Source organism: Plantactinospora endophytica, assembly GCF_016862915.1.
GTDB lineage: Bacteria > Actinomycetota > Actinomycetes > Mycobacteriales > Micromonosporaceae > Plantactinospora > Plantactinospora endophytica.
On record NZ_BONW01000044.1, the window covers coordinates 228,868 to 285,892 of the forward strand.

Genomic DNA, 57,025 nt, shown 5'->3' on the forward strand with positions numbered 1-57,025 from the left:
GGGCCGTACCCGAGCGCGCCGACGTTCTCCTCGACCTGGGCGACCGTACGGAAGCCGGGGATCGGCACCGTCCGTTCGCTGCGGGCCCAGAGCCAGCCGAGCGCGCCCTGGGCGAGGGTACGGCCGTCGGCGGTGAGCGCCTCGCGGACCGCGGCGACCCGGGCGAGGAACTCCGGAGCCGGGCGACCGTCCCGGAACCAGTCCAGCCAGGCCGGGGCGATCCCCCGGACGTCGTCGGCCGACAGCGTCGACGACTCGGTGAACTTGCCGGAGAGCAGCCCCATCGCCAGCGGCCCCCGGTTGACGCTGGCCAGGTCGTACCGCTCGCAGACGGCCAGCACCTCCGGCGCGTCCTGCAACACCGAGCAGGAGTGCTGGACGGCGGTGCAGTGCGTACCGTCGGCGCCCCAGGAGGCGGCCCGGTCGGGAAGGTCGGTGCTCCAGCCGTACGCCCGGATCCGGCCCTCGGCGACCAGTTCCTCCAGGGTGCCGAGCAGCTCGGCCGCCCGGTCGACGGCGAGATCGCCGAGATGGAGCTGGTAGAGGTCGATCCGGTCGGTGTCCAGCCGGCGCAGCGAGGCGGTCACCGCCCGGCGAAGGTATCCCGCCGAACCGTCCGCCCCGGTCATCTGCCGGGTGGCCTCGTCGTGGGTGTAACCCCACTTGGTCGCGATCACCACCTCGTCGCGGTGGCCGGCGAGGGCGCGGGCCAGGATCCGTTCGCTGTGCCCGGTGCCGTAGACGTCGGCGGTGTCGAAGAACGTGACGCCGAGGTCGACGCCGCGCCGGATCGCCCGGATCGACTCGTCGTCGTCCACCTGCCCCCAGCCGAGCGGCTGGGTGCCCTCGTGCCAGGGGCCGCCGACGGCCCAGCAGCCGAGGCCGAGGGCGCTCACCTCGATGCCGCTGCGCCCCAACACGCGTGTCTTCGCATTCATGTCGGTAAGCGTTCCACATCTTCCGGGGGCGGCGGGGCCGTCGGTAACCGGGTGGACTCCATCCAGGACGGTTGTAGATCATCGGTGGATGAGAATCGGAATAGACATCGGTGGAGTGATCGTCCAGCAGGTGGACCGGCTCTACCCGGACGACCAGCCCACCGGTCCGGAGCCGGCGCCGGACCCGGCCACGGATTCGGCACCGGAGACCGGGACGGCGACGGCAGCCGGGACGGCACCGCAGACAAAGACGGAGACGGCAGCGGGGACGGGGACGGCGCCGGAGACGGGGACGGAGGGCGAGGACACCGCGCTGCTCGCGGACTTCCGGCGTACGCCGCCGATGCCGGGGGTGTTCGAGGCGCTGGCCGCCCTGGTGAGCGAGATGTTCGGCGAACACGTCTACCTGGTGTCGAAGTGCGGTGAACGGGTCGAGCGCCGGACCGGGCTGTGGCTGCACCACCACGACTTCTACCGGCGTACCGGGATCCGGGTCGAGAACGTGCACTTCTGCCGTACCCGACAGGGCAAGGCACCGATCGCCGCCGCGCTCGGCCTGACGCACTTCGTCGACGACCGGTTGGAGGTGCTCTCCTATCTGGAGACGGTGCCGCACCGCTACCTCTTCCGCCCCCGCGAGCACGAGGTACGCAGCTTCCGGGCCCACCTTCCGGCGGTGCACCGGGTCGAGTCCTGGCCGGAGCTGATGGCACGGATCGGCGACTCCGATCAGACAGGTGTTCGAATATCCTGACAGTGGGTATCCGGCCGGAAGGAGGTCGGGATGGCACCACCGACGCGCGTCGCACCGCTGCTGCACGCCGCGCTGGAGTACGCCGCCGCCGGCGTACCCGTGCTGCCGCTGCACTCCCCGACCGCGACCGGCTGTAGTTGCCGCCGGCCCGACTGCGACCGCCCCGGCAAGCACCCCCGCTGGCACCGCCACCTGCTCCGGCACGGCCTGCACGACGCCAGCACCCGCCCCGAGGTGATCCGGCGGTGGTGGACCCGCTGGCCGGAGGCCAACCTGGCGTTGCGTACCGGTGACCGGTTCGACGTCTGCGACGTGGACCGGCCGGACGGCGCCGCCGCGCTACGCGCCCTGGTCCGGGATCGGCGGTTCACCGGCCCGGTGGTCCGGACCGGCTCCGGCGGCTGGCACCTCTACCTGCGCCCGACCGGCGCCGGCAACCGCAGCGGGCTGCTGCCCGGCGTCGACTGGCGCGGTGCCGGCGGGTACGTCGTCGCGCCGCCGTCCCGGCACGCCAGCGGCCGGGACTATCGCTGGATCCGCCCGCCCGGCGTCGCGCTGGCGGACTGCCCGCCGGAACTGACCGCGCTGCTCTTCCCACCCGCCCCTGCTGCCCGGTCCGGGAGCGACGGCTCGGGCACCACCGACCGGGTGCGCGACCCCAGCCGGTACGCCAGCGCCGCGCTCGCCGCCGAGGCCGGCACCGTCGCCGGTGCGGTCGTCGGCACCCGGAACACCACGCTCTACCGGGCCGCGTACCACCTCGGTCAGCTCGCCGCGGCACACCTGCTCGACGAGCACGACATCCTCGTCGTACTGGCCGACGCCGCGCACCGCAGCGGGCTCGGCCGGTACGAGATCGACCGGACGATCCGGTCCGGGCTGCGTACCGGCCAGCGGCATCCCCGGCACGGCCTCGCCGCCTAGGTGTAGCGCCCGGTCGTCCCACGGCCCCGCTCGGCGACTTCACCTGCACCGAGGCAGCAGCTTGGCGATCGGCGCGGAAGCCTGCCGGGACGGCCGGTCGAGGCCGGCTGGCCACCGTCGGCCTCCGTACGACCGGGTCGGCCGGGCCGTCCGAGAGAACGAAACAGCAGGTCGTCGACTGGGCTGTCGCCGGGGTAACGACCGCTCTTCGCCCGCCGTTCACCTCGGCGCCGGCTGCCGCTCGTCCTCCCGTGCAACGTTCCGAGCCGGCAAGTCAGACAGCAACGGAGAGACGATGCCCTCGAAGAAGACATACGCGACGCTGGCCGCCGTGGCCGTCGCCGCCGGCACCATCGCCGTCGCCGGCAGCGGCGTGGCCGGTGCGGGTACCGCGACCGCCGGCAAGCCCGGGCCGGAGCGGCAACTCGCGTTCGACCGCACCGCCACCTACCCGGTCTTCCAGAACCGGCCGGCGGGCGAGGACCCGGCGACGCCGACCGTGGCCGAGATCTCGGCGGTCAGCGCCGACGGCCGGACCCTGATCTACACCGACGCGCTGGCCCGGCGGATCGGCTTCCTGGACATCGGCGACCCCGACCGGCCCCGCGGACTGGGCACGCTGCCGCTGACCGAGTTGGGCGACGCCGAGGACGAGCCGACCTCGGTCGCGGTGGTCGGCGGGTACGTGCTGGTGGTGGTGAACACCAGCGCCAGCTACACCGACCCGTCCGGTCGGCTCGACGTGATCCGGCTGACCGACCGGCAGCGGGTGGCGAGTCTCGACCTCGGCGGCCAGCCCGACTCGATCGCGATCAGCGCCGACCAGCGGTACGCGGCGATCGCGATCGAGAACGAGCGGGACGAGGAGGCCACCCCGGCCGGTGGCGAGGAGGGTGACCTGCCGCAGGCGCCCGCCGGTTTCGTGCAGCTCGTCGACCTGGCCGGGAAGTCGCCGGCCGGTTGGCGTACCCGGAAGGTGGCCCTGACCGGCCCCGGCGGCACCGCGCTGCCGGCCCTGGTCTCCGCCGGGCTGGCCGAGCCGACCGACCCGGAGCCGGAGTACGTCTCAATCAACCGCCGCAACCAGCTCGCGGTGACGCTCCAGGAGAACAACGGGATCGTCCTGGTGGACCTGCCCACCGGCCGGATCGAGAAGGTGTTCGGCGCCGGTACCGCGACGGTGCGCGGCATCGACACCGAGAACGACGGTGTGCTCGACCCGTCCGGTTCGTTCGAGGACCTGCCCCGGGAGCCGGACGCGGTCGCCTGGATCGACGACCGCTACCTGGCGACCGCCAACGAGGGCGACTGGCGGGGCGGTACCCGTGGCTGGTCGGTCTTTGACAGCCGGACCGGCCGGGTGGCCTGGGACGCCGGCAACGGCTTCGAGCAGCTCGCCCTCGGTTACGGTCTGGCGAACGAGGACCGGGCCGACAACAAGGGCACCGAGCCGGAGGGCGTGGCGGTCGCCGAGTACGACGGCGTCCGGTACGCCTTCGTCGGCTCCGAGCGGAGCAACTTCGTCGCCGTCTACGACCTGAGCCGGCCCACCTCGCCGGTCTTCCGGCAGATCCTGCCGGCCACCAACGGACCGGAGGGGCTGCTGCCGATCCCGGGCCGGAACCTGCTGGCGGTCTCCAGCGAGGAGGACGACGCCTCGGTGCTGGTACGTGCCTCGGTGACGCTGTACCGGCTGGGCCGGGACACCCCGGCTTTCCCGAGTATCGTCTCCGCGCCGGAGCGGCGGGGTGTCGCGCCGATCGGCTGGGGTGCGTTGGGCGCACTGTCGGCCGTACCGGGCAAATCGCACCTGCTCTACAGCGTCACCGACGCGGCGTACTCGCCGACCCGGATCCTGAGCATCGACCCGACCTCGGCGCCGGCCGTGGTCACCGGATCGTTGACCGTGCAGGCCGCCGACGGCACGCCGGTCGGCTACGACGCCGAGGGGATCTTCGCCCGTCCGCAGGGCGGTTTCTGGCTCGCCGTCGAGGGCGCCACCGGCGCCGGCAACCAGCTCGTCCGGCTGGACGCGGCCGGGGTGACCCGACAGGTCGTACCGGTGCCGGCGGAGGTGGCGGCGGGCCTGGCCAAGCAGGGCTTCGAGGGGGTCACCGCCGGCACCGACCAGCGCGGCCGGGAGGTCGTCTGGGCGGCGCTGCAACGCGAGGTGGCCGGTGACCCGACCGGGGTGGTCCGGCTCGGCCGGTACGACGTCGCCGCGGGCACCTGGAGCTGGTTCGGCTACCGGCTCGGTACGACCGACACTCCGGGCGACTGGATCGGGCTCTCCGAGATCACCGTGGTCGGCGACCGGCTCGCGGTCATCGAGCGGGACAAGCTGAACGGCCCGGCCGCGAAGCTGAAGCGGATCTACACCGTCGAGCTGCCGCGCGCCGCCGCCGGTTCCGGTCCGCTGCGGGTGCTGCCCAAGACCCTGGCGTACGACGTGCTGCCCGACCTGCGGGCGACGAACGGCTGGACCCAGGAGAAGTTGGAGGGGCTCACCGTGGCCGGCGACGGCCAGGTCTACGCGATCACCGACAACGACGCCGTACAGGACGCCACCGGCGAGACGGTGTTCCTCCGGCTCGGCAGCGAGAAGAAGGTGTTCGGGCGGCGCTGACCCTGGCGTTCTCCACGGGGGAGGACGGCCGGCGGACCCGGACAGGGGTCCGCCGGCCGTCCGTCGTTCAGCCCGCCGACGTCGACCAGGCGGTGGCGAGCAGGGTACGCGTGTCGGCCAGCAACTGCGGCAGTACCTTCGTCCGGGCGATCACCGGCATGAAGTTGGCGTCCCCGCCCCACCTCGGCACCACGTGCTGGTGCAGGTGTGCGGCGATGCCGGCCCCGGCCACCCCGCCCTGGTTCATTCCGATGTTGAAGCCGTGCGCGTTGCTGACCCGGCGCACCACCCGCATCGCCGTCTGGGTGCAGTCGGCGAGTTCGACCGTCTCCTCGGCGTCCAGCTCGGTGTAGTCGGCCACGTGCCGGTACGGGCAGACCAGCAGGTGCCCGGGGTTGTACGGGTACAGGTTGAGCACCACGAAGACCCGCTCGCCCCGGTGCACCACCAGGTTCTCCTCGCCCTCCCGTTCGGGGGCGAGGCAGAACGGGCAGCCGGCCGGTTTCTCGTGCCCCTCCCCCGGCCGGTCCGGACCGGAGATGTAGGTCATCCGGTGCGGGGTCCAGAGCCGGTCGAGCCCGTCGGGCATTCCGAGTTCCGCGTGGGGCGCCGCGCCTGTCACGCCGATGATCCTACGACCAGCGGAACGGGCGCGACCGACCCGGACCGCCCGGTGGACGGCTGGGGCACCGGCTCCGTGGACGGCTAGGCCACCGGCTCGGCGCTCGGGCCGGTGTTGACCCGGGACCCGACCACCTCCACCACGTGCGCCACCGCCTCGGCGAGCGGTACCCCGTTGCGCTGCGAACCGTCCCGGTAGCGGAACGAGATCGCCCCGGCGTCCACGTCCGCGTCCCCGGCGATCGCCATGAACGGGATCTTCTGCTGCTGGGCGGTACGGATCTTCTTCTGCATCCGGTCGTCCGAGGTGTCCACCTCGGCGCGGATCCCCTCGGCACGCAGCGCGGCGACGAACCCGTGCAGGTGGGTGGCGTGCTCGTCGCGGATCGGGATGCCGACCACCTGCACCGGGGCCAGCCAGGCCGGGAAGGCTCCGGCGTAGTGCTCGGTGAGCACCCCGAAGAACCGCTCGATCGAGCCGAACAGTGCCCGGTGGATCATCACCGGCCGCTGCCGGGTGCCGTCCGCGGCCTGGTATTCCAGGCCGAACCGCTCCGGCTGGTTGAAGTCGACCTGGATGGTGGACATCTGCCAGGTACGCCCGATGGCGTCCTTGGCCTGCACGCTGATCTTCGGCCCGTAGAAGGCCGCGCCACCCGGATCCGGCACCAGGTCGAGCCCGGACGCCTCGGCGGCGGTACGCAGCGCCTCGGTCGCCTCCGCCCAGTCGTCGGCCGAGCCGATGAACTTCGGCGAGTCGTCCCGGGTCGACAGCTCCAGGTAGAAGTCGTCGAGCCCGTAGTCGCGGAGCAGGTCGAGGACGAACGCCAGCAGCGTGGTCAGCTCGCCCGGCATCTGTTCCCGGGTGCAGTAGATGTGTGAGTCGTCCTGGGTCAGCCCGCGTACCCGGGTCAGCCCGTGCACCACGCCGGACTTCTCGTACCGGTAGACGGTGCCGAACTCGAAGAGCCGCAGCGGCAGTTCCCGGTACGACCGCCCGCGCGCCCTGAAGATCAGGTTGTGCATCGGGCAGTTCATCGCCTTGAGGTAGTAGTCCGCGCCTTCGAGCTTCATCGGCGGGAACATCGTGTCGGCGTAGTACGGCAGGTGGCCGGAGGTCTCGAAGAGCTGCGCCTTGGTGATGTGCGGGCTGTTCACGAACTCGTAGCCGGCCGCCTCGTGCCGGCGCCGCGAGTAGTCCTCCAACTCCCGCCGGATGATCCCGCCCTTCGGGTGGAAGACCGCCAGGCCGGAGCCGATCTCGTCGGGGAAGCTGAACAGGTCCAGCTCGGCGCCGAGCTTGCGGTGGTCGCGCCGGGCCGCCTCCTCCAGCACCTTCAGGTACGCCTTCAGCGCGTCCCGGGTCGGCCAGGCGGTGCCGTACACCCGCTGGAGCTGCGGGTTGCGCTCGTTGCCCCGCCAGTACGCGGCGGCCGAGCGCATCAGCTTGAACGCGCCGATCAGCCGGGTGTTGGGCAGGTGCGGTCCCCGGCACAGGTCGGACCAGCAGACCTTGCCGCTCTCGGCGTCCAGGTTGTCGTAGATGGTGAGGTCACCGGCGCCGACCTCCATCACCTCACCGGCGTCGAGCCCGGCCCCGCCGCCCTCGGTCCCGGCGCCCTTGACCTCGATCAACTCCAGCTTGAACGGCTCGTCGGCCAGCTCGGTGCGGGCCGCGTCCAGGCTGTCGAAGCGGCGCCGCCGGAACCGCTGGCCGGACTTGACGATCTCCTGCATCCGCTTCTCCAGCCGGTCGAGGTCCTCCGGCTGGAACGGGCGGTCGACGTCGAAGTCGTAGTAGAAGCCGTTGTCGATCGGTGGACCGATCCCGAGCTTCGCCTCCGGGAAGGTGTCCTGGACGGCCTGGGCCAGCACGTGCGCGGTCGAGTGCCGCAGCACGTTCAGCCCGTCCGGCGAGTCCAGCCGGACCGGCTCGACCACGGTCTCCACCTCGGGCGCCCAGTCCAGGTCGCGGAGCTGGCCGTCGGGGTCGCGGACCACCACGATCGCCCCGGGGCCGGCGTGCGGCAGACCCGCCGCGGCCACCGCCTCGGCCGCCGTCGTCCCGGCCGCGACGACGACAGGGTCGGCACCGGCGGAGGTACGGGCTTGGGACACGGTGGCTCCTTACGATCTTGGACGAATCGGACAGCGCCGACGGGTACGGCTTGCCCAGATGCTATCGGTCCTGCGTTTTCCTCCTGCCAGCGCCGCTACCTCGGCGTTAGATTGACGCCGTGACTCCCGTGGACGCCGTGAGCGCACTAGAGCGTAGATACCAGACCTTCTTCGCCAACGGGCCGGGCATACCCTTCGCGGTGGCTCCGGTCGGCGGCCCGGTGCACTCCTTCGGCACCGGCGAGCCGCAGTTCACCATCCTGTTGAAGGACGAGCGCGGCGCCAAGGCGCTGGCCGCGCTGGACCAGTTCGCGGTCGCGGTGGCCTACCTCCAGGGGTCGCTGGACGTCGAGGGCGACCTCGCGGCGGCGCTGCGGATGCGGTCGTTCTTCACCGACCGGCACCCGATCGCCTTCCTCGGCCGGTTCCTGCCGGCGCTGCTGCGCGGGCGGCGGGAGGACGACCGGCGGTCGATCTCGCACCACTACGACGAGGACTCCGACTTCTTCCTGACCTTCCTCGACCACCGGCACCGCTGCTACACCGAGGGGGTCTTCGCCTCCGACGACGAGCCGCTGGAAGACGCGATGACCCGCAAGATGGACCTGGCGCTGGAGGCGATCGGGGTCGGGCCCGGCGACCACGTGCTGGAAGTCGGCGGCGGCTGGGGCGCGTTCAGCGAGCACGCCGCCCGCAAGGGGGTGAAGGTCACCACCACGACCCTGTCGGTGGAGTCGGAGCGCTTCCTCACCGAACTGTTCGACCGCGAGCGGCTGCCGGTGCGGGTGGTCCGGGAGCACATCTTCGGTTACTCCCCCGGCGAGCGCTACGACGCGATCGTCAACATGGGGGTCACCGAGCACCTCCCCGACTACCGCACCACCCTGCGCAAGTACGCCGAACTGCTCCGCCCCGGCGGCCGGGTCTACCTGGACGCGTTGGCGATGCGCCGCAAGCACATCGTCTCCACCTTCATGAAGCGGTACGTCTATCCCGGCGGCTCGGCCCCGCTGCTGCTGCACCAGTACCTGCGGCACGTGGCGCAATCGCCGTTCGAGCTGCTCAACCTGACCGACGACCGGCACAACTACTACCTGACCTGCCGGGAGTGGGCCCGCCGGCTGGACGACGCCCGGGACGAGATCGTCCGGCGCTGGGGCGAGCCGCTGTACCGGCGGTTCCGACTCTTCCTCTGGGGCTCGGCGGCCGGTTTCGACACCGGGATGGTCCAGGCGTACCGCTGGGTGCTGCAACTGCCGCCGGCCCGGTAGCCGGCGGCGGCACGTTACCGGCAACTGTTCCAACCGCTGGCCGCGTGCGCCGGACGACCGGACGGCCCCGCACCGGTCGGGCGGCCGGACGAGGTGCCCGGCCGTCCGGCGGGCGGGTCACGGGATGCGGTAGAGCCAGAAGGTGTGGCCGATGACGGCGATCGGTTCCCGCCCCTGGATCAGGTCCGGATAGCTCTGCCGGGCCCCGTCGATCCGCATCGCCGACACCGCGAAGAGCCCGCGTACCTGGTCGCGGGGCACCTTGGCCGGGTCGGCCGCGTTGATGCCGTAGTAGTCGGGGTGGCCGCGGCCCTTCCAGATCAGGAAGACCCGCTCGTCGGAGAGCCCGTGCTCGGCCAGGTAGTCGCCGAGTCGGGCCAGGTCCTGCCCCCAGTCGACGTTCGAGTCGTTCAGGTGCCGGTACGTGTTGGCCGGCCCGCCGAATGCCTCGTTGCCGTACGGCAGGTAGTAGGGGAACGCGCGCAGCGAGCTGACTCCGACGAAGGCGACCAGGGCCAGCACCACCGGCAGTACCCAGCGCCGCCGGTACACCAGCAGTGCTGCGGCGCCGACCGCGAGGAAGACCGGCAGCCAGATCGCGTACCGGGAGCCGAGGCTGCGCGAGCCGGTCAGCGCCACGGTCAGCAGCAGCCCGAGCGGCAGCAGCAGGTAGAGGGCGACCGGCCGCAGTCGGCGTACCGCCAGCAGCGTCGCCACCGCGCCGAGCCACAGCGCGATCATGCCCAGCGGGGTCTTCACCAGCAGCGCGGCCGGCAGGTAGTACCACCGGTTGCCCAGGAACCGCTCGCCGAACAGGTACCCGCCGTAGGTCTGCGACTCGAAACCGAACTGGATCAGCATCCCGTCCCGGTACGGCTCCGGCAGCGGCAGCAGGCTCACCAGGAGCTTCTTCAGCCCGGGTTCGAAATCGGCGACCGGCGTGTAGCGCAGCGCGGGGTCGACGACCAGGTAGCTGAGCCAGACGGTGACGGTGGCGATCAGGCCGACGCCGAGTGCGTACCCGACGCCGCGCAACAGGGTCCGGCGGTCCAGCCAGGCCCACCGCCCCGACCGACCGGCAACGCCGGGGTTCCTCGACGACCAGGCTGCCAGTGCCGCCAGCAGCAGTACCACCGGGAGCAGCGGCAGCGCGGTCATCTTGGTGGCCAGCGCGCAGCCGTACGCCAGCCCGGCCAGCGGTAGGTAGCGCAGCGGGTGCCGCCGGGCCCGCCACAGCAGCCACATCGTGGTCAGCAGGAATCCCGCCAGCGGTACGTCGTTGGTGGCCAGCGAGCCGTGCGCGATCACGTCCGGCGAGAACGAGTACAGCGCCAGTGCGACCAGGCCACCGCCGGTGCCGAAGAGGTCCCGGGCGAAGGCGAACACCACCAGGCCGAACAGCAGCGTCAACACGACCATCGGCAGCCGGGCGAGCCAGAGCACCCGGTCGGCGTCGTTTCCCGGGCCGTACAGCGCCCGGTCGCCGACCTGCCACTGGCCGGACCTGGTGTCGTGCGGCAGTTGGACGTCGGCGAAGGCGAGGCCGGTGGCGGAGACGAGTTTGGCCAGCGGCGGATGCTCCGGATTCAGTCGCAGGTCCCGGTGCTGGAGATAGTCCACCGCCGCACCGACGTAGACCGGCTCGTCGGCGGTCGGCGACTGTTCCCGGGCGGCGGTGACCATGCCGAGCGCCATCTGCCCGAGCAGGACGAGCACCAGCAGCGGCCACAGCCGGGGCAGGTGCCGACGCCAGTTCCGGGCCGGTTCCGGCCCGGCCACCGGAATGTCGACCGTGGCCGGCTCGGCCGGCGGATTACCCGAGGTGGTGCCGTTATCCGATTCCCCCGTAGACAGCACAAGCATTGCGATCCCCGACTTCTACCCCGAAAAGACATCCATCGGCCGCGACGCTGCGGCGTAGGACCGAACCTATGAAACGACCGCAAGCCGGAAGACCGGGGCCGGGCGTGATGATCCACCCATCGGTTACGAGAGCCGTTACGGGATCGTTAACACTTTCCGTGCCCATCGTAGAAACGTCGCCGGGATAGGGTCACCGTGAGCCGAGACACAATTACAAACGTCAATATTCGCGGGTCACCTACGGCGGGGAGCGGCGCCGGGCGTACGGGGACCCGCCGTACGGAAGGACCTCCCGTGCGTACCCGATCTCCCGCCGCCCTGCTGACCGCCGTCGCGCTGACCCTGGTCGGCCTCGGCGTGCCGGCCCCACCGCCCGTGACCGCCACCGCCGCCACCGCCGATGCCGCCGTCACCGCCGCGCTGCCCTACCAGGATCCGGCGCTGCCGGTCGCCACCCGGGTCGACGACCTGCTCGCCCGGATGAGCCTCGACGAGAAGATCGGCCAGATGACCCAGGCCGAACGCGGCTCGGTCACCCCGGCCGACATCACCAGCTACCGGCTCGGCTCGGTACTCTCCGGCGGCGGCTCCGCGCCGACCCCGAACACCGCCACGAGCTGGGCCGACATGTACGACCGGTTCGCCAACGCCGCCCTCGGCACACCGCTGGGCATCCCGATGATCTACGGCTCCGACGCCGTGCACGGGCACAACAACGTGGTCGGCGCGACCATCTTCCCGCACAACATCGGCCTCGGCGCGACCCGCGACCCGGAACTCGTCCGGCAGATCGGCCGGGCCACCGCCGAGGAGGTCGCCGGCACCGGGGTGAACTGGACCTTCGCCCCCTGCCTCTGCGTGGTCCGCAACGACCGGTGGGGCCGGTCCTACGAGTCGTTCGGCGAGCAACCGGCGCTGGTCGGCACGATGACCAGCGTGATCGACGGGCTCCAGGGGCCGGCGCTGGGCGGGCCGGCGTCGGTACTGGCCACCGCCAAGCACTATCTCGGGGACGGCGGCACCACGAACGGCACCGACCAGGGCAACACCCAACTCAGCGAGGCAGAATTGCGGGCCGTACACCTGCCGCCGTTCGCCGAGGCGGTCCGCCGGAACGTCGGCTCGGTGATGATCTCCTACAGCAGTTGGAACGGCCAGAAACTGCACGGGCACGGTTATCTGATCAACGACCTGCTCAAAGGCGAACTCGGCTTCGACGGATTCGTGGTCTCCGACTGGAACGGCATCGACCAACTCGACGGCGCCACCGGCTTCACCGCGGCCGAGGTCCGACAGGCGGTCAACGCCGGAATCGACATGGTGATGGCACCGACCGGCTGGCAGCAGTTCATCGGCTATCTACGGGCCGAGGTGCAGGCCGGCCGGGTCAGCCAGGCCCGGATCGACGACGCCAACCGGCGGATCCTGACGAAGAAGTTCGCACTCGGCCTCTTCGAGCGCTCGCTGGCCGACCGGTCGTACACGTCGACGGTGGGCAGCGCGGCACACCGGGCGCTGGCCCGGCAGGCGGTGGCCAAGTCCCAGGTACTGCTGAAGAACGAGGGCGGGATCCTGCCGCTGGCCACCGCGAACAACCGGATCTTCGTGGCCGGCAAGAGCGCCGACAACATCGGGTACGCCAGCGGCGGCTGGACCATCTCCTGGCAGGGCGGCAGCGGGGCGATCACCCCCGGCACCACCATCCTGCAGGGCATCCGGAACACCGTCGCCTCCTCCAGCACGGTCACCTACAACGCGACCGGTACCGGCATCGACAGCTCGTACCGGGCCGCGATCGCGGTGGTCGGCGAGACGCCGTACGCCGAGGGGCGCGGTGACCGGACCGGCGGGATGGGCCTGGACTCGACCGACCTGGCCACGCTGGACCGGCTGCGCGCCGCCGGAGTGCCGGTGATCGTGGTACTGGTCTCCGGCCGGCCGCTGGACATCGCCGCGCAGTTGCCGAACTGGCGGGCACTGCTCGCCGCCTGGCTGCCCGGCACCGAGGGCGGCGGCGTCGCCGACGTGCTGTTCGGGGTACGCCCACCGACCGGCAAGCTGCCGGTGAGCTGGATGAGCAGCGCCGGCCAGCAGCCGATCAACGAGGGCGACGGCAAGACCCCGCTCTTCCCGTACGGCCACGGGCTCGGCTACCCCGGCCAGCCACCGACCACACCACCGCCGACCACACCGCCACCGACCACTCCCCCGCCGACGACCGCGCCGCCCAGCACTCCACCGGCCGGCGCCGGCTGCCAGGTGACGTACGCGGTCAACGAGTGGAACGGTGGCTTCTCCGGAAATCTCACGATCCGCAACACCGGCGGCGCCGCGCTCTCCGGCTGGACGCTCGGCTTCACCTTCCCGTCCACCGGGCAGCGGGTGGTGCAGGGCTGGTCGGCCCGGTGGAGTCAGTCCGGCACGGCCGTAACCGCCAGCAACGAGACCTGGAACGCCAACCTGGCGGCCGGAGCCTCGGTCGGGATCGGCTTCAACGGCAGCCACACCGGCAGCAATCCCCGGCCGACCGGTTTCACCCTCAACGGGCAGTCCTGCGCGACAGACTGACCCGCGTCCGGTCCGCCCGGGTCTGACCTGGAGGGCTCCGGTCCGGGCGGACCGACGTACCGGGCGCCGATCCACCCGACTTGCCATGGGCAGTACGGTCATCAGGTGGCCACCGTCCTCCTGGTCGAAGACGACCATGTCGTACGCGGCGCCATGCTGCGCTCCCTGGCCGACCGTGGGCACGCGGTGCACGCGGTCGGCACGGCGCTCGACGCACTGCGCCGGGTCGCCGCGGAAACCCCCGACCTGGTCGTACTCGACCTCGGGCTGCCCGACCTGGACGGCGCCGACGCGCTGCGGATGCTGCGCGGCATCACCGACGTGCCGATCATCATCGCCACCGCCCGGGACGACGAGCAGGCGATCGTCCGGCTGCTCCGGGCCGGTGCCGACGACTACATGGTCAAACCGTTCACCGGCGCCCATCTGGACGCCCGGATCACCACCGTGCTGCGTCGGGTCGGCCGGGCGAGCCGTACGGTGGAGCCGGCCGTACACTCCGTCGGCGGGCTGCGGATCGACGTCGGCGAACGGAGCGCCCTGCTCGACGGGGTGCCCCTGGCGCTGACCCGCAAGGAGTTCGACCTGCTGGCCTATCTCGCGGCACGGCCCGGCCGGGTAGTGTCCCGCCGGGAACTGTTGGAGGAGGTATGGCGGCAGCCATCGGTCGGCGAGGATCAGACCATCGACGTGCATCTGTACTGGCTCCGCCGCAAAATGGGCGAGTCCGCGGCGAAGCCCCGCTACCTGCGCACCGTGCGGGGGGTCGGGTTCCGGTTGGTGGTACCGGACTGAGGTTGGCGCTGGCCTACCTCGGGGCCGGCATGACCACCATCGTCGCGCTCGCCTTCCTGATCCCGCTCGGCACGGCACTGCAACGCGACGCCCGGGAGGACGCGCTCTCCGACGCCGCCCGGCGCAGCGCGGTGGTCACCGGTGCGCTGGCGGTCACCACCGACCCGGCGGCACTGCGCCAGGTCGTCGACTCGACCGCCGGCAACACCGGCAATCCGCCGGTCGTGCACGGCCTGTCACTCGGCGGCAACCCCCGGGCCGCCGCCGGTGACGTCGACCGGGCGGTCCGGACCGGCACCTCGGTCGTGGCCGAGGTGGACGGCGGCGTGGTCCGGCTCGAACCGGTCCCGGTCGCCGGCCGGGTGCTGGTGGTCGAGGTCTTCGTCTCCGAGGCCGCGCTGACCGCGGGTACCGGCGGCACCTGGCTGATGCTGATCCTGGTCGCGATCGGCCTGGTGGTGGCCTCGGTGATCGTGGTGGACCGGCTCGCCGGCAGGGCGGTCGCGTCGGCCCGCGGGCTGGTGCAGGCGGCGCTCGCCGTCGGCGACGGCGACCTGGAGGTACGCATCCAGCCGAGTGGTCCCCGCGAGTTGGCCGAGGCCGGGTACGCCTTCAACCGGATGGCGGACCGGCTGGTCACCTCCCGCACCGACGAACGGGAACTCGTCGCCGACCTGTCGCACCGGCTGCGTACCCCGCTGACCGTGCTGCGGCTGGACGCCGACGCCCTCGACTCCGACGACACCAGCGTCGGCTCGTTCAGCGCGGCCGAGCTGGACCGTCGCCGTACCATCCGGCGGATCCGGCAGGCGATCGTCACGCTGGAGGGCGAGATCGACGTACTGATCAACACGACCCGCAAGACGGTGGCCCAGGAGGCGGCGCCGGGCAACTGCGACGTCAGCGAGGTGGTCCGGGACCGGATGGTCTTCTGGTCCGCGCTGGCCGGCGACCAGAACCGGTCGCACCGGGTGATCGGCGCGCACACCCGGATCCCGGTGCCGGTGCCGAGGGCGGAGCTGGCCGCCGCGCTCGACGCGGTGCTCGGCAACGTGTTCCGGTACACCCCGCAGGGCACCGCGTTCGAGGTCGCGGTCACCCGCCGGGACGGCTACATCGCGGTCCGGGTGGACGACGCCGGACCGGGCATCGCCGACCCGGACCGGGCGCTTCGCCGGGGTGCCAGCGACCGTGGCTCCACCGGCCTCGGCCTGGACATCGCCCGCCGGGTGGCCCAGCAGGCGAGCGGCTCGGTCAGCATCGACCGGGCCCGGCTCGGCGGGGCGAGCGTGGTCATGCTGCTGGCCGATCCGGACGCGGCACCCCGACAGGTCAGCCGGTTCGGGCTGGTCGGCCGGCTGGCCCGGGAGAAGGACGCGGTAACCCGCCGCCGCTGGTCCCGGCAGCGCGAGAGCGGAGACTGACCGGGTGCGGATCGGGCGCTCCCGTAAGGAGTTTCTGGTTCCGCGCAAGTCTTCCTTAGGTCTGGGTTAACGCCAGTTCCGGCGCCCGACTCCGGTGGCAACATCGAACGCGATCCCATCCTGCTCCACCGGGCCACTACCCACAGATGTTTGCCCCAACCCGGCCCGTGGAGCCTGGCGCGCGGCGGAAACACGGTCCCCCACACCTGGTTTCCGTCGCGCGCCGAAAACAGCACGGCAGAGGTCCGGCCGGCGTACCACCGCGACACGCGCACCGCGCGCGGCGCGGGGACGTACCGGCCGACTCCGCCCCATGAACGCTGGCCCGGCGCGGCCGCCCGCAGCACCCCGCGCCGGGCCAGCCTCTGTCTGCGGTGGCCCGGCCCGCCCCGGGAACCGGTTGCCCCGGTCGGCAGGACCGGGGCGGGCGGTTCAGGACCGGTGGCCGGCCAGGTAGGCGTCGATCTCGGCGGTCAGCTTGTCCTTGTCCGGAGCGGCCAGGAACGAGGCGGTGACGGCGTTGCGGGCCAGCCCGGCCAGCCCGGCGGCGTCGAGGTCGAGCAGCCGGGCGGCGACGGCGTACTCGTCGTCGAGGGTGGTGCCGAACATCGGCGGGTCGTCGGAGTTGATCGTCACCAGCAGGCCGGCCTCGACCAGCCGGGGCAGCGGGTGCTCCTCGATCGCGCGAACCGCCCGGGTCCGGACGTTCGAGGTGGGGCAGACCTCCATCGGGATCTGCCGCTCGGCCAGGTGGGCCAGCAGGGCCGGGTCCTGCGCCGCCGAGATGCCGTGCCCGATCCGCTCCGCACCGAGGTCGCGCAGCGCGTCCCAGATGGTCCCCGGCCCGGTGGTCTCGCCGGCGTGCGGTACGGAGTGCAGCCCGGCCGCCCGAGCCTCGTCGAAGTACGGCTTGAACTGCGGCCGGGGCACACCGATCTCCGGTCCGCCGAGCCCGAAGCTGACCAGCCCGTCCGGCCGCTCGTCGAGGGCGATTCGCAGTGTCTGTTCGGCCGCCGGCAGCCCCGCCTCGCCGGGGATGTCGAAGCACCAGCGCAGCGAGATGCCGAACTCGGCCTCGGCGGCCCGCCGGGCGTCCTCGATCGCCTCGCAGAACGCCGGCGCCGGAATCCCCCGGTGCACGTGCGAGTACGGCGTGACGGTCAGCTCCGCGTACCGGACCTGCTGGCGGGCCAGTTCCCGGGCCACCTCGAAGGTCAGCAGCCGGACGTCGGACTGGTCACGGATCAGGTCGACGACGCTGAGGTAGATCTCGACGAAGTGGGCGAAGTCGCGGAACTCGAAGTAGCTGGCCAGCGCCTCCGGATCGGCCGGTACCCGGGTCCGGCCCTCGTGTCGGGCGGCGAGTTCGGCCACGATGCGCGGCGACGCGGAACCGACGTGGTGCACGTGCAGCTCCACCTTGGGCAGTCCGGCGATGAAGGCGGAGAGGTCGGTCACGGATACTCCCTACGGACGGGCGCCGGTACGGGCGACGAAGAAGACGCGGTGGAACGGAAACTGCACCAGCCCGTGCCGGACCGGGTACGCCGCGACGAGCCGCTCGTTCAGCGCGGCGCGGAACTCGTGCCACGCCGTACCCGCGCCGCCCAGGGCGGCCCGGACCGGACGCAGCGCGGTCCCCTCCATCCAGGTCAGCACCGGATGGTCGGCGCCGGTGGCCGGAAGCAGGTGCACGTAGGTAGTTTCCCAGGCGTCGACTTCGCAGTTCGCACCGGTCAGCAGGCCGGCGTAGCCGACCGCGTCGGAGACCGGTGCGGCCCGCAGCAGGTCGGCGAGCAGGTCGTGCCAGCGCGGGTCGCCGGCCACCTCCCGCAGCGCGCGGTGCGAGGCGGCGTCGAAGTTGCCCGGCACCTGGACCGCGAGCCAGCAGCCGGGGGCCAGTTCCCGGGCCCAGCGCAGCAGCAGTTCCTCGTGTCCGGGCACCCACTGCAACACCGCGTTGGAGACCACCACGTCGACGTCGGGGCCGGGCGACCAGTCCCGCGCGTCGGCCACCGCGAATTCGAGCTGACCGTCGCCGGCCGGGCCGCCGCCGTCCGCGCCGTCGCCACCGTCCGCGCCATTGCCGGCGGTCGCGCCGGGGCCGGTGGTCGCGCCGGGGCCGGTGGTCGCGCCGGGGCCGGTGGTCGCGCCGGGGCCGGCGACCCGCTCGGTACCGCCGCCGTGCGCGCCGGGTCCGTCCGTCCGAGCGGCCCGGGTGGCGGCGGCGATCATCTCGGGTGAGGAGTCGAGCCCGACGACCCGGGCCGCCGGCCAGCGGGCGGCCAGGGTGGCGGTCAGGTTGCCGGGACCGCAGCCGAGGTCGACCACGGTACGGGGACGCTCGGCGCCGACCCTGGCGAGCAGGTCGTGGAAGGGCCGGGACCGTTCGTCGCCGTACCTGAGATAGCTGGTCGGGTCCCACATGGCGCCTCCAAACCGTACGTACGTCTTGCTTACCATACCGGCCGGGGTCCGGGCCGGGAAGGCGCGGATTCGGCGCGGGGATAGGCTCGCCGACGTGGAAAAGCGGAAACTGCCGCGGTTGAACCGCGAGGTCGGCGTGATCGGACTCGGCGCCTGGCAGCTCGGTGCCGACTGGGGCCAGGTCAGCGAGTCGGAGGCGCTGGCGGTGCTGACCGCCGCCGTCGAGGGCGGAGTCACCTTTCTGGACACCGCCGACGTCTACGGCGACGGGCGCAGCGAGCAGCTCATCGGCCGCTTCCTGCGCGAGCGGCCGGACGCCGGGCTGACCGTCGCCACCAAGATGGGCCGCCGGGTGCCGCAGACCCCGGACGCGTACGTGCTGGACAACTTCCGGGCCTGGACCGACCGCTCCCGGGCCAACCTCGGAGTGGACGTACTCGACCTGGTGCAGTTGCACTGCCCGCCCACCCCGGTCTTCTCCACCGACGCCGTCTACGACGCCCTGGACACACTGGTCGCGGAGCAGCGCATCGCGGCGTACGGGGTCAGCGTCGAGACCTGCGACGAGGCGCTCGCCGCGATCGCCCGCCCCGGGGTGGCCAGCGTGCAGATCATCCTCAACGCTCTGCGGCACAAGCCGGTCGAGCGGGTACTCCCCGCCGCGCTCGCCGCCGGGGTCGGCATCATCGCGCGGGTGCCGCTCGCCAGTGGCCTGCTCTCCGGCCGGTACGACGAGCACACCACCTTCGCCAGCGACGACCACCGCAACTACAACCGGCACGGGGCGGCGTTCGACGTCGGCGAGACCTTCTCCGGAGTGGACTACGAGACCGGCCTGGAAGCCGTACGCCGACTGCGTCCGGTGGTGCCGCCGGGCGCCACGATGGCACAGTTCGCGCTCCGGTGGATTCTCGACCAGCCCGGTGTCTCGGTGGTCATCCCCGGTGCCCGCAACGCCGAACAGGCGCGGGCGAACGTCGCCGCCGCCGCGCTCGCCCCGCTGTCGGCCGAGGCGACCGCCACGGTCGGGTCCGTCTACGACGAACTGGTCCGCCCGCAGGTGCACGATCGCTGGTAACCCGACCGGAGCAGCCGGAGCGTACCGTCCGTCGCGTGCGTCGGGGTGCGCTCCGGCCCGGAACGCGGATGGCGGTGTGCGACCATCGGTTGGCTGTACGCAACGGTTTCGTCGCGGAGAGGAGCAACGGAGATGAAGGGGTGGCTCCCGCTCACCCTGGGACTGCTGGCCGTCGTCGTCGGCGCGGTGTGGACGTTGCAGGGACTGGGCCGGCTGGGCGGCAGCATGATGACCGGCGAGCCGCTCTGGGCCGTGATCGGGCCGGTGGTGGTGGTCGGCGGACTCGTGCTGGTGGTGCTGGGCCTGCGCGCCCGCAACCGGGGCACACCATCCTGACCGGCACCGCCCTGACCGGCACCGCCCTGACCGGGAGCGGTCCGCTGCCGGTACCCGGAAACGCGTCGAGCCCCGCGGGGCGCGGGGCTCGACGTGGATCCCAAAGCAATCGAAACTCGGGCCGGCGGGGGCCGGCCGTCAGGAATCAGATGGGGCGAACCTGCTCCGCCTGCGGCCCCTTCTGGCCCTGAGCGATCTCGAACTCCACCCGCTGGTTCTCCTCCAGCGTGCGGTAGCCGCTGGTCTGGATGGCCGAGAAGTGGACGAACACGTCAGCACCCCCGCCGTCGACGGTGATGAAGCCGAAGCCCTTGTCTGCGTTGAACCACTTCACGGTTCCCTGCGCCATGTGTATCTCCTTCTAAAACTGGCGGCCGAGCACGCCGTGCGGCCGGTTGGCCGTTTTCGAGCAGCGGCGCCTTGAGTCGGCCCCCACGAAGGCGGACTTCCCTCGACCCACGCAATCTCTCAACAGCGTGGAACAGCAAACCACGTACGCAAAAACTTCGCATAGCCTACCCGACGAAATTCTCCGACATGTGACCTGAGAGAGCGTCCGGTTGCCCTCCGGGACATCGACGACGGACCACCGCGACCGGTCCGCTAACCGGACGAAACCGGATCAGCCCGGGAACTTCCCCCGGCCTCGTCGACGGGTGTGCCGGATGGACCCGCCGGTGCGCCGAGCTGTTCGGCCGGCCGCTCCCGGCCGCCCAGGGCAACCGCCACAACCGCGCCGAGCAGGCAGAACAGGGCCGCGCCGGTGAACATCTCGGCGTACTCGACCCGGAGCGCGTCGCGTACGGCGGCGGTGTAGTCGGCGACCTGTTGCCGGTAGACGGCGCGGTCCACACCGAACGGCAGCGGGGTCACCAGATCGGCGGTGAGTTGCTGGAACCGGTGCAGCCCCCATGCGGTAACGGCGGCGACGCCCAGCAGCATGCCGACCATCCGAGCCACCACCAGCGCGGCCGACGCGACACCGTGCTGCGCGGCCGGTACCGCGCGGAGCACGACCGCACTCAGTGGGGCGAGGACCAGCCCGAGACCGAAACCGGCCAGCGCCAGGTCGGTGTCGAGCCGGGGCAGCCCGACCGACGCGATCGCGTAGCGGGCGGACAGCGGATCGGTCGGCCAGTCGGCGATCAGCAGGTAGCCGAGCACGGCCAGGGCCAGCCCGCCGACGGTGGGTACCCGTTCGCCGAGTCGCCGGGTGAGCAGACCGCCGACCACCGCGCCGACCGGCAGCGCCACCAGGAACCGGGTGAGCAGCAGCGCGCCGTCCACCGCGTCGCGGCCGAGTACCGTCTGGGCGAAGAGTTGCACGTCGACCAGGGTCACCATCAACGCGGCACCGGCCAGTGCGCTCACCCAGAGGGCGGCCAGGAACGGCCGCATCCGTACCCCGGTCGGGTCCAGCAGTCGGGTCCGGGCCCGGGCCTGCCAGAGCAGGAACCCGCCGAACGCCAGCACCCCGGCCCCGACGGTGACCGGACCCCAGGGCGGCAGCAGCGAACGTGCCGGATCGGGGTTGTAGAGGCCGACCACGAGCAGCCCGAGCGCGACCGCCAGCAGTACCCCGCCGACCACGTCGACCCGCTGCCGGGCGGCGTCCGGCCGGTCGTCCCGGGCCGGCAGGGTCAGCCGGACCAGCACCGCCGCCACCACCGCGAGCGGCAGGTTCACCCAGAAGACGCCGCGCCAACCGACCAGGGCGGCGAGCCCGGCGCCGTAGAGCGGGCCGAGCACGCTGCCCAACTCCTGCGCCGCCCCGACCAGCCCCAGCGACAGCGCCCGACGGCGGGCCGAACCGAGGTCGGAGACCAGTGCCATCGTCACCGGCAGCAGCGCACCGCCGGCAAGGCCCTGCACGGCCCGCCCGGCGACCAGCAGCGGCAGGCTGTCGGCCAGCGCGGCCAGCACCGAACCGGCGGCGAAGCCGGCCAGGCAGACCTCGATGACGATCCGCCGGCCGTACCGGTCGGAGAGGCGGGCCAGCAGCGGCATCCCGGCGACGTAGCCGAGCAGGTAGCCGGTGACGATCGGGGTGGCCCGCTCCAGCCGGTTGACCGGCACCCGCAGGTCGCCGAGGATCTCGACCAGCAGGGTCACCACGACGTACGCGTCGAGGGCGGCGAGCAGCACCGCCACGCCGCCCACCCCGATCGCGAGCCGGCTCCCGGCCCGTGCGTCGGGATCAGGGGACACGGATGGTGACCGGAGCGTCGTACTCCGAGAAGGTCACCGTCACCGTGCCGGTCTGGCCGGGCACCGGGAACCTGGCCCGGTGCAGCAGCTTCCGGTCGGCGCCGATCCAGAGCGTGCCGGTGACGTCCGCGCTGACCCCGGGCACCAGGTTGCCGAGCGCGGCACCGGGCAGCGTCCCCTCGATCCGGTAGGTGTCGACCCCGTCGACCTCCTCCCGACCCTTGGTGCTGCCGGTGGTCTTGCCGACCAGGTTGGCGACGCCCCGGTCCGGGGAGAGGATCGCGGTCGGGTCGTAGATCGCCGCAGCGGTCGCCAGCGGCAGCTTCTGCCAGCCGCCGGTCAGCCCGTTCACGTGCAGCGTCTCGTCCTTGACCACGAACGACAGCTCCAGCGGCAGCCCGGCCTGCTCCAGCTTGGCGGTGCCCTGGGCCTCGCCGGCCGCCGTGATCACACCTTCGGCGGCGCTGATGCCGAGGCTGTCGGCCGCGCCCTCGGTGGCGATCACGAAGCGGGCGGTCTTCACCGTGCCGAGTTCGGTCGCCGCGCTCGCGAGCAGTTCGGCGGCCTCGGGCAGCGGGGCGGCGTCCTGCCCGGCCGGATCGTCGCCGCCCCGGTCCGTGCAGCCGCCGGAAACGGCCAGCAGCAGGCTCAACGCACTGGCGAACACGATGGATCGACGCATACCCGAAGCGTACTCACGACCGCTGGTCCGGCTACCGGCATCCCGTACCCGAATCGGCCGCGACCGGCTCGATCAGTCGGGCCAGCGGCCGGTCAGCCGGCGTACGCCGATCGCGCCGCCCCGGTCCACCGCCGCCCGGACGACCGCGAAGATGGCCCCCTGCAACGCGGCGGCGGCCAGGATCTCGCCCCAGCCCCGGTCCTCGTCGATCGCGTCCGGCGCCTCACCGTCACCCGCGGTCAGCTTCCATACCTGCCGGAACACGGCACCGGCCGCCACACCGGCGGCCATACCGAGAAGTATGCCCACCGGACGGTAGGCCACCTTGCTGACTGCCCTGTTCACCCACGTCTCCCTCGTGCCATCAACACCACGATCGCCAACGCCAGCGCTCCGGCCCCGAGCACGGCCCAGGACACCGGGTGCCGCAACGCTACCGAACCGGCATCGTGCACGGACGACCGCACGTTGGCGGTGGTCTGCCCGGCCCGCTGCTTCATCCGGTCCCGGGTCTGTGCGGCCGAACCCTTGATCCGGGCCTTCACGTCCGCCTTGGCCGCCAGCGCCTGCACGGTCTCGCCGAGTTCGGCCCGGGTCTGCCGGATGTCCGCCCGGAGCGCCTCCGGGTTGCCGAAGCCGTTGCTGCGGGTCATCCCTGTCCCCTGTCCCGGACCGCCGAGGCCACCGTACGCACGTCGGCGCGCAGGCTGTCCGCCGTCGCACTGGGCATCGGCGGCACCGCCCGGCGTACCTGCCGGCGGCCGACCAGCGCGAAGAGCCCGGCCAGGATGAACAGCGCCCCGGCCACCACGAGCGCGGCGGCCCAGGCCGGGATCACCAGCGCCAGCCCCAGTACCGCGGCGGCCACCAGGACGCCGAGTCCACAGAGCGCCATCGCGCCGCCACCGCCGAACAGGCCCACCCCGATCCCGGCGTGCCGGCCCTTCTCGGCCAGTTCCATCCGGGCGAGCGCCAACTCGTCCCGTACCAGCCGGGACACCTGTTCGGTGGCGCGCTGCACCAGCTCCGCGGTGGACTGCTCCGCGACCGGGCGCGCGGAATCGCGTACGACATCGGCCATGGTGTCCTCCTTTCCCGGTTGCTGGGCTGTATGCCCCGCTCGCCGGCGGTTCAATCCTGTTGACCGTTCGTCGCGCCGTGGTGACGCGGCTGTCCCGCCCGAGCCGGTGCGCGGCGCCTGGCCGGGCGGTGCGGCGGAGGGCGATTCGTCCCACCCCGCTGGAGTCAGTGTCCGCCACCGGGCGGCCCGCTCGCGGCCGATCCGGCAGGTCAGCCGCACCGGCACAAGGCAGCGGCCCGGTCCGGCAGGACGGCGCGGCGGCTCGACGGGCCGGTCAGCGCGGTGGCGCCTCGGCCGGCTCGTCCGGGCCGACGAAGGCACTGCTGCGGGCCTCGCCGTCGTCGGTGCCGCCGAAGAGCCGGGCGTCGTCGGGCGGCTCGTGCTCGGCCGGCCGGTTGTTCGTCGGTGCGCCGGGCACCGGCCCGCGGGGTTCGGTCGACTGCCACGGCAGCCGGCCGGAGGCGTCGCCGACCTCGGTGCGCAGCCGGGGCAGCGCGGTCGGCCGCTGGTCGCGCAGCCAGCCGACCAGATGCTCGCGGACCAGGCAGCGCAGGTCCCAGAGCCTCGGCGCGTCGGCGGCACTGACCAGGGCGCGCAGCCGGACCATTCCACCGACCGCGTCGGTGACCTGGAGTACGCAGGTCCGCCCGTCCCACAGCTCGGTACCCTCCACCAGCCGGCGCAGTTCCTCCCGCATCGCCTGCACCGGTACGGACCAGTCCACCTCGAACTCGGCGGTGCCCAGCACGGCGGCCTGGGTACGGGTCCAGTTCTGGAACGGCTTGGTGGTGAAGTACGACGTCGGCAGGATGAGCCGCCGGTCGTCCCAGATCTGCACCACCACGTAGCTGAGGGTCAGCTCCTCGATCCGGCCCCACTCCCCCTCGACCACCACCACGTCGTCGAGCCGGACGGCGTCGCTGAACGCCAGTTGCAGCCCGGCGAAGACGTTGCCGAGCACGCTCTGCGCGGCCAGCGCGGCGACCACGCCGATCACCCCGGCCGAGGCGAGCACGCTGGCGCCGACCCCGCGCACGCTGGGGAAGGTCATCAGCATCACGCCGGCGGCCAGCACCACGATGACCGCGATGGTGACCCGGCGCAGCATGACGATCTGGGTCTTGATCCGCCGGGCCTGCCGGTTGTCCGGCACGTCGATCCGGAACCGGGCCAGCGCGGTGTCCTCGCTGACCAGCAGCAGCGAGGCGACCAGCCAGGCAGTGGTGCCGATGACCGCCAGCACGAGCAGGTGCAGCAGGGTCTGCCGCCACGGCGTACCGATGCCGTAGTTGGTGCTGAACCGCACGCCGAACTGGATCGCCAGCACGGTCGCGGCGACCTGGAAGGGCCGGTGCGAGTGCTCGGACAGTTCGCTGAGCAGCACGGAGCGCCGGCCGAGCCGGCGTACGGTCCGGTGCACCACCTCCACCACCGCGAGGGCGAGCAGCGCCGCACCCGCCGCGACGATGAGGGTCCACAGATAGCTGTCCACCAATGTTCTTCCTTCCACGCCGAAACCGGGTGCCGCTGCGGGATGTCTCCCGAGCCGCACCCGGCGGGGCTGCGAAGTACTTGTGGGCTAGATGTGCAGAATGCCGTATAAATCCCAACGCGTCCAGTTCAGACCTTGCGGTACCTCGCCTGCACCAGGCAGAACAGGGCGAACGCGGCGATGCCGAGCGCCACCAGCGTGAGCAGGATCGACCCGTACGCCTGCTCGCGCAGCGTGTGCAGGGCGGCGTCCAGGCCCCGGGCCCGGTCCGGGTCGTAGTTGATCGCGGCGGTCACCACGAGCAGCCCGGCGATGCCGTACGCGACGCCCTTGGCGACGTAGCCGGCGACGCCGAGCCGGCGGGCGAGTGTCCTGGTGTGCGGGCTCATCTCACCGGTCTTCAGGTGCCGCTCGAACTTCTTGACCGCGCCGTACCAGATCAGCCCCACGCCGAGGGCGGCCAGGGCCAGCCCGATCAGCCCGACCAGGAACTGCCCGCCGGACGAGGCCATCAGCTTCTCGGTCAACGCCTGCTGCTTGTCCGCACTGGACGAGTTCGCCTGCTGCACCACCTGGTAGGAGGTCCAGGCGAAGTAGAGGTAGAGAAGAGTCCGGCCGACCGAGGTGAGCCGCTCCAGCACCCGCTCGCGGCCACGGTATTCCTGGTGCCCGATCGCCGCCTCGAACGCCTGCCAGATCGCCATCGCGAGCAGGCCGACACCGATCGCACCGACCAGGAAGCCGCCGAGCGGCTGGGCGGCCAGGGTACGCAGTGCGCCGGACTGGTCGCCGTCGTCGGCCGGCCGGCCGAAGGCGATCTGCAATGCCAGCCAGGCGAAGAGCAGGTGGACGAGCCCGTAACCGACAAAGCCGGCCCGGGCGAGGATTTCCAGGGGCTTGCTGTTGGCGGCGCGGGCCGCGCTCGCTCCGGCGGTAGAAGTCGCTGACATGCGATGTCAATGACCGATCGCGAAGATTTCCAAACGTCCGGGCCTGGCGTGCGTGGTGCCGCACCCGGGCTCCGGGGCGGCGGCACTCCTCCGAGCCGGGTGCCGGCGGTGGCAGGTCGACCGCCACCGCCGCCCCGTTGTCGCGGCTCAGCCGGCGTTGCGGCCGATCCGCACCACCACCTGCTCCTGGTCGGCACTCTCCACCGTGGCGTAGAGCCCACCGACCTCGGTGGCCTGCTGGCCGACGGTCAGCGAAAGCTGCTCGCCGGCGACCTCGATGGTCACCTTGTCACCGTCGACACCGATCAGCTTGGCCTCCACCCCGAGGAGGCTGGCCTGGGCGTCCACGCCCCGGTCGAAGGTGACGGTGCAGGCGTCGAGCCCGCAGTCGGTGGTGGCGCCCTCGGAGCTACAGCCGGCCAGGACGGCCGCACCGAGGGCCAGGCCGGCAAAGAGACCGGCGGCACGACGGACGGTGGTCATTTGGCGGTACGGGGGATTCGTCACCCCACCAAGGGTACCCGGGGTGATCCAGGCAACGGCTCTGCCGCGTACCCGGCTACGGCGGTTATGGTGCCTGCCATGCCGTTCGAGATCGCCCGGGTCCGGGCCGCCTACCCCGCCCTCGCCGAGGGATTCACCCACTTCGACGGGGCCGCCGGCACCCAGGTGGCCGCACCGGTCGCCGACGCGGTGGCCGGCACCATGCGGGCAGCGGTGGCGAACCTGAGCAGCGCACACGTTCCCGGGCAGCGCTCCGGCGAACTGGTCGCGGCGGCCCGCCAGGCGGTCGCCGACCTGCTCGGGGTGGCGCCGGACGGGGTGGTGTTCGGGCCGAGCGCCACCGCGCTGACGTACCACGTGGCCCGTACGCTCAGCCGGTCGTGGCGACCCGGCGACGAGATCGTGGTCTCCCGACTCGACCACGACTCCAACGTCCGGCCCTGGGTACAGGCCGCCGAGGCGACCGGCGCGGTGGTCCGGTGGGCGGAGTTCGACCCGGAGACCGGCGAGCTGCCGGCCGGGCAGTACGCCGACCTGGTCGGCCCGGGTACCCGGCTGGTCGCGCTCACCGCCGGCAGCAACGCGATCGGCACGGTGCCGGCGGTCGCCGAGATCGCCGCGATCGCGCACGCGGCCGGCGCCCTGGTCTACGTCGACGGGGTGCACGCCACCCCGCACGGTCCCACCGACGTCGTCGCGCTCGGCGCCGACTTCTACGTGACCAGCGCCTACAAGTGGTCCGGCCCGCACCTGTCGGCGGTGGTCGCCGCCGACTCGGCCCGCTGGGCGGAGCTGCACCCGGCCAAGCTGCTGCCGTCGCCGGACCGCGCGCCGGACCGGTTCGAACTCGGTACGCCGAGCTTCCCACTGCTGGCCGGGATCCGGGCCGCCGTCGACCACCTCGCCGAGCTGGACCCGACCGCCACCGGCGACCGTCGGGCCCGGGTCCGGGCCGGGCTGGCCGCCGCGCTGGCGCACGAGGAGTCGCTCTTCGACCGGCTGTACGCCGGACTGGCCGGGCTGCCCGGGGTGACCGTCCACGGTGCGCCCCGGCACCGCTGCCCGACGGTCTCGTTCCGGCTCGCCGGCCAGACCCCGCAGCAGACCGCCGCCGCGCTCGGCGAGCGCGGCGTCTGCGTCTCGGCCGGCGACTACTACGCCTACGAGTACTTCTCGGCGCTCGGGCTGCGGGACAGCGGCGGGGCGGTGCGGGCCAGCGTCTACCACTACAACACCGGCGAGGACGTGGACCGGCTGCTCACCGAACTCGACCGGTTGGTCGTGGGCGGGGTCACCGCCGGAACCGGGCCGGTGGGTGGAGAATTGCTCCGGTGAGCATGTTGGTCGAAGAGAACCCCGCCCGTCGACGCTTCGAGATCCTGGTGGACGACGCCCTGGCCGGCTTCGTCGCCTACCAGATCCAGTCCGGGACGAAGGTGCTGGTGCACACCGAGGTCGACGAGGCGTTCGAGGGCAAGGGGGTCGGCAGCGCGCTGGCCCGGGGCACCCTCGACCAACTCCGGGACCGGGGCGAACTGGTCGCCGTCACCTGCCCCTTCCTGCTCACCTTCATCGAGCGCCATCCCGAGTACGCCGCCGTGGTCGTCGACGCCTGAGCCACGCCGGGGGGCGTGCCGGCTCGGCCCCGGGGACGGACTACGGTCGTACCCGTGGCGGAGCCGGAAGTGCGCACGACGGGCCGGACGGGTCGGGTGGTGGCCGGAGTGGTCGCGGTGGCCGCGCTCGGCGCCGCCGTGGTCGGGGTGGGGCTGTGGCGGGGCTGGTTCGCCGACCCGTCGGTCTCGGACGCGCCCCTCGGCCGGCCCGGCAGCGTGCAGACCCTGGTCCGTGACCTCGCCGCGCCCTGGGGACTGGCCTTCCTGCCGGACGGCACCGCGCTGGTGACCGAGCGGGACAGCAAGCGGGTCCTCCAGGTCTCCGGCGGTACGGCCCGGGAGGTGGCCCGGATCGAGGAGGCGGCACCCTCCGGCGAGGGCGGCCTGCTCGGCCTCGCCGTCTCCCCCGCCTACGCCACCGACCGCTGGGTGTACGTCTACTACACCGCCGCCGACGACAACCGGATCGCCCGGCTGCGCCTCGGCGAGCCGGCCCGGGAGATCGTGCTGAGCGGCATCCCGCGCGGCTCCCGGACGCACAACGGCGGCCGGATCGCGTTCGGGCCGGACGGCATGCTCTACGTCGGCACCGGGGACGCTGGGGACCGGGACGCCGCACAGGACCGGAACAGCCTGGCGGGCAAGATCCTGCGGATGACGCCGGACGGCCGGCCCGCCCCGGGCAACCCGTTCCGGGACACCCTCGTCTACAGCTACGGCCACCGCAACGTGCAGGGGCTGGGCTGGCACGCCGACGGCACCATGTGGGCCGCCGAGTTCGGGCAGAACCACTACGACGAACTCAACCGGATCAGGGCGGGCGGCAACTACGGGTGGCCGGAGGTGGAGGGCGACTCCGACGACAACCGGTTCGTCGCCCCGGTCGCCACCTGGGGCACCGACGAGGCGTCGCCGAGCGGGCTGGCGGTGGTCGGCGACCGGGTCTGGCTGGCCTGCCTGCGCGGGCAGCGGCTCTATCGGATCGGCACCGACGGGCAGGCCGCCGAGGCGCTGCTGACCGGCGACTACGGCCGGCTCCGGCACGTCGCCCCGGCGCCGGACGGTTCGCTGTGGGTGCTCACCTCCAACCGGGACGGACGCGGCTCGCCGGAGGACGGCGACGACCGGATTCTCCGGCTGGTGCCGTAGCCGACCGCCGGACGAAGCCGGACGCGAACCGGTCAGATCGCGTGTTCTGGGGCGGGGAGTTCGGTGAACGGGAAGCGGAGCCGGAAGTCCGGCCAGGGCACGCTGAGTCGCAGAAACCCGTCGCCACGGCCGGCGTCCACCCCCAGCTCGGCGATCTGACCGAGGTCGGTGAGGGAGCGCCGGGCCTGCTCCTCGGTGACCCCGGCCGCCCCGGCCAGGGTGGTCAGGCTGGTGCTGACCACCCGGCGACGCCACCGCCGCCGGGTGCGCTGGGCCAGCCGACGGATCGCGATGGCCACCAGTACGGCCTGGTCGTCCCGCTGCGCCCGGGCCTCCAACTCCCGCTCCGGCTCAGAGAGCGGCAGCACCTCCAACGGATCGCGGTCCAGCCGGGGCGTGACCCACGGGTCGGCCCCGTCACCCGCCTCGTCGTCGGCGAGGTCGAAGAGACCGAACTCGGCCAGGCAGAGCAGCAGCTCGCCGACGGTGTGCGGTACGGGTACCTCGCGCCGCCGGCACATCTCGGCGAACAGCTCGATCCGGGTCGCCCGGACCCGGACCATCCAGGCGTAGTGCTGCCGGGCGTGCAGCTCGGCGTCCTCGGCGTCCCGGCCGGTGCGGCGCCGCCGGGCCCGGTCCACCCACTCCTCGACGCTGCCGGGGTCGCACCACGCCGGGCCCTCCCACGGCACCAGCGTCGACCAGTCGGAACGGCGGAACCGGGACTGCTCGGGCACGACGGTGAGGTAGACGAAGGCACAGGGTAGCCACCGGATCCAGGACGGCGTGAGGGCGGCCCGCCGCCAGCGAGGGGTCACCGGACGAACGATACCGCGACTCGCCGTAAACGTGGGGGCACCCATGGTGACAGTGCTGGTACGGATCGGATGCCGACCCGAGAGTCCGATCAGGACCGTCCGGCGAGTACCTCCGCGACGGCCCGACCGGCGGCCCGGGTGGCGCCGTAACTGGCCAGGTGCACCCGGCCGGTGACCGTCGACGGTACGCCGAGTTCCACCACCACCGCGTCCGGGCGGGCCGCCAGGAGATGGCGTACCGCCGCCGTCATCCAGTCGTGCCGGTGCAGGTCCCGGACCACCAGCACCAGCGCCCGCCCGGCCGCCCCGGCCAGTACGCCGGACGGCGGCGTACCGTCACCGGCCAGGTCCTCGACGGCCAGCCGTACGCAGGTGGTGCCGGGGAGCAGCGCGGCCAGCGGCTCACCCACTCCCCACGGCGTCTCGGCGCCGATCGCGATGTTGCGAAGCGGCTCGAACTCCACCACGTGAGCCGGGCCGGTCAACGGCAGCGCGGCCGGATCACTGCCTTCGGTGACCCGGATCGCGCGGCGCGCGGCGGCCAGCCCGAGTGGTGAGCCGTCCGGGCCGGGGCTGGTCCACGCCTCCCGTTGCGCCCGGGCGGCACTGCTCCACGCGGCCAGCAGGCCGACCCGCTTGGCCGCCTCGACCAGCCGCTCCTCCGGCAGCACCCCGGCGAGTACCGCGTCGACGATCGCGTCCCGCGCCCGCAGGGCGTCCACCTCGTCGGCGTGCTCGCCGCCGATGCAGATCGCGTCGGCACCGGCGACCAGGGCCCGGACGGTCGCCCCGGCGAAGCCGTACCGGTCGGCGACGGCGCGCATCTCGATGGCGTCGGTCACCACCACACCCTGGAAGCCCAGTTCCTCGCGGAGCAGGTCGGTCAGCACCCGCCGGCTCAGCGTCGCCGGCCACTCCTCGTCGATCGCCGGTACCAGCAGGTGGCCGGTCATCACCGCCTGCACTCCGGCATCGATCGCCGCCCGGAACGGCGGCAGCTCGCAGGCGTCCAGCCGGGCCCGGGAGACCGCGATCCGGGGTACGTCGAGGTGCGAGTCGACGCTGGTGTCCCCGTGCCCGGGGAAGTGCTTGGCGCAGGCGGCGACCCCGGCAGCCTGGAGACCGCGTACCCAGGCGGCGGTGTGCCGGGCGACCAGCGCCGGATCGGACCCGAAGGACCGTACGCCGATCACCGGGTTGTCGGGGTTGGCGTTCACGTCCGCGTCGGGGGCGTAGTTCAGGGTGATCCCGGCGGCGGCCAGTTCGGCGCCGAGGTCGCGGGCGACCGCCTCGGTCAGCTCGGGGTCGTCGACCGCGCCGAGCGCCAGGTTGCCCGGCCGGGAGCTGCCGAGCCGGGACTCCAGCCGGGTGACGTCACCGGCCTCCTCGTCGATCGCCACCAGCACGTCCGGGCGTTCCGCCCGCATCGCGTCGGTCAGCGCGGTGACCTGCTCGGTGTCGACCACGTTGCGGGCGAACAGCACCACCCCGCCGAGCCCGTCGCCGAGCCATCGGCGCACCCAGTCCGGCGGTCGGGTGGTGCCGACGAACCCGGGCTGGAGCACCGCCGCCGCCAGGCTGGACAGGTTGTCCGTCGTTCCGTTCATCCCGCCGGTTCCCCCCGAATCTACAGTGGACAGCCGCCGCCCTGGTAGCGGCGGGTGCTGCCATGGTCACACCACCTCGACAAATAGTCAATAAACCTTCCTATTAACCGGAACGGGCCGCGACACGCGACAGTGCCGGCGATGACGTGGGACAGTGCTGGAATGCTGCCCAGCACCCTCCCGGAGACCGGGTCGCACCTCGCCGAGCTGCCGTACCCGCTGCTCGCCGCCGAGGAGACGAGCTGGTTCGACATCCCCGGCGTCCAGATCGTGGGCGCCATCCTCGGCACCGTGCTACTGGTCGCGGCCCTGCGATCGATGTTCGGCGGCCGTCGCTAGCCGTCGAACCCACCATCCCCGGTCTCACGGATGCCGGGGATGGCGACGGGGACGTCGTCCGGCTGCCGGGAGCAACCGACGGCGGCCGTTTCGGGACCGGGCCGCCGGGGTACCTCCGGCGACCGATGAAGCTGCCACCCCTGCACGCCACCCGGCTCCGCCGTGCCGCCCGGCACCGGTTCGGCTGGCGGTCGTTGCGCCCCGAACAGCTCACCGCGATGCGTGCGGTGATGCGCCGCCGGGACGCCCTCGTCATCCTGCCCACCGGCGCCGGAAAGTCGGCCGTCTACCAGGTACCGGCGACGCTGCTGACCGGACCGACGGTGGTGATCTCCCCGCTGCTGGCCCTCCAGCAGGACCAGATCGCCGCGCTCAACGACCGCGACCGCCCCGAACTCCGGGCGGTACGGATCAGCTCGGCGGAGAGCGCCGGACAGCGGGCCGCCGCCCTCGACGAGATCCGGTCCGGTCGCGCCCGGTTCCTGTTCACCACCCCGGAGCAGCTCAGCAACCCCGAACGGCTGGCCGAGGTACGCGCACTCCGCCCGGCCCTGGTCGCGGTCGACGAGGCGCACTGCATCTCCGCCTGGGGACACGACTTCCGCCCCGACTACCTGGCCCTCGGGCACCTGATCCGGGAGTTGGGCCGACCGCCGGTGGTCGCGCTGACCGCCACCGCGTCGCCACCGGTCCGGGACGACATCGTCGAGCGGCTCGGCCTGCGCAAGCCCAAACTGGTGGTCTCCGGGCTGGACCGCACCAACCTCTTCCTGGAGGTGGCGAACTGTGCCACCGAGGACTACCGATGGCGGCGACTGCTCGCGCTGCTCCGCGCCGAGTCCCGGCCCGGGATCGTCTACGTGCCGACCCGACGGGCCGCCGAGGAGCTGGCCGAGCGGCTGACCGGGGCGGACTTCCCGGCGAAGTACTACCACGGCGGGATGCCGGCCGGTCCCCGGGAGGAACTGCACGAGGACTTCCTCGCCGACCGGGTACCGATCATGGTGGCGACCTCGGCGTTCGGGATGGGCATCGACAAGCCGAACATCCGCTGGGTGGTACACATGGCCCTGCCGGACGCGCCGGACAGCTACCTCCAGGAGATCGGCCGAGCCGGCCGGGACGGTGATCCGGCCCGCGCACTGCTGCTCTGGCGGGCCGAGGACGTCGGACTGCGCCGCTACTTCACCGGCGGCGCCCCCGACCAGGAGGAGTTGCGCGACCTCGCCGCACTGCTCCGGGACGGCCCCACCACCCGGGCCGCGCTGCGCGAACGGACCGGACTCGGCGCCCGCAAGCTCGGTCAACTGCTCGCCCTGCTGGAACAGGCCGGTGCCGCCGAGACCCTCCCGGACAACCGGCTCGGCAGCCCCCGGTACGCCCCGAAGCCCGTCGACGCGGCCAGCGCCGCACTCGCCGAGGCGGAACGGCAGCAGACGGTGCAGCGGTCGCGTACCGACATGATGCGGGCGTTCGCCGAGGCCCGGAACTGCCGGGGCCAGTTCCTGCTGGCGTACTTCGGCGAACGGCTGGCCAAGCCCTGCGGGCACTGCGACAACTGCCACGCGGGGGGCCAGGACGCCGCCGCGCCGGCCCGGACGGAGGCGGACGAGCCGTTCCCGGTACACGGCACCGTGCGGCACACCGAGTGGGGCACCGGGATGGTGCTCGGCTACGAGGAGGACCGGATGACGGTGCTCTTCGACGAGGTGGGCTACAAGACCCTCTCGGTACGGGTGGTCAGCGAACAGGGCCTGCTGGAGCCGGTTGACGACTGATCTACGGTGTCCCGGGGTACGAGGTCAGCAGGACGCACCGGGACGGGTCGGCAGGACGCCCCGGGACGGCCGGGACGTCGTACGGCGATTCGGTTTGCCCTCGGCCGCCCGGTGCCGTGGGATGTGATGGTTTGTTCTCAGTGGAGGGAGGTTGCCGTGACCGAGCAACCGCTATATGCGAGCGAGTTCGGATTCTCCGACGACGAGTGGGGCCTGCTCGTCGGCCTGCCGCAGTCGGTGTTGACCGCGGCCAGCGCCGCGGAGTCGGACGGCAGCCGCCGGACCCGGACGGAGAACGCCGCCGGCCTGGAGAGCATCGCCGCCGGACGGGAGTCGGCCAGCCCGCTGGTCGCCGCCGTCGCCGGTGAGCTGATCACCCGGGTCGGCGACCCCGAGGTGGGCGAGGAGTTGCCGGCGATCGAGCCGGCCGACCCGAAGGCGTACATCGCCGACGTGCTGAGCCGGGCGGAGAGCGCCTCGAAGCTGCTGGCCAGCCGGGTCTCCGAGGGCGAGGCCGGGGCGTACCGGCACTGGCTGCTGACCATCGCCGAGCATGTGGTGACCGCCGCGTCGACCGGCGGGGTACTCGGCCTCGGCGGCGACGAGGTGACCGAGCAGGAGCGGCGGTTCCGGGACGAACTGTCGCACGTCCTCAACGACTGACCGACGGCGGAAACGACAGCGCCCCGTACCCCGCGAGGGTCACGGGGCGCTGTGCTGCTCACCTGTACCTCGGAGGCGTTACCCGGCAGCGGTAAGGCCTCTGACGTCCAGGTGAGCGTGACCGGGTCGGGGCGGCACCGTTGCAGCCGGACCACCACCGCCGGTCAGCGGCCGAGGAGCGCCAGAACGGCCCGTTCGGCCTCGGCGTCGGTACAGTCCGACGGCAGGTCGGCGACCGTGCCGCCCTGGTAGAGGTCGAGCAGGCGGGGGTCCACGTAAGAGGCTCGGGCCACCGCCGGGGTGTTGCCGAGTCGGCCCGACACCCGGCGCATCGCCTCGGCGACCACCCGGCGCCGCGCCGTCATCGACTGCTGCGGCCCGGCCTCGGCCAGCGCCCGGGACGCCCACAGCGTCGCATGCCAGGTGCGGAAGTCCTTCGCCGTCATCTCGCCGCCGCTGGCCGTACGCAGGTAGTCGTTGACCTCGTCGCTGCGGACGTCCCGCCAGGCCCGGCCGTCCCAGTAGCCGAACAGCCGCTGGGCGGTACGCCGCCGTCGGCGCAGTTCCCGCAGTACCCGGCACGCCTCGGTGTCGTCGATCCGGAGCACCTGGTCGATGCCACCCTTGGCCGGGAACTCGAAGACCACCGAGCCGGCGCGGGTCCGGGTGTGCTCGGGCCGCAGGGTGGCCACCCCGAACGTCGGGTCGTCGCCGGCCGCGTACTGGTCGCTGCCGATCCGGAAGGTGCCCATGTCGAGCAGCCGGGCCACGGTCGCCAACACCCGAGGGCGGCGCAGTCCCCGCCCGGCCAGGTCGGCACAGACCTGTTCGCGCAGCACCGGCAGCCGGGTGGCCACCTCCAGCACGTGGTCGAACTTCGCCTGGTCCCGGCGGACCCGCCAGGTCGGGTGGTAGAGGTACTGCCGGCGCCCGGCCGCGTCGACGCCGACCGCCTGGATGTGTCCGGCCGGGTGCGGGCAGATCCAGACGTCCCTCCAGGCCGGCGGGATCACCAGTTCGCGGAGCCGGGCCACCTCGTCCCGGTCCCGGATCGGCTGCCCCCCGGTGTCCAGGAAGACCACGCCGCGACCGCGCCGGCGCCGGCCGTACCCCGGGGCCGACAGGTCGCTACGCCGCAACCGCACGGCGGTACCGCCCCATCCGGTCGACCTCGTCCGCCGCCGCCAGCACCTCGTCCACCCCGATCGCCGCCAGCCCGGGGTGGATCCCGGACCCGTCGACCGCCTCCCGGCCGGGGCCGGCGCCGGAGGCCGGCGCCCGCTGCCGGCGGAACTGGTCGAGGAGATCGCCCGGGCCGCCCGGGTCCCTCGACGGAGCCGCCGACCGGTGCAGGGCGCGGTGCCAGGGCCGGTCCGGCGGCGGACCCCAGAGCTGCGGCCGGACCGGCCCGAACAACACGACCGAGGGCGTCCGGTACGCGGTGGCCAGGTGCGCGACCCCGGTGTCCGTACTCAGCACGAGGCGGGCGTACCCGACCACGGCGGCCAGCTCGACCAGGGTGAGCCGGCCGGCGAGTACCGCCGTGTTCGGCAGTCCGGCCCCGGTCGCCACCCGCTCCGCCAGGGCCTGCTCGTCCGGTGAACCGGTCACCACGACCCGGTGCCCGGCCCGGGTCAGCTCGCGGGCGAGGGTGGCGAAGCGGGCCGCCGACCAGCGCCGCCGGGTGCCCTTGCCGCCGGGGTGCACCACGGTCACCCCGACCGGTACCCGGCGGGGCGCGGGGCGGCGCAGGTCCAGGTCGTCCGGGTCGCAGTCGACGCCGTACCAGCTCAGCAGCCGGCACCAGCGGCGTACCTCGTGCTCGTCGGCCCGCCAGCGCGGGCCGTCGGTGTGGCCGGCCTCGGCGCAGTGGAAGCCGCAGAGCCGCTCCGGGCCGGCGGCGGCGAGCAGCCGGTGCGACTGCGGCCCCCGGCCGTGCAGGTTGACCGCCCAGTACGGTGCCGGCCCGGCCCGGTCGACCGGGTCCAGCCCGTCGGTCGGCAGCACGTTGTCCACGTCGCCGACCAGCTCCACCAGCGGGGTGAGCCAGTCCGGAGCGGCCACCGTCAGGGTGTGCTCCGGAAACGCGGCGCGCAGCCCGCGCAGCGCCGGCACCGCCGTCGCCAGGTCACCCACTCCGAGCGCCCGCAACACCAGGATCACGGATATGACGTTTCCCGGTCGGCGCAGACCACAATCTCCCGGATCGCGCATCCGGGCGGCTGGCGCAGCGCGAAGAGTACGGCCTCGGCGACGTGCGCCGGCTCGTTGAGTGCCGCGTCCTCCCCCGGCCGGTACTGCGGGTCGCGCTCGTCGAAGAACGCCGTCCGCATGCCGCCCGGCACCAGCAGGGTCACCCCGACCGCCCCGGCCAGCTCGGCGGCGAGCGCCCTGGTGAAGCCCACCACCCCGAACTTCGCCGCGCAGTACGCGGTCGCGTCCCCGACCGCCTTCACGCCGAGCGTGGAGGCGACGGTGACCACCGTGCCGTGCGAGCGTTCCAGATAGGGCAGCGCGGCCCGGATCACCGCCGCCGTGGCCAGCAGGTCGACGGTGACGACCCGCTCCCAGGTCTCCGCCGGCACCTCGCCCAACCGCCCCGGTACGTCGATCCCGGCCGCCGTGACCACTCCGGCGAGCCCGCCGGCCTGCTCGGCGAGTTCCCGGGTGGCCGCCTCGGCGGCCCGGGTGTCGGCGAGGTCGCAGCGCAGCCACTGCGCGGGGGTGCGCGGCGGCTGCCGGTCGAGCACCAGTGGCCGGCCGCCGGAGTTGGTGATCGCGGCCACCACCGCCGCGCCGAGCCCGCTGGACCCGCCGCTGACCAGCACCGCGCCGCCGAGGTCTCCGGCGCCGCCGGAGGCGGGGGTGAGGTCGCCGGGGCGGGGTCCGAGCGCACCGCCGGCCCCGTCGAGGCCGCCGCTCACCGGGTCCGTCCCACCGGCCGGTGACCGGCCCGGGCGGCGGCGATCATCCCGGTGGTGGAGCGCCCGTCCAGATAAGGCACCACCACGGTGTGCCCGCCCCACCGGTGCATGATCTCGGCCTCCGGCAGGTCCGGCCCGTCGGCGCCGGTGCCGTAGTCGCCGCCCTTGACCCAGATGTCGGGCCGCAGCCAGGAGAGCGCCGCGTGCGGGGTCGACTCGTCGAAGACCACCACCGCGTCGACGCAGCCGAGCGCGGCCAGCAGCCGGGCCCGGTCGACGTGCCGGACCAGCGGTCGCTCCGGGCCCTTCAGGCCGGCCACGCTGTCGTCGGAGTTGACGCAGACCACCAGGCAGTCGCCGAGCTGGCGGGCCGCTTCCAGGGTGGCCACGTGCCCGGCGTGCAGCAGGTCGAAGCAGCCGCCGGTGGCCACCACCGTGCCGCCGGCAGCGCGGACCCGGGCGACCACCTCACCGGCGGCCCGGTGGCCGATCCGGTCGCTCCAGTCGACCGCCGTGATCGGCACCGTGTCCGTGCGGTTGGCGACCCCGGGCCGGCTTCGCCCTGCCCCGCCGGACCGGGCCGGCGCGGCGGTCTCCCCGGTCGGATCGCCGGACGGGGCCGGCGCGGTGGACGAGGCCGGCGCGGTGGACGGGACCTGCTCCGGGCCGTCGGCGGACGGGCCGGGATCGTCGGCGGACGGCCCTCCGCCGGTACGCAGCGCGGCGCCCCGGGCCGGAGTCGCCGGTACGGCACTCGCCACCCCGCCGGCCGCGACGTACCCGGACGCCTCGGCCACGGCCCGCTGTACCGCCTCGGAGACCAGCGCCCCGTCGGCCAGCGCCACCGTGGCGGCGGCGGCGAACCGGTCACCGGCGCCGCAGGTGTCGCCGTCGGCACAGGTCGGCGACGGTACCGCCAGCGGCGTCGAACCGGCGTGCGCGAGCAGGGCACCCTCGCCGCCCATCGTCACCACCACCGCACCGACCCGCCAGCGCTGCCGCAGCGCCTCGGCACAGCGGGCCGCCGTGAGCAGCCGCGAGCCGCCGGTGGTGACGCCCGCCAGTTCCCGGACCTCCACCTCGTTCGGGGTGGCCAGCCGGACGCCCGGCACCGCCGCCGGACCCCGTGGATGCGGGTCCCAGACGATCGGCGCGGCGGTGTTGGCCAACGCCGCCCGCAGGGCCGGTAGCCGGGCCACGCCCCGGCCGTAGTCGCTGACCAGGATCCCGGCCGCCCCGGCCAGCAGGTCGAGTACCGCCTCGCTCGGCTCGCCGGGCGGTCCGGCCGGTCCACCCCGGTCGTGCCGGAGCAGCACCCGTCCCCTGGTCCGCAGCCGGATCTTCTCCGGGGTGGCGCCCGGCAGCGGCAGCCCGTACACCTGCACCCCGGCGGCGGTGAGCAGATGGCTGAGCCGGGCGCCACCCTCGTCGTCGGCGAGCGCGGTGACCAGGGCGACCTCGAAGCCTCGCCCGGCGGCGAAGAGCGCCGCCAGCCCGGCCCCGCCCGGCCGGTCCACGCTGTTGTTCTCGTCCAGCACCGGGACCGGCGAGTCCGGGCAGAGCCGGTTCACCACGCCCTCCACGTCCCGGTCGAGCAGCGTGTCGCCGAGGACCACGAGTCTCCTGGTCACGGCCCCTCCTCGTGCCCGCCCGGCCGGAGCGTCCCCGGCACCCGCAGCACCAGCTCGTCCTCGACGCCGGACGGACGAACAGGCTCGACGCCGGACGGACGAACAGGCTCGACCCCGGACGGGCGAACAGGCTCGACCCCGGACGGGCGAACAGGCTCGACCCCGGACGGGCGTACCGGGGCGGAGCCGGTCGGGACCGTCTGGGCCACCGCCGGGCTGGTGCTGACGTAGCCGGCCGGGGCGAACGGGACCGGCAGGTACGCGTCGACGTAGCCGCAGAGCACGTGTGCCGAGACCAGGTGGAGTTCCTGCACCACCTGGCTGTCCGGGCAGGGCACCGCGAGCACCTCCGTACAGGCGTCGGCGAGCGGGTTCGGCGTCGGGCCGGTCAACCCCCAGCAGCGCATCCCCAACTCCCGACCGGCCCGGGCCGCCCGGACCAGGTTCGCGCTGCGGCCACTCGTGGAGAGCAGCAGCAGTACGTCGTCCGGGCGGCCGTGTGCGCGTACCTGCCGGGCGAACACCTCGTCGAAGCCGTAGTCGTTGCCGATCGCGGTCAGCGAGGAGGTCTCGGCGCAGAGCGCGATCGCCGACAGCGGAGCCCGGTCGTCGCGCAGCTTGCCGACCAGCTCGGCGGCGAGGTGCTGCGCCTCGGCGGCACTGCCCCCGTTGCCGGCGACCAGCACCCGACCACCGCTGGCGAGCAGCCGGGCCAGCTCGTCCCCCCACCGGGCCAGCCGGCCGGCCTCGGTCCGGTACGGCAGCAGCGCCGAGGCGAGCCCGGCCAGGTGGCTGTCCAGCAGCTCCATCGACGCGGTCATCCGGCGACCACCCCGCTCGGCCGGCGCACCTCGCTGACGGCGGTGTAGACGGCGGCGATCTGGTCGGCGGTACGCGTCCAGGAGTACCAGCGGCGGGCCCGGTCCAGTGCGGCGGCGGCGTACCCGTACCGGCGTACCCGGTCGGCCAGCAGGTCCCGGACGGCGGTGCCGAGCGCCTCGGGATCGCGGGGCGGCACCAGGTCACCGGTCTGCCCGTCCGCGACCGTGTCGGTGAGTCCGCCGACGGCGGTGCCGACCACCGGTACCCCGCAGGCCATCGCCTCCAGCGGAGTGAGCCCGAACGGCTCGTACCAGGGTGCGGCGACCAGCACGTCGGCCGACCGGTACCAGAAGGGCATCTCCTCGCGGGGCACGGCGCCGATCAGACGTACCCGGTCGGCCACCCCGACCTCGTCGGCGAGCGCGCGCAGCCGGCGGACCTGGGGATCGTCGTCGACCTCGCCGGCCGGCGGACCGCCGACCACCACGCACTCGGCCTCCGGGATCATCGGCATCGCCCGGATCAGGTCTGCGTAGCCCTTCCGCTCCACCAGCCGGCCGACGGTGAGGATCCGGGGCCGCCCCGGCACCCGGGGCACCGCCGGACCGTCCGGCGAGAAGGTCTCGTCGTTGACCCCGGACGGGATGACCGTGACCCGGGCCTGCGGTACGCCCATCCGGACCAGCTCGCGGACCTCGTCCTGGCTCTGCGCGATGACCCGGTCCACCGCCCGGCCCAGCGCCCGCTCGTAGCCGACCCGGCGGGCCGGGCTGGTGTCGGCGGCGCCCTGGTGCCGGCGCTTGACCGTGCCGAGCGCGTGGTAGGTCTGCACCACCGGAATCCCGGTCTGCCGGCCGGCCGCGATCCCGGCCAGTCCGCTCATCCAGAAGTGCGCGTGCGCCACGTCCGGCACCCACTCGTCGCCGCGCCAGCGGGCCACCAGCCACCGGCTGAAGTCCTTCATGTACGGCAGCAGCTCGTCCTTGGCGATCGGCTGCGCCGGCCCGGCCGGTACGTGCACCACCTCGACGCCGTCGCGCAGTCGTACCGCCTCCGGCAGGTCGGGGCCGTCCCGGCGGGTGTAGACCCGCACCTCGTGGCCGGCGTCGGCGAGCGCGGCGGAGAGTTCGGCGACGTGCGTGTTCTGGCCACCCGCGTCCTCGCTGCCGAGTACCGCGAGCGGGCTGGCGTGCTCGGAGATCATCGCGACGCGCATAGTTCCTCCTCCAGCAACCGGTCCCAGTCGGTCAGGAACCGGTCCAGGCCGTACCGGGCCTGCGCGACCTCGCGGGCCTGTTCCCCGAGCCGGCGGGCGGTGTCGGGCTCCGCCACGAGCTGCCCGGTGGCCGCCAGCAGGGTGTCGATCCGGGTGGAGAGGGCACCCGCCTCCGGCGGTACCGCCTCGACCGCCTCGGTCACCCCGAGCACCACCACCGGCATCCCCATCGCCATCGCCTCGACCAGGCTCAGCCCCAGCGACGTCCACCGGCACAGGTGCAGGTACGCCCGCCGCCGGGCGATTTCGGCCTGCATCCGGTGCTGCGGCAGGTCGTCGTAGACGGCGAGCCGGTCGGCCGGCAGTCCCAACCGGTCCGGCAGCCCGGCCACACCCATCCCGAAGACGTCCAGCGGGGCGATCTCGGCGAACTGCGGCAGCAGGTCGGTGCCGGTGACCCGCCAGCGGCGTACCGGCTCGTTCACCACCACGGCGAGCCGGTCGAGTTCGCCGGTGTAGCGGGCGGTCGGTGCGACGATGCCGTGCTCGACCACTGTGGTCCGGGTACTGCCGGTGTCCCAGAACAGCGCGTTGAAGTGCGTGACGTGCGCGATCAGCAGGTCGTCCCGGTCGGCCAGCGGATGCCGGCTGTTCGGCACGTTCCCCTCTTTCGGGGTGTTGTGCTCGACGAAGACCGCCGGCAGGTCCCGGCCGACCCGTCGCCCCGTCCACTCGGCGACCAGGTCGATCTCCTCCGGACGTTGCAGGATCACCAGGTCGACGTCGGCACCGGCCAACTGCTCCGGGGTCACCTCGTCGACCGTGTCCGGCCACTGGTAGGTGCGCGCCCGGCCCAGCCCGTACGGGCCACGGTCCGGGGTGACCGGGACGAGGTAGCGGTGCTTGCCGTGCACGAAGGCGGTGGTCCAGGAGCCGTGCACGTGCCAGAGCAGGATGTTCACGGCCGGACCTCCTCGACACCGGCCAGCGCCGCGACCACCGGCGCCGCCGCCGAAGCCACCGGGGCCGTCGAGGATGCCGGTGCCGCCGGAGTCGTCGGTGCCCCCGGAGTCGTCGAGGCCGTCGAGGCGGCCGGTGCCGCCGGAGTCGTCGGGGACGCCGAGGAGGCCGGTGCCGGCGACGCGGTTGCCGAGGTCGGGGCGGCGAGCAGGCGGACCGCCTCGACCACCTCGCGCGGCGCGATCCCGGACAGGCACGGATGCCCGGGTACGGGGCAGACGGTGGCCCGGGTGTGCCGGCAGCCGGCGGCGGCGTCGCCGAGCCGTACCGTGGGCACCCGGTAGGGCCCCCACTGTCCGAACGGGACGGTCGGGGCGAACAGGCTGACCACCGGTACGCCGAGCGCGGCGGCCAGGTGTGCCGGACCGGTGTTGCCGACGACGAGGCAGCCCGCCCGGGCGATGATCGCGGCCAGCCCGGTCAGCGAGGTCTGTCCGCCCAGGTCGATTCCGGTACGCCCGGCGACCCGGGCGGTCAGCGTCCGCTCACCGGGGCCGCCGGTCACCACCACCCGGTGTCCGGCGCCGGTGAGCGCCGCGACGATCTCGGCACAGAGTTCGGGCGGGCAGGCCCGGGCCTGCACCGACGATCCGGGGTGCAGCACGACGTATCCCGGGTCGGGCAGTGCCTCTCCGGCGGTTCCGGCACCCGACGGGTCGGTACGCAGTCGCAGCACCGGCTCGTCGCCGGACGGCAGTACGAATCCGGCCGCCGCCGCCAGCGACAGCGCCCGCTCGACCTCGGGTACGCCCGGCGACACCCGGTGCCGTACGTCGAGCAACGAACCGGGATAGTCCGGGCTGATCGCCGAGATGCGTCCGACTCCGGCCATCCGCAGCACCAGGGCGAGCGGCAGCGCGGACTGGTGGAACGAGGTGAAGAGCACCGCCTCCTCGGCACCGGTCGCGGCGAGCCGGGCGGTCAGCCGGTCGATCTCCGCCCGGTCCACCGGACCGGGCTCCGGATCGATCCACGGCAGTCGCCACTCGACCAGCTCGTCGACGCCGGGCAGCAGTTCGGCGGCGGACCGGCCCCGGGGCCCGCAGAGCAGCACCACCCGGTCGGCCCCGGCCGCGACGGCCCGGATCGCCGGACCGGTCACCAGGACGTCCCCGGCGGAGTCCGGCCGGGCCACCAGCACGCAGCGGGGGCGCCGACGCGGGGTGTCGGGCGCCGGGGTGGCCAGGGTGCAGCGGTGTCGACGCAGGATCAGGTCGACCGCGCCGCGCAGGTCACCGGCGACCGCGGGAGCCGCGGCCACCTCCTCCGAACGGGTGGCCGGGGTCGGCACCAGGACCGCGCTCGCGCCGGCCGCAGCGGCTGCGGTCATGTCGGCGCCGATGTCCCCGACGAGTACGCAGCGGGCGGGTTCGGTGCCGAGCGCGCGGGCCGCGTCCCAGACCATGCCGGGCGCGGGTTTGCGGCAGCGGCAGCCCTGCCCGCCGGGTGCCGGTTCGGCGTGCGGGCAGACCTGCCAGGTGTCGAACGGGCCCAGAAGTTCGTCGACCCGGGCGTTGACCCGGGCCAGATCGGCGGAACTGAACCGGCCCCGGGCCACCCCGGACTGGTTCGTCACCACCCCCAACCGCAGCCCGGCGGCGCGGAGCCGGTCGAGCGCCTCCCGGACGCCCGGCATCGGCCGCACCAGCGCCGGATCCCCGTTGTACGGCACGTCGTGCACCAGCGTGCCGTCCCGGTCGAAGAGCACGGCGTCGAACAGACCGGTCCTGGCCCGCACCCCGTCCGGGCCACCGTGCGGTGCCCCTGACCTGCACTGATGCGGGTCGACCTGGTCGTTGCGCACGGCCGGCGGGTTCCCGGGAGCAGGAGGAGTAAACATCAGTTCCGCCTGGCCGGACGGCGCGGCGGACCCGTCCGGCGGCACCCGTCGAGCCCCGTCCGACGTCACCCGTCACGCCCGCGGTCCGCCCCGGTCGTCGTCGCCGGTGGCATACCCCGGCCAGGTCGCCGCTATCCGGAGCCCGAACCGTTACCCGGCCCGTCCGACGGGTTTTTCCGGCCGTCCACACGGCGTTCCCCGAGGTACCCGCCGGTTTGCCCCCTCCGGCCCGTGTTGTAGCCCGCGCGCTGCGTCAAGTTAGGCTTTGCCCCTGACCGCTGTCGGCCAACCGAGGATGCCCCGATGATCGAACCCGTACAGCTGCCCGCTCCCTGGCGGGATGTTCGCCTGACCGTCGTCGTCCCCACCTACAACGAGGCGGGGAACCTTCCGGTGCTGGTCGAGCGACTGCTCGCCCTGCCGCTGCCCGGGCTCAGCATTCTCGTCGCCGACGACAACTCCCCGGACGGCACCGGCGAGGTGGCGGACAAGCTCGCGATCGAGCACCCGGAGCGGATCCAGGTCGTGCACCGGGCCGGCAAGGAGGGGCTCGGGCGGGCGTACGTCGACGGGATCGGCCGGGCGCTGGAGGCCGGCGCGGAGTACGTCGCGCAGATGGACGCGGACCTGTCGCACCCGCCGGAGGCGCTGCCCGGGATGCTCGGTTCGTTGCTCTCCACCCAGGCCGGTGTGGTGATCGGTTCGCGTTACGTGCCCGGTGGGCAGCTCGACGAGGCGTGGCCGCTCTACCGGCGGGTGCTCAGCGGCTGGGCCAACTTCTACGTGCACACCCTGCTCCAGGTGCGGATCCGGGACCTCACCGCCGGTTTCAAGATCTGGCGGGCCGACGCGCTGCGCGACATCGGCCTGCACCGGGTGCAGTCCAACGGCTACAGCTTCCAGGTCGAGATGCACTACCTGGCCACCAAGCTCGGGCACACCATCCTGGAGGTGCCGATCCGGTTCGAGGAGCGGCTGGACGGCGAGTCCAAGATGACCACGGCGACGAAGGTCGAGAGCGCCCTGATGCCGTTCAAGCTGCGCGGCCGGCACCGCAACATCACCCGCTCCGACGCCGGGCCGGCGGGGGCGGACGAGCCGTCCGACTCCACCCCGGACGAGTCGTCCCGATCTGGCGCGGACAAGTCGTCGCACTCCACCCCGGACGAGTCGTCCCGCTGACCCGGGGGCCGGCGTGACCTTGGCGGCCCGGCCCCGGCGCCGGCCGACCGGAAGATCGGGCCGGCACCGGGGACGGCGCGGTCAGCAGCCGCAGGTGTAGTAGAGGACGTCCCAGTGGTTGCCCTCGCGGGTGTAGAGGTTGCCCGAGGGCGCCCGGTACTGGTATCCCCAGCCGGAGATGTAGCCGACGTAGGTGTACGCGGCGGAGATGTAGTTCTGGGCGCAGGTGTTGAGCCCGAAGTCCACCTTGTAGCCGTTCCAGTGGCTGTAGGTGCCGCTGGCGTGTCCGGTCTCGGTGCCGGCGGTGATCGTGATCGCGCAGCCGCTGGCCCGCTTGAAGGTGATGATCCCGGTGATGGTGGCCTGCCGGATGCCCTCGAACGACGTGCAGGTGGGGTTGTTACGGTCGCTGCAACCACCGCTGGAGGTCCACGGCACGCCGGCGGCGCGCAGTTGCGAGGCCGCGTCGGAGTGGCTGATCGCGAACGCCGGCGTGGCGATGCCGAGCGCGGTGACGGTGGCCGCGAAGCCCGCGACGAGCAGGGTCAGCACGCGGCGGCGCAGGGTACGACGGGTCGATGACATGGGGTTCTCCCGGTTCGCGCAAAGTGGGGGTTAAATATTTGCGAAACGGGGGCCGGCCCTGGCAACTTTCTACCATGCATTGATCGCCACGCATAGCCGGAAGTTCCCGCCGCGCTCAGAAGCGCCGGCCACCGGGCCGGTCGGCGCGGCCGGTCAGGCGTAGACGGCGCGCTGCGCCCGGCCGAGCACGGCGGCGTACGCCCGGCCGGTGAGCGCCCGGTCCCGGGCCAGCGCGGCCCGGGCCGCGTTCGCCCCCGGGCCGCCGTGCACACCGCCGCCCGGATGCGCCGACGCACCGGCCAGGAACAACCGGTCGACCGGGGTGTCCGCCCGGCCCAGTCCGGGCACCGGGCGCAGGAAGAGCTGCTGGTACGCGGCCGACGTGCCGCCGCCCACCGCACCGCCGACCAGGCTCGGATTTCCCGCCGTCAACTCGGCCGGCCCGGCGACGTGCCGGGCTTTGACGAGCCGACCGAAACCGGGCGCCGCCCGCTCCAGTACCGCCTCGATCCGCGCGACGTGCGTCTCGATCTCCGCCGCCCGCCAACTCCGCCGGAACGGCAGGTGGGTGTACGCCCACAGCGACTCGGTGCCGGCCGGCGAGCGGCTCGGGTCCGCCACCGTCAACTGCCCGGCCAGCACGAACGGCTCGGCCGGCAACTCGCCGCGGTGCAGCGCCGCCGCGTACCGGGACAGGTCGGCGAGGTCGCCGCCCAGGTGCACGGTGCCGGCACCGGCCACCGCCGGATCCCGCCACGGCACCGGGCCGGCCAACGCCCAGTCCACTTTGACCGTCGAGCCGTCCCAGCGGAAGTGCGCCAGATCCGCCACCAGCCGGGGTGGCAGCCGCGCGGCGCCGACCAGGTCGAGGAAGAGCGCCGGGGCCGGCACGTCGGCCAGTACCGCCCGACGGGCCCGCCAGAGCAGACCGTCGGCCGAGCGCACCCCGACAGCCCGGTTCCGGGCCACCAGGATCCGGTCGACCGGGGTGTACGGGCGCAGCCGCCCACCCCGGTCGCGCAGCCGGGCCACCAGCGCGTCGGTGATCCGCTGCGCCCCGCCGACCGGCACCGGCCAGCCCACCTGCTGACCCAGCATGGCGAGCAGCCAGCCGTACACCCCGGAACCGGGCTCGTCCGGGGACAGGTCGGTGTGCAACGCGCAGCCGGTGAGCAGGGCCGGCCCACCGGAGCCGGTGAAGAGTTCGACACCGAGCCGGGAACTGGGAAGTACCAGCCGGCGGGCCAGTCGCAGCATCCCGGCCGTACGCAGTCGGCGGGCGAGCGCCAGGCCGCCGCGTACCGGCGGGAACGGGGTGAAGAGCGCGTCGAGCAGCGGCGCGGAGATCTGCCGCCACTGCGCGTACGCGTCGAGCCACCGCTCGCCGTCCCCGGCGCCGAACCGCGCCACGGAGGCCGCGGTGACCTCGGGATCGCGGTTGAGCAGCACCGCGCCGCCGTCCGGGAAGAGGTGCGCCAGCACGTCCGGCGCGTGCCGCCAGGTCAGGCCGTAGCCGTCCAGCCCCAGCCGGCGCAGCACCGGCGAGGCGTAGCCGAGCGGATAGAAGGCGCTGTAGAGGTCGCTCAAATAGCCCGGGGCGGTCACCTCGGCCGACCGGACCGCACCGCCCGGCTCGCGGGTCGCCTCCAGCACCAGGACGTCCCAGCCGGCGTCCGCGAGCAGGTTCGCGGCGACCAGACCGTTGTGTCCCGCTCCGACGACGACCGCGTCGGCGGTGTCCCCGAGCACCGTCATCCGTGCACCCTAACCCGGGCGGACGGGCCGGCCGGGCGCCACCGGCCCGACCCGGTCGTCAGGTCCGGCGGCATCGCCGGCCAGTCCCTGGAACACGGGTGAAACAGGATAGTTTGGACCGCCCGGACCGGGGCAAACTGCGCTCCATGTATCAGGTCCAGCAGCTCATCGCCGGAGTGTGGGACGGCAGCGGCGACGCCGGGTGGTTGACAGTGCTCGATCCGGCCGACGGTACCCCGGTCACCCGCCAGCCGGTGGCCACCGAGGCCGAGGTGGAGGCGGCGGTCAAGGCGGCCCGGGCGGTCGCGCCCCGGTGGGCCCGGACCGCACCCGCCGAGCGCGCGGCGGCGATCGGTCGGGCGGCGGACGCGATCGAGGCGGTGGCCGACCGGCTGGCCGAGGCCGAGACCGCCGAGATGGGCCGGCCACTGGCCGCCGCCCGGGGCGGGGTGCAGGCGGGCGTGTCGACGCTGCGCCAGTACGCCCAACTCGCCCCGGTGCGCGGTGGCCGCACCCTCGGCGGCGACGCCGACGCGATCGACCTGATGGTGCCGCAGCCGCGCGGCGTCGTCGCGGTCGTCACGCCCTGGAACGACCCGGTCGCAGTCTCCTGCGGCCTGCTCGGCGCGGCCCTGGCCACCGGGAACACGGTCGTCTACAAGCCGAGCGAGCGGAGCCCGGCCAGCGGCTGGCTGCTGGCCCGGCTGCTCGACGAACACCTGCCGTCCGGGGTGCTGTCGCTGCTGACCGGCGACGCACCGGTGGGCGCCGCGCTGGCCGGGCAGGAGGTCGACGTGGTGGCGCACGTCGGTTCGACCGCCACCGGCCGGACGATCGCCGCCGCCTGCGCCCGTACCGGTGCGAAGGCGCTGCTGGAGAACGGTGGCAGCGACCCGCTGATCGTCGACGACGACGTCGACCCGCGCTGGGCCGCCGAGCAGGCGGCGATCGGGGCGTTCACCAACGCCGGCCAGCTCTGCGTCGCGGTGGAGCGGATCTACGTGCTGCGGTCCGTGGCGACCCGGTTCCTCGGTGCGCTGGTGGAGCGGGCCGGGGCGCTGCGCTCGGGACCCGGGCGGGACCCGCTCAGCGAACTCGGGCCACTCGTCGACCGGCGGCACCGGGAGCACGTGCACGAGCAGGTCCGGGCGGCGGTCGCGGACGGTGCCAGCGTGCTGTCCGGCGGCGTCGTACCGGACGGACCCGGCGCCTTCTATCCGCCCACGGTGCTGACCGAGTGCACCGACCAGATGGCGGTGATGCGGGAGGAGACCTTCGGTCCGGTGGCCCCGGTGATGGTGGTGAACTCGTTCGACGAGGCGCTGTCCCGGGCGTCGTACTCGCCGTACGGGCTGGCGGCGACGGTGCTGACCGGGTCGATGAGCCACGCGCAGCGGGCCTGGCGGGAGCTGCCGGTCGGCACCGTGAAGGTCAACGCCGTATTCGGCGGGGCGCCGGGCGGCGCCGCACAGCCCCGGGGCGGCAGCGGCCAGGGTTTCGGGTACGGCCCGGAGCTGCTGGACGAGCTGACCGCCACCAAGGCGGTGCACATCGAGGGGCCGGGCGGGGAGGGCGGGCGGTGGTGAGTGGCGCCCGGTGGAAGTGACGCCCCCGGCCGACCGCTCGTCGCCCGTCCCGCCGGGTGGCAACATCGGCCGACCGGCCGGCGCGATCCCCCCGACGTCGCGCCGGCCGACAGCGGCTCGCCGGTGCCGTGGTCAGCGGCGGTTCCGGCCCTTCTCCCGACCACGTGCCGCAGCGGTGTTCCGGTTGTTCGCCTTCTGGATCGCGCCGACCAGTTCGGCCTTGGTCATCCGGGACCGGCCCTTGACGTCAAGCCGCCTGGCCACCTCCATCAGGTGCTCCTTCGGCGCGTTGGCGTCCACGCCACCGGCGGTCGGCGCACGCCGGGCCGGCCCACCCCCGGCCGCCTGCTCGTCGCTCGGGCCCTTCCGCCCCTTCGGTTCCCAGTGGTCGCCGACCTTCTCGAACGAGTGCTTGAGCGCGGCGTACGCGGTCCGGTGCGACCGTTGCCCCTCGCCGTACGTCCCGACCGCCGAGTCGTGGGTCTTCGCCCAGGTGTCCTGGGCCTTCTCCGGCGAACGTCGCAGGGTACTGGGCAGAACCTCGCGTCCGGGCATGATCTTCCTCCTCCGGATCGTCGTCTCCGTGGTCCGGTCCGTGGTTCGGTTTCCCGAGTCACCGGCCGCAAACCCGGTGCGCCTCGGTCGCCCGGCCGGCACGACGCGGCGGTAGACCACGCCCGGAGTTTGTGCATTTCCCGCCCTGGGTACCGGGCAGCGCAACCACAGCCGTGACCCGACGTCGGCACGGCTGGCCCGGGCGACGAGGGGGCGAGCATGGCGTCGACCACCGAACCGGCCCCGACCTCATCCGGAGCGGACCGGCGCATCCCAGGTCATCTACGCCAGTTGCGCTGGTCCACCTGGCGGGGCGTACTGGTCCGGAGCGTACGCAGCTTCATGGCGGACAACTGCGCCGACTGGGCCGCCGCGCTGACCTACTACGGCACACTGGCGCTGTTCCCGTCCGCGATCGTGATCGTGGCCCTGGTCGGCCTGGTCTCCAAGGGCGAACAGACCATCGACACCATCGCCGGGCTCGCCCGGGACGTCGGCGCCGGCTCGGTGGTGGCCAACGACGGCGTGCTGCGGGTACTGCGGGAAGTGGTCGACAGCCAGGGCTCGGCGAAGGTACTGCTGAGCTTCGGTCTGGTGGCGGCGCTCTGGTCGGCCGCCGGCTACGTCGGGGCGTTCACCCGGGCCTCCAACGCGATCTACGGGGTCGCCGAGGGCCGCCCCTTCTACCTGCTACGTCCGCTCCAACTCGGGTTGACCGCGATCGCGCTGCTGCTGCTCGCGGTGGTGGCGACGGGGCTGATCGTGAGCGGCCCGGTCACCGACGCGGTCGGCAACGCGCTCAACCTCGGGAACGCGCCCCGGACCGCCTGGACGGTCGCCAAGTGGCCGGTCCTGGTGGCCATCATGATGCTGCTGCTCTCGCTGCTGTTCTGGATCGCGCCGAACGTCAGGCAACCCCGGTTCCGCTGGCTCACGGTCGGCGGCGCGGTCGCCCTCGTGTCCTGGGCGATCGTCTCGGCCGGCTTCGGCTTCTACGTCTCCCGGTTCGACTCCTACAACGTCACCTACGGCAGTCTCGGCGCCATCATCGCCTTCCTCGTCTGGCTCTACCTCTCCAACTGCGCGGTGATGCTCGGTGTGGAGATCAATGCCGAGGTGCAGCGCGGCCGGGCCCTCCAGGGCGGCGCCGAGCCGCCGGTGGAACCGGCGCTGCCGCCGAAATCCCCGCCGGACCCGGCGTAGTCTCCGCCCGGCCCGTCTCGGTGAAGATCCAGCCGAAGCAGTTCGCGGACGCGACGAGATCCGCGCCGGACTCCTGACGCCGGTCGCTGGGTCCGTGCCGTTTAGCTCGATTCCCCTCGGGTAGCGCATTAGGTATGGAACGTGGGAACAGCAAGCACGGTCCCCGGTTGGACGAGGAAATGGGCCGGGAGGTGAAGGGCACGGTGCAGAACGCCGCCGGCGGTCGCGCGGAGGAGTGGCGCGAACCCGAGCCGGCCGGCGAGGACCAGCCCGGCATCACCAGGGCGCCGAGCAACGACACCCGGGCCGGTGCACCGCAGGGCATGACCTCGGAGGAGGTCGAGCAGCGGAGCCGGCTGGGCCGGTTCATCCCGCTCTCCGCGCTGCCCGGCGACCGGGAGAGCCTGCGCCGCAGCGCCGAGGAGAACGAGGCGCCGGACGACGTACTCGCCCAGCTGGACCAACTGCCGCCAGGTGACCAGTTCCAGACCGTCTCCGAGGTGTGGGCCGCCCTCGGGCACGCGAACGAGACCCACCGCTGGTGACCCACCCCCGGGAGACCAACCAACCAGCAGCACAGTGGCCCATTCGTAGACCGACCGACAAGGAGGATGCCAGATGAGTGGCGTGACCAAGTCCGTCGACGTTGCGGTACCGATCCGGACCGCGTACGACCAGTGGACCCAGTTCGAGGACTTTCCGCAGTTCATGGAGGGCGTCGAGGAGGTCCGGCAGATGTCGGACACCATGACGCACTGGAAGGTCGAGATCGGCGGGGTCAACCGCGAGTTCGACGCGAGGATCACCGAACAGTTGCCCGACGAGCGGGTGGCCTGGACCTCGACCGACGGCACCAGGCAGGCCGGCGTGGTGACCTTCCACCGGCTCGACGAGAACCACACCCGGGTGACCGCCCAGATGGACTTCGAGCCGCAGGGGATCGCCGAGAAGGCCGGCGACAAGCTGGGCATGGTGGACCGGCGGATCGCCGGTGACCTGCAACGCTTCAAGGAGTTCATCGAGCGGCGTGGCGCCGAGACCGGCGCCTGGCGCGGCGAGGTGTCCCGGCCGCAGCCGTAGCCCGGTCGGGTTCGCGCATGCACGGCCGCCGGGAGGAACCTCCTCCCGGCGGCCGTTGCCGGCCACCTGTCCGACCCCGGCTGGTACGGGTGGATCGGCGGCGTTTGCCCCTCGGGCCGGCCGGGTAGGGCGACAGGCATGACCGACAGGGACAGGCACGTCTGGCGGGACGAGGAGCGGCTGCCGCTGCACGAGTTGGAGGGGGCGATGGGGGCGTCGACGCCCGACGGGCAGGTCGACGACGTCACCGGCAACGAGGCGGGCGCGGAGTCCGCGTTCGGCCACGGCGCGGACGCCGACGAACCGGACCCGGCGTACGCCGAGGAGCAGGCCGGGCAACTGAGCGACGAACAGCGCCGGTACCGGCCGTCGACCACCGGGCGATCCGGGCCGCACTGACCTCCCGGCGACCCGGGCAGCACTGTCCCGGCGATCCCGGCCGTGCTGATATCCCGGCGTCCCGCCCGCGTGAATCCGGTCGGGCCGTACCGGCGCCGCGTGGATCAGCTTCCCGGGGCCGCCCGATGGCGGGACGCCCAGTAGAGCGCCAGCATGGCCAGGCAGAGCAGCACCAGCGCCGGCCCGAGCACCGCCACCGAGGTACGCCCGATCAGCACGCCCAGCCCGCCCGGGATGAGCGCCCCGCCCAGCCCGGACGCCCCGATCTGCAACCCGATCGTCCGGTCGGCGTGCCGCTGTCCGACCCGTTCGGCCGTGCCGAGGGTGAGCAGCGGGAAGACCGCCGCCGCGCCGAAGCCGAGGACGGCGAGGCCGAGCACCGCCAGCCAGCCCGGCCCGGGTACCGCGACGAGCGCGGAGCCGAGCGTCATCGCGTACATGCTGCCGCGCAGCACCGTACGGGTGCCCAGCCGCTCGGCCACGAACCCCTGCACCACCCGGCCGAGGAAGAGGCTGCCCCAGTAGAGCGAGACGCAGAGCCCGGCGACGGTACCGCTGAGTCCCCGGTCCTCGGTGAGCAGCAGGTACGCCCAGAGGCCGGCGGCCACCTCGATCGCCACGTAGACGGCGAAGGTCAGCGCGCCGAACCAGACCGCCGGCAGGGCCAGGGTGGCCCGGACGGGTAACGGCGCGGCCGGGGTCTCGGGTACCGGGGTCGGCTCGTCGGGGCCGGGTGCACCTCGACGTTCCCAGGTCCGGACGGTGAGCACGAAGGCCAGTGCCAGGGCGGCCTGCGCGACGGCGACGATGCCGTACCCCCAGCGCCAGCCCAGCCCGACGCCGAGCACGCTGGTCATCACCAGCGGTCCGATCGCGACGCCGAGCCCGAAACAGGCGTGCAGCCAGTTCATCTGACGCGGCCCGAACGCCCCGGCGGCGTACGCGTTGAGCCCCGCGTCGATCGCGCCCGAGCCGAGGCCGAGCACCAGCGCACAGCCGATCATGACCGGCAGCGCCGGTGCACCGGCGTACCCGGCCAACGCCAGGCTGGCCAGCGCGGTGCTGCCGGCCAGCAGCCAGCCCACCCCGATCCGGGCGATGCTGAACCCGGCCACCACGCTCGAGACGAGGTAGCCGACCGTCGCCGAGGTGAGCAGCAGCCCGACCGCCTCGGTCGGGACCGTCAGGTCGACCCGGATGGACGGCCAGGCGACGCCGAGCAGACCGTCGGGAAGCCCGAGGCTGACGAAGGCCAGATAGGCCAGGACGAGTACGGCGAGACCGGTCCGGCCGCGTGAGGGAGTGACCACGGCGGTCGATCATGCCGGAACGGTGGACGGCGGGCCACCGGACAGGCCGTCCCGGCGGACGACAAGCGGGGCCGCTGGCTGAAGGCGACCGGAGCCGGACGTGAGTCCGCCAACCGGGACAGCCAGCCCGGAACACCAACCGGAGCCGCAGAGGCGGATCAAGCGGACAGGTCGGCCCTAATTCGTCCGAACGGGGGACGGCGATCGGGCTTTTGCCGGGCAGAATTTCGGGATGCACTCGGCTCCCGGATTCCTCTCCACCCGTCAGCGCCGGTTCGCCTGGCTCGCCTTCCTGCTCACCGCGGTGCAGGCGCCGGTCTCGGCCCGGCTGGTCGACGACGGCTCGTGGCTGTTCAGCCTCTGCGTCGCGCTGATGGTCGCCACCGTGATCCTGGCCGACGACGCAATGCGGCGTCGCCCCGCGGACGCCGGCATGGTCGAGTAGCCGGCCCGGCCCGGGGCAGTACCCGGCCCGGCCCAGGGCGGTAGCCGGCCCGGCCCGGGGCAGTAGCCAGCCCGGCCCGGGGCACCACGCCGAGGGCTCGGCCCCGGAGCCACCCGCGCCCCCGGGCACCCGCCCGAGATCACCACCCAGCCGACCCGCCGAACCGGCTCGCACCCGTGCACAACGGGCGTTCCGGACCGCGTCCGCGAGCGGATTCGTTCACTCCGGTTAGGCTGCTGGCATGCCAGGCACGGTCGGGCGGGTACCCGCTCCCCCTTCCACCGTGGCCGGTGCGTTGCCGATCCCGCATCCCACGGTCGGACCGCCGGCCGGTCGTCGCTGGGCGGAGACCCCGCTGGGTCCGCCCCAGCACTGGGATCCCGCGCTGCGCGCGGTCGTCGACCTGGTCCTCTCCGCCCCGGTGCCGATGGCCCTGGCGTACGGCAACCAGCTCGCGTTGATCTACAACGACGGCTTCGGCGAGGTGATCGGGCCGAAGCATCCGGAGGCGTTCGGCAGACCGGCCGCCGAGGTGTTCTCCGAGGTGTGGCCCGTGCCCGGGGTCGGTGACGTGGTCGAACGGGTCTACCGGACCGGCGAGCCGTTCCTGGAGCGGGAGACCTCGCTGCCGCTGGTCCGCGACGAGTCGGGGCTGCCCGAGCAGTCCGTCTTCGCCCGTGGCTACTCCCCGGTCCGGGACTCCACCGGAACGGTCGTCGGGGTGCTCACGGTGGCGGCCGAGGCCACCCAGGTCACCCAGCGGCTACAGAATCTCGGCGAGCTGGCCTCGGCGCTGTCCCGGACCCTCACCCTGGACGACGTCGCCCGGGTCACGCTGCGCAACGCCATCTCGACGTTCGGGGCCGACCAGGTCGAGTTCGGGGTGGACGACGGGACCGGCTGGCGGCTGGTCCGGCGGGTCCGGGGCGAGGTGCTCGACGAGGCCGACGAGCGGCTGCCGCCGCTGTGGCGGCGGCATGACGCCGACTCGCCGGCCCCGCTGGTGGTCGCCGCCGACACCGGCACGCCGAGCTTCGCCAGCGACGGCCAACCGCTGCTGCACAGCGCCGTCGACCGGCACGACGAGAAGATCCGGGCGCTGGCCGCGCTGCCGCTGGGTACGCCGAACCTGCGCGGCGGGCTGACGGTCGGCTACCGGCAGCCGCACTTCTGGCCGCCCGCCGAACGCGCCCTGTTGACCGCCTCGGCGGAGCTGGTGGCCCAGGCGGCCGAGCGGGCCCGCCGGTTCGAGACCCAGCACGGCACCGCGCAACTGCTCCAGCGCAGCATGCTGCCCGAGCACCTGCCCGACCTGCCGCTGCTGCGGATCGCCGCCCGCTACGACGCCGGGGTCGACGGCAACGCGGCCGGCGGTGACTTCTACGACGCGTTCGCGCTGCCGGACGGCCGGCTGGCGGTGGTACTCGGCGACGTGGCCGGGCACGACGTGCAGGCCGCCGCGCTGATGGGGCAGGTACGCGCCGCGCTGCGGGCGCTGGCGCTGAGCGATCCCGCCCCGGTGCCGGTACTCGCCGGGCTGGACCGGCTGGTGGCGAGCCTGAGCGCGGAGGCGCACAGCGACGAACTCTTCGTCACCGTGGTCTACGGGTTGATCGAGCCGGACTCGGAGCGGCTGACCATCGCCAGTGCCGGGCATCCCCCGCCGCTGGTCCGGCGCGGCTCGCCCGGCCAGCCGGGCACCGCCCGGTACGTCGAGGTCCCGCCGGGGGTGCCGCTCGGGCTGCATGGACGGCGGACGGCGGTCACCGTCGAGTTTCCGCCCGGGGACACCCTGCTGCTGTTCAGCGACGGTGTGGTGGAGCGCCGGCAGCGGAGCCTGACCGACGGCTTCGAGGCGCTGGCCGCGACGGTGGCCGGGGCGGCGACCGGCGATCCGCGTACGCTCTGCGCGCTCGCCACCGGCGCGGTGCCGGGCAGCACCGAGGACGACGTCGCCGTGCTCGCCGTCGAGCACGCGAGTACGCCCAGCCGGTCGGCGAGCATGGAGGTGCCGGCGGAGCCGACCGCACCGGGCCGGGTACGGCACTGGATGACCGGCCAACTGACCCTGTGGGGGGTACCCGAGCAGGTGGTCGGGTCGGCGGTGCTCTGCACCAGCGAGCTGACCACCAACGCGCTGCTGCACGCCGGCACCGCCGCCCGGGTCGAGATCGACCTCAGCCCGGAGCGGTTGCTGGTCTCGGTCGCCGACAGCGGCACCCGGGGCGCGGTGACCCGGGCCCGCACCGAGAAGCTCAGCAGCCGGGGCCGGGGGCTCGGGCTGATCGAACAGCTCAGCGACGCCTGGGGTACCGATCCGACGGTACGCGGCTCGACGGTCTGGTTCGAGATGATGATCCCGCCGTCGGCCGGCGTCCCCGGGCACCCGGAGGGCTGACCGCTCGGCCGAGGCGTGCCGGAGCCCCGTCGGCCGGCGTCGCCGAGTGCCCGGAGCACTGACCGCTCAGTCGAGGCGTGCCGGGTGCCCGGGCGGGGAAAGGGTGCCGGGGTGGATCTCTCGGCTACCGCGTACGCGTTGATCGGGCTGGGCGCGCTGCTGGCCGGCATCCTGCCCCGGGTGCTGGAGCGCCGGCCGCTCTCCATGCCGATCGCCTTCCTCGGCCTCGGCATGGTCGTCTTCCTGCTCCCCCTCGGGCTGCCCGAGCCCGATCCGCTGACCCACCCGGAATTCACCACCCAGCTCACCGAGATCGGCGTGATCGTGGCGCTGATGGGCGCCGGCCTGAAGATCGACCGGCCGCTCGGCCGCCGCCGCTGGTCGTCGACGTGGCGGCTGCTGGCTGTCGCGATGCCGCTCTGCATCGCCGGGGTGGCGGTGCTG

General features: G+C 73.4%; 51 protein-coding genes and 2 pseudogenes (2 of these 53 running past the window's edge). 24 read left to right on the plus strand and 29 right to left on the minus strand.

Annotation, left to right across the window (positions count from 1 at the left end; all coding sequences use genetic code 11):
* A protein-coding gene (locus Pen02_RS37245) for an aldo/keto reductase (RefSeq protein ID WP_203870881.1) crosses the window boundary here: on the minus strand, positions 1-938 show its 5' portion. Its footprint begins 52 nt before the window's first position; only the first 938 of its 990 coding nucleotides appear in the window; its start codon is at positions 936-938; its stop codon lies off the left edge, out of view.
* 88 nt (positions 939-1,026) lie between these two features.
* Here Pen02_RS37245 and Pen02_RS37250 point away from each other — a divergent pair, with 88 nt between their 5' ends.
* The 3 genes from Pen02_RS37250 to Pen02_RS37260 all read left to right on the plus strand — a co-directional run bounded on the left by Pen02_RS37250 (position 1,027) and on the right by Pen02_RS37260 (position 5,242).
* Positions 1,027-1,692, plus strand: a complete 666-nt coding sequence (locus Pen02_RS37250; RefSeq protein WP_203870882.1) for a hypothetical protein — start codon at positions 1,027-1,029, stop codon at positions 1,690-1,692.
* Between the two features lie 30 nt (positions 1,693-1,722).
* Positions 1,723-2,616: a bifunctional DNA primase/polymerase gene (locus Pen02_RS37255; RefSeq protein WP_203870883.1), complete on the plus strand. Its 894-nt coding sequence runs from the start codon at positions 1,723-1,725 to the stop codon at positions 2,614-2,616.
* 295 nt (positions 2,617-2,911) lie between these two features.
* Entirely contained in the window at positions 2,912-5,242 is a 2,331-nt protein-coding gene (locus tag Pen02_RS37260; RefSeq protein ID WP_203870884.1) for an esterase-like activity of phytase family protein, read from the plus strand.
* A gap of 67 nt (positions 5,243-5,309) precedes the next feature.
* Here Pen02_RS37260 and Pen02_RS37265 read toward each other — a convergent pair whose 3' ends face one another.
* Both Pen02_RS37265 and thrS read right to left on the minus strand, forming a co-directional pair.
* Complete coding sequence (locus tag Pen02_RS37265) at positions 5,310-5,831, minus strand: HIT family protein (RefSeq protein WP_203870972.1); 522 nt, start codon at positions 5,829-5,831, stop codon at positions 5,310-5,312.
* A 116-nt stretch (positions 5,832-5,947) separates the two neighbouring features.
* The gene (gene thrS, locus Pen02_RS37270; RefSeq protein ID WP_203870885.1) at positions 5,948-7,981 is read right to left on the minus strand and encodes a threonine--tRNA ligase; all 2,034 of its coding nucleotides are present in this window, start codon (positions 7,979-7,981) and stop codon (positions 5,948-5,950) included.
* 137 nt (positions 7,982-8,118) lie between these two features.
* Between thrS and Pen02_RS37275 the strand changes: the two genes are divergently transcribed.
* A complete protein-coding gene (locus Pen02_RS37275) occupies positions 8,119-9,252 on the plus strand; it encodes a class I SAM-dependent methyltransferase (RefSeq protein ID WP_239141907.1) in 1,134 nt (377 codons plus the stop codon).
* Between the two features lie 117 nt (positions 9,253-9,369).
* Here the strand turns inward: Pen02_RS37275 and Pen02_RS37280 are convergent, their stop codons facing one another.
* Positions 9,370-11,115: a glycosyltransferase family 39 protein gene (locus tag Pen02_RS37280; RefSeq protein WP_203870886.1), complete on the minus strand. Its 1,746-nt coding sequence runs from the start codon at positions 11,113-11,115 to the stop codon at positions 9,370-9,372.
* Between the two features lie 294 nt (positions 11,116-11,409).
* Between Pen02_RS37280 and Pen02_RS37285 the strand changes: the two genes are divergently transcribed.
* The 3 genes from Pen02_RS37285 (at position 11,410) to Pen02_RS37295 (ending at position 15,902) form a co-directional block, all read left to right on the plus strand.
* Positions 11,410-13,683, plus strand: coding sequence for a glycoside hydrolase family 3 N-terminal domain-containing protein (locus Pen02_RS37285; protein ID WP_239141908.1), 2,274 nt, complete (start codon positions 11,410-11,412; stop codon positions 13,681-13,683).
* 105 nt (positions 13,684-13,788) lie between these two features.
* A complete protein-coding gene (locus tag Pen02_RS37290) occupies positions 13,789-14,478 on the plus strand; it encodes a response regulator transcription factor (RefSeq protein ID WP_107262887.1) in 690 nt (229 codons plus the stop codon).
* Positions 14,479-14,507: 29 nt separating this feature from the next.
* Positions 14,508-15,902, plus strand: coding sequence for a sensor histidine kinase (locus Pen02_RS37295; RefSeq protein ID WP_203870974.1), 1,395 nt, complete (start codon positions 14,508-14,510; stop codon positions 15,900-15,902).
* A 432-nt stretch (positions 15,903-16,334) separates the two neighbouring features.
* Here Pen02_RS37295 and Pen02_RS37300 read toward each other — a convergent pair whose 3' ends face one another.
* Complete coding sequence (locus Pen02_RS37300) at positions 16,335-17,360, minus strand: adenosine deaminase (protein ID WP_203870887.1); 1,026 nt, start codon at positions 17,358-17,360, stop codon at positions 16,335-16,337.
* Between the two features lie 9 nt (positions 17,361-17,369).
* Entirely contained in the window at positions 17,370-18,329 is a 960-nt protein-coding gene (locus Pen02_RS37305; protein ID WP_203870888.1) for a trans-aconitate 2-methyltransferase, read from the minus strand.
* A gap of 94 nt (positions 18,330-18,423) precedes the next feature.
* On the opposite strand from Pen02_RS37305, the gene Pen02_RS37310 reads away from it, so the two are divergent.
* Both Pen02_RS37310 and Pen02_RS37315 read left to right on the plus strand, forming a co-directional pair.
* On the plus strand, positions 18,424-19,407 hold the full coding sequence (locus Pen02_RS37310; protein ID WP_203870889.1) for an aldo/keto reductase: 984 nt from the start codon (positions 18,424-18,426) through the stop codon (positions 19,405-19,407).
* A gap of 132 nt (positions 19,408-19,539) precedes the next feature.
* Positions 19,540-19,743 (plus strand): hypothetical protein, encoded by a 204-nt coding sequence (locus Pen02_RS37315; RefSeq protein ID WP_203870890.1) that lies wholly within the window; start codon positions 19,540-19,542, stop codon positions 19,741-19,743.
* Between the two features lie 145 nt (positions 19,744-19,888).
* On the opposite strand, the gene Pen02_RS37320 is transcribed toward Pen02_RS37315, so the two are convergent.
* The 9 genes from Pen02_RS37320 to Pen02_RS37360 form a co-directional block, all read right to left on the minus strand.
* Positions 19,889-20,092, minus strand: a complete 204-nt coding sequence (locus Pen02_RS37320) for a cold-shock protein (protein ID WP_007075740.1) — start codon at positions 20,090-20,092, stop codon at positions 19,889-19,891.
* A 254-nt stretch (positions 20,093-20,346) separates the two neighbouring features.
* The gene (locus Pen02_RS37325; RefSeq protein ID WP_203870891.1) at positions 20,347-21,951 is read right to left on the minus strand and encodes an MFS transporter; all 1,605 of its coding nucleotides are present in this window, start codon (positions 21,949-21,951) and stop codon (positions 20,347-20,349) included.
* Positions 21,941-22,633, minus strand: coding sequence for an LppX_LprAFG lipoprotein (locus tag Pen02_RS37330; protein ID WP_203870892.1), 693 nt, complete (start codon positions 22,631-22,633; stop codon positions 21,941-21,943). Before Pen02_RS37330 ends, Pen02_RS37325 begins: the two co-directional genes overlap by 11 nt.
* A gap of 72 nt (positions 22,634-22,705) precedes the next feature.
* Complete coding sequence (locus tag Pen02_RS37335) at positions 22,706-22,978, minus strand: DUF4235 domain-containing protein (RefSeq protein ID WP_203870893.1); 273 nt, start codon at positions 22,976-22,978, stop codon at positions 22,706-22,708.
* Positions 22,975-23,286, minus strand: a complete 312-nt coding sequence (locus Pen02_RS37340) for a DUF3618 domain-containing protein (protein ID WP_203870894.1) — start codon at positions 23,284-23,286, stop codon at positions 22,975-22,977. The genes Pen02_RS37335 and Pen02_RS37340 overlap by 4 nt, the downstream gene beginning before the upstream one ends.
* Positions 23,283-23,714 carry a phage holin family protein gene (locus Pen02_RS37345; protein ID WP_203870895.1) on the minus strand — a complete coding sequence of 144 codons (432 nt, stop codon included), beginning with the start codon at positions 23,712-23,714 and terminating at the stop codon, positions 23,283-23,285. Before Pen02_RS37345 ends, Pen02_RS37340 begins: the two co-directional genes overlap by 4 nt.
* A 274-nt stretch (positions 23,715-23,988) precedes the next feature.
* On the minus strand, positions 23,989-25,206 hold the full coding sequence (locus tag Pen02_RS37350) for a mechanosensitive ion channel family protein (protein WP_203870896.1): 1,218 nt from the start codon (positions 25,204-25,206) through the stop codon (positions 23,989-23,991).
* A gap of 128 nt (positions 25,207-25,334) precedes the next feature.
* Positions 25,335-26,156: a DUF1206 domain-containing protein gene (locus Pen02_RS37355; RefSeq protein WP_203870897.1), complete on the minus strand. Its 822-nt coding sequence runs from the start codon at positions 26,154-26,156 to the stop codon at positions 25,335-25,337.
* 147 nt (positions 26,157-26,303) lie between these two features.
* Positions 26,304-26,639 carry a hypothetical protein gene (locus tag Pen02_RS37360; protein ID WP_203870975.1) on the minus strand — a complete coding sequence of 112 codons (336 nt, stop codon included), beginning with the start codon at positions 26,637-26,639 and terminating at the stop codon, positions 26,304-26,306.
* A 99-nt stretch (positions 26,640-26,738) separates the two neighbouring features.
* On the opposite strand from Pen02_RS37360, the gene Pen02_RS37365 reads away from it, so the two are divergent.
* The 3 genes from Pen02_RS37365 to Pen02_RS37375 all read left to right on the plus strand — a co-directional run bounded on the left by Pen02_RS37365 (position 26,739) and on the right by Pen02_RS37375 (position 29,425).
* Entirely contained in the window at positions 26,739-27,995 is a 1,257-nt protein-coding gene (locus tag Pen02_RS37365; RefSeq protein ID WP_203870898.1) for a cysteine desulfurase-like protein, read from the plus strand.
* 2 nt (positions 27,996-27,997) lie between these two features.
* Entirely contained in the window at positions 27,998-28,276 is a 279-nt protein-coding gene (locus Pen02_RS37370; RefSeq protein ID WP_239141930.1) for a GNAT family N-acetyltransferase, read from the plus strand.
* 117 nt (positions 28,277-28,393) lie between these two features.
* A complete protein-coding gene (locus Pen02_RS37375) occupies positions 28,394-29,425 on the plus strand; it encodes a PQQ-dependent sugar dehydrogenase (protein ID WP_372445752.1) in 1,032 nt (343 codons plus the stop codon).
* A gap of 32 nt (positions 29,426-29,457) precedes the next feature.
* Here the strand turns inward: Pen02_RS37375 and Pen02_RS37380 are convergent, their stop codons facing one another.
* Both Pen02_RS37380 and Pen02_RS37385 read right to left on the minus strand, forming a co-directional pair.
* Positions 29,458-30,243: a DUF6042 family protein gene (locus Pen02_RS37380; protein ID WP_203870901.1), complete on the minus strand. Its 786-nt coding sequence runs from the start codon at positions 30,241-30,243 to the stop codon at positions 29,458-29,460.
* 89 nt (positions 30,244-30,332) lie between these two features.
* Complete coding sequence (locus Pen02_RS37385; protein WP_203870902.1) at positions 30,333-31,850, minus strand: glycoside hydrolase family 3 protein; 1,518 nt, start codon at positions 31,848-31,850, stop codon at positions 30,333-30,335.
* A 141-nt stretch (positions 31,851-31,991) separates the two neighbouring features.
* Here Pen02_RS37385 and Pen02_RS37390 point away from each other — a divergent pair, with 141 nt between their 5' ends.
* The 3 genes from Pen02_RS37390 (at position 31,992) to Pen02_RS37400 (ending at position 34,630) form a co-directional block, all read left to right on the plus strand.
* Positions 31,992-32,189: a hypothetical protein gene (locus Pen02_RS37390; protein WP_203870980.1), complete on the plus strand. Its 198-nt coding sequence runs from the start codon at positions 31,992-31,994 to the stop codon at positions 32,187-32,189.
* A gap of 125 nt (positions 32,190-32,314) precedes the next feature.
* Complete coding sequence (locus Pen02_RS37395; protein WP_203870903.1) at positions 32,315-33,967, plus strand: RecQ family ATP-dependent DNA helicase; 1,653 nt, start codon at positions 32,315-32,317, stop codon at positions 33,965-33,967.
* Positions 33,968-34,123: 156 nt separating this feature from the next.
* Positions 34,124-34,630 (plus strand): hypothetical protein, encoded by a 507-nt coding sequence (locus tag Pen02_RS37400; protein WP_203870904.1) that lies wholly within the window; start codon positions 34,124-34,126, stop codon positions 34,628-34,630.
* 164 nt (positions 34,631-34,794) lie between these two features.
* On the opposite strand, the gene Pen02_RS37405 is transcribed toward Pen02_RS37400, so the two are convergent.
* From Pen02_RS37405 to Pen02_RS37440, 8 genes and pseudogenes are all read right to left on the minus strand, one after another.
* Complete coding sequence (locus Pen02_RS37405) at positions 34,795-35,775, minus strand: DNA topoisomerase IB (RefSeq protein ID WP_203870905.1); 981 nt, start codon at positions 35,773-35,775, stop codon at positions 34,795-34,797.
* Positions 35,759-36,793 (minus strand): glycosyltransferase family 9 protein, encoded by a 1,035-nt coding sequence (locus Pen02_RS37410; RefSeq protein ID WP_203870906.1) that lies wholly within the window; start codon positions 36,791-36,793, stop codon positions 35,759-35,761. Before Pen02_RS37410 ends, Pen02_RS37405 begins: the two co-directional genes overlap by 17 nt.
* Entirely contained in the window at positions 36,790-37,458 is a 669-nt protein-coding gene (locus Pen02_RS37415; protein ID WP_203870976.1) for an SDR family oxidoreductase, read from the minus strand. Before Pen02_RS37415 ends, Pen02_RS37410 begins: the two co-directional genes overlap by 4 nt.
* Before the next feature lie 92 nt (positions 37,459-37,550).
* Positions 37,551-39,185, minus strand: coding sequence for a PfkB family carbohydrate kinase (locus Pen02_RS37420; RefSeq protein WP_203870907.1), 1,635 nt, complete (start codon positions 39,183-39,185; stop codon positions 37,551-37,553).
* Positions 39,182-40,006: a D-sedoheptulose-7-phosphate isomerase gene (locus Pen02_RS37425; protein WP_203870908.1), complete on the minus strand. Its 825-nt coding sequence runs from the start codon at positions 40,004-40,006 to the stop codon at positions 39,182-39,184. The genes Pen02_RS37420 and Pen02_RS37425 overlap by 4 nt, the downstream gene beginning before the upstream one ends.
* Complete coding sequence (locus Pen02_RS37430) at positions 40,003-41,223, minus strand: glycosyltransferase (protein ID WP_203870909.1); 1,221 nt, start codon at positions 41,221-41,223, stop codon at positions 40,003-40,005. The genes Pen02_RS37425 and Pen02_RS37430 overlap by 4 nt, the downstream gene beginning before the upstream one ends.
* Complete coding sequence (locus tag Pen02_RS37435; RefSeq protein ID WP_203870910.1) at positions 41,208-42,185, minus strand: glycosyltransferase; 978 nt, start codon at positions 42,183-42,185, stop codon at positions 41,208-41,210. Before Pen02_RS37435 ends, Pen02_RS37430 begins: the two co-directional genes overlap by 16 nt.
* A 158-nt stretch (positions 42,186-42,343) precedes the next feature.
* A pseudogene (locus Pen02_RS37440) lies at positions 42,344-44,083 on the minus strand (HAD-IIIA family hydrolase); the annotation flags it as partial.
* A gap of 303 nt (positions 44,084-44,386) precedes the next feature.
* Here Pen02_RS37440 and Pen02_RS37445 point away from each other — a divergent pair.
* Positions 44,387-45,151 (plus strand): annotated as a pseudogene (locus tag Pen02_RS37445) (polyprenol monophosphomannose synthase); the annotation flags it as partial.
* A gap of 195 nt (positions 45,152-45,346) precedes the next feature.
* On the opposite strand, the gene Pen02_RS37450 reads toward Pen02_RS37445, so the two are convergent.
* Together Pen02_RS37450 and Pen02_RS37455 are read right to left on the minus strand one after the other, a co-directional pair.
* The gene (locus Pen02_RS37450; protein WP_203870912.1) at positions 45,347-45,850 is read right to left on the minus strand and encodes a hypothetical protein; all 504 of its coding nucleotides are present in this window, start codon (positions 45,848-45,850) and stop codon (positions 45,347-45,349) included.
* Positions 45,851-46,003: 153 nt separating this feature from the next.
* The gene (locus Pen02_RS37455) at positions 46,004-47,605 is read right to left on the minus strand and encodes a phytoene desaturase family protein (protein WP_203870913.1); all 1,602 of its coding nucleotides are present in this window, start codon (positions 47,603-47,605) and stop codon (positions 46,004-46,006) included.
* Positions 47,606-47,751: 146 nt separating this feature from the next.
* On the opposite strand from Pen02_RS37455, the gene Pen02_RS37460 reads away from it, so the two are divergent.
* Entirely contained in the window at positions 47,752-49,191 is a 1,440-nt protein-coding gene (locus Pen02_RS37460; protein WP_203870914.1) for an aldehyde dehydrogenase family protein, read from the plus strand.
* Positions 49,192-49,323: 132 nt separating this feature from the next.
* Here the strand turns inward: Pen02_RS37460 and Pen02_RS37465 are convergent, their stop codons facing one another.
* Positions 49,324-49,746, minus strand: a complete 423-nt coding sequence (locus Pen02_RS37465; protein WP_203870915.1) for a ChaB family protein — start codon at positions 49,744-49,746, stop codon at positions 49,324-49,326.
* Positions 49,747-49,965: 219 nt separating this feature from the next.
* On the opposite strand from Pen02_RS37465, the gene Pen02_RS37470 reads away from it, so the two are divergent.
* The 4 genes from Pen02_RS37470 to Pen02_RS37485 all read left to right on the plus strand — a co-directional run bounded on the left by Pen02_RS37470 (position 49,966) and on the right by Pen02_RS37485 (position 52,428).
* Positions 49,966-50,949: a YihY/virulence factor BrkB family protein gene (locus Pen02_RS37470; protein WP_203870916.1), complete on the plus strand. Its 984-nt coding sequence runs from the start codon at positions 49,966-49,968 to the stop codon at positions 50,947-50,949.
* Between the two features lie 134 nt (positions 50,950-51,083).
* Positions 51,084-51,494 (plus strand): DUF2795 domain-containing protein, encoded by a 411-nt coding sequence (locus Pen02_RS37475; RefSeq protein WP_203870917.1) that lies wholly within the window; start codon positions 51,084-51,086, stop codon positions 51,492-51,494.
* A gap of 73 nt (positions 51,495-51,567) precedes the next feature.
* The gene (locus Pen02_RS37480) at positions 51,568-52,029 is read left to right on the plus strand and encodes an SRPBCC family protein (RefSeq protein WP_203870918.1); all 462 of its coding nucleotides are present in this window, start codon (positions 51,568-51,570) and stop codon (positions 52,027-52,029) included.
* Between the two features lie 138 nt (positions 52,030-52,167).
* The gene (locus Pen02_RS37485; protein WP_203870919.1) at positions 52,168-52,428 is read left to right on the plus strand and encodes a hypothetical protein; all 261 of its coding nucleotides are present in this window, start codon (positions 52,168-52,170) and stop codon (positions 52,426-52,428) included.
* 104 nt (positions 52,429-52,532) lie between these two features.
* Here the strand turns inward: Pen02_RS37485 and Pen02_RS37490 are convergent, their stop codons facing one another.
* A complete protein-coding gene (locus Pen02_RS37490; protein WP_203870920.1) occupies positions 52,533-53,738 on the minus strand; it encodes an MFS transporter in 1,206 nt (401 codons plus the stop codon).
* A 232-nt stretch (positions 53,739-53,970) separates the two neighbouring features.
* On the opposite strand from Pen02_RS37490, the gene Pen02_RS37495 reads away from it, so the two are divergent.
* From Pen02_RS37495 to Pen02_RS37505, 3 genes are all read left to right on the plus strand, one after another.
* The gene (locus tag Pen02_RS37495; RefSeq protein WP_203870921.1) at positions 53,971-54,183 is read left to right on the plus strand and encodes a hypothetical protein; all 213 of its coding nucleotides are present in this window, start codon (positions 53,971-53,973) and stop codon (positions 54,181-54,183) included.
* 241 nt (positions 54,184-54,424) lie between these two features.
* Positions 54,425-56,581: a SpoIIE family protein phosphatase gene (locus Pen02_RS37500; protein ID WP_203870922.1), complete on the plus strand. Its 2,157-nt coding sequence runs from the start codon at positions 54,425-54,427 to the stop codon at positions 56,579-56,581.
* 111 nt (positions 56,582-56,692) lie between these two features.
* A protein-coding gene (locus Pen02_RS37505) for a cation:proton antiporter (RefSeq protein WP_203870923.1) crosses the window boundary here: on the plus strand, positions 56,693-57,025 show its start. Its footprint extends 1,083 nt past the window's final position; only the first 333 of its 1,416 coding nucleotides appear in the window; the start codon lies at positions 56,693-56,695; the stop codon falls past the right edge of the window.

Excerpts from the sequence above, each read along its gene's own strand:
- Pen02_RS37250 (WP_203870882.1), top strand. The coding sequence starts at position 1,027 with ATGAGAATCGGAATAGACATCGGTGGAGTGATCGTCCAGCAGGTGGAC.
- Pen02_RS37255 (WP_203870883.1), top strand. The coding sequence starts at position 1,723 with ATGGCACCACCGACGCGCGTCGCACCGCTGCTGCACGCCGCGCTGGAG.
- Pen02_RS37260 (WP_203870884.1), top strand. The coding sequence starts at position 2,912 with ATGCCCTCGAAGAAGACATACGCGACGCTGGCCGCCGTGGCCGTCGCC.
- Pen02_RS37265 (WP_203870972.1), bottom strand. The coding sequence starts at position 5,831 with ATGCCCGACGGGCTCGACCGGCTCTGGACCCCGCACCGGATGACCTAC.
- Pen02_RS37280 (WP_203870886.1), bottom strand. The coding sequence starts at position 11,115 with ATGCTTGTGCTGTCTACGGGGGAATCGGATAACGGCACCACCTCGGGT.
- Pen02_RS37295 (WP_203870974.1), top strand. The coding sequence starts at position 14,508 with ATGACCACCATCGTCGCGCTCGCCTTCCTGATCCCGCTCGGCACGGCA.
- Pen02_RS37305 (WP_203870888.1), bottom strand. The coding sequence starts at position 18,329 with ATGTGGGACCCGACCAGCTATCTCAGGTACGGCGACGAACGGTCCCGG.
- Pen02_RS37315 (WP_203870890.1), top strand. The coding sequence starts at position 19,540 with ATGAAGGGGTGGCTCCCGCTCACCCTGGGACTGCTGGCCGTCGTCGTC.
- Pen02_RS37320 (WP_007075740.1), bottom strand. The coding sequence starts at position 20,092 with ATGGCGCAGGGAACCGTGAAGTGGTTCAACGCAGACAAGGGCTTCGGC.
- Pen02_RS37330 (WP_203870892.1), bottom strand. The coding sequence starts at position 22,633 with ATGCGTCGATCCATCGTGTTCGCCAGTGCGTTGAGCCTGCTGCTGGCC.
- Pen02_RS37340 (WP_203870894.1), bottom strand. The coding sequence starts at position 23,286 with ATGACCCGCAGCAACGGCTTCGGCAACCCGGAGGCGCTCCGGGCGGAC.
- Pen02_RS37345 (WP_203870895.1), bottom strand. The coding sequence starts at position 23,714 with ATGGCCGATGTCGTACGCGATTCCGCGCGCCCGGTCGCGGAGCAGTCC.
- Pen02_RS37355 (WP_203870897.1), bottom strand. The coding sequence starts at position 26,156 with ATGTCAGCGACTTCTACCGCCGGAGCGAGCGCGGCCCGCGCCGCCAAC.
- Pen02_RS37360 (WP_203870975.1), bottom strand. The coding sequence starts at position 26,639 with ATGACCACCGTCCGTCGTGCCGCCGGTCTCTTTGCCGGCCTGGCCCTC.
- Pen02_RS37365 (WP_203870898.1), top strand. The coding sequence starts at position 26,739 with ATGCCGTTCGAGATCGCCCGGGTCCGGGCCGCCTACCCCGCCCTCGCC.
- Pen02_RS37370 (WP_239141930.1), top strand. The coding sequence starts at position 27,998 with ATGTTGGTCGAAGAGAACCCCGCCCGTCGACGCTTCGAGATCCTGGTG.
- Pen02_RS37385 (WP_203870902.1), bottom strand. The coding sequence starts at position 31,850 with ATGAACGGAACGACGGACAACCTGTCCAGCCTGGCGGCGGCGGTGCTC.
- Pen02_RS37390 (WP_203870980.1), top strand. The coding sequence starts at position 31,992 with ATGACGTGGGACAGTGCTGGAATGCTGCCCAGCACCCTCCCGGAGACC.
- Pen02_RS37395 (WP_203870903.1), top strand. The coding sequence starts at position 32,315 with ATGAAGCTGCCACCCCTGCACGCCACCCGGCTCCGCCGTGCCGCCCGG.
- Pen02_RS37425 (WP_203870908.1), bottom strand. The coding sequence starts at position 40,006 with ATGACCGCGTCGATGGAGCTGCTGGACAGCCACCTGGCCGGGCTCGCC.
- Pen02_RS37430 (WP_203870909.1), bottom strand. The coding sequence starts at position 41,223 with ATGCGCGTCGCGATGATCTCCGAGCACGCCAGCCCGCTCGCGGTACTC.
- Pen02_RS37450 (WP_203870912.1), bottom strand. The coding sequence starts at position 45,850 with ATGTCATCGACCCGTCGTACCCTGCGCCGCCGCGTGCTGACCCTGCTC.
- Pen02_RS37455 (WP_203870913.1), bottom strand. The coding sequence starts at position 47,605 with ATGACGGTGCTCGGGGACACCGCCGACGCGGTCGTCGTCGGAGCGGGA.
- Pen02_RS37460 (WP_203870914.1), top strand. The coding sequence starts at position 47,752 with ATGTATCAGGTCCAGCAGCTCATCGCCGGAGTGTGGGACGGCAGCGGC.
- Pen02_RS37465 (WP_203870915.1), bottom strand. The coding sequence starts at position 49,746 with ATGCCCGGACGCGAGGTTCTGCCCAGTACCCTGCGACGTTCGCCGGAG.
- Pen02_RS37470 (WP_203870916.1), top strand. The coding sequence starts at position 49,966 with ATGGCGTCGACCACCGAACCGGCCCCGACCTCATCCGGAGCGGACCGG.
- Pen02_RS37475 (WP_203870917.1), top strand. The coding sequence starts at position 51,084 with ATGGAACGTGGGAACAGCAAGCACGGTCCCCGGTTGGACGAGGAAATG.
- Pen02_RS37480 (WP_203870918.1), top strand. The coding sequence starts at position 51,568 with ATGAGTGGCGTGACCAAGTCCGTCGACGTTGCGGTACCGATCCGGACC.
- Pen02_RS37485 (WP_203870919.1), top strand. The coding sequence starts at position 52,168 with ATGACCGACAGGGACAGGCACGTCTGGCGGGACGAGGAGCGGCTGCCG.
- Pen02_RS37495 (WP_203870921.1), top strand. The coding sequence starts at position 53,971 with ATGCACTCGGCTCCCGGATTCCTCTCCACCCGTCAGCGCCGGTTCGCC.
- Pen02_RS37500 (WP_203870922.1), top strand. The coding sequence starts at position 54,425 with ATGCCAGGCACGGTCGGGCGGGTACCCGCTCCCCCTTCCACCGTGGCC.